At 61.0% G+C, this 56,283-nt stretch carries 54 protein-coding genes (1 of these 54 cut by a window edge); 35 read left to right on the top strand and 19 right to left on the bottom strand.

The window, feature by feature from the left end:
* Window positions 1-248: 248 nt before the first annotated feature.
* The 8 genes from AB3X55_06750 (at window position 249) to aspS (ending at window position 8,995) form a co-directional block, all read left to right on the top strand.
* Window positions 249-1,112 (top strand): AAA family ATPase, encoded by an 864-nt coding sequence (locus AB3X55_06750; GenBank protein MEX0503278.1) that lies wholly within the window; start codon window positions 249-251, stop codon window positions 1,110-1,112.
* On the top strand, window positions 1,109-2,413 hold the full coding sequence (locus tag AB3X55_06745) for a VWA domain-containing protein (protein ID MEX0503277.1): 1,305 nt from the start codon (window positions 1,109-1,111) through the stop codon (window positions 2,411-2,413). The genes AB3X55_06750 and AB3X55_06745 overlap by 4 nt, the downstream gene beginning before the upstream one ends.
* 10 nt (window positions 2,414-2,423) lie before the next feature.
* Entirely contained in the window at window positions 2,424-3,446 is a 1,023-nt protein-coding gene (locus AB3X55_06740; GenBank protein MEX0503276.1) for an XdhC family protein, read from the top strand.
* Window positions 3,443-5,107 carry an NTP transferase domain-containing protein gene (locus tag AB3X55_06735; protein ID MEX0503275.1) on the top strand — a complete coding sequence of 555 codons (1,665 nt, stop codon included), beginning with the start codon at window positions 3,443-3,445 and terminating at the stop codon, window positions 5,105-5,107. Before AB3X55_06740 ends, AB3X55_06735 begins: the two co-directional genes overlap by 4 nt.
* A gap of 140 nt (window positions 5,108-5,247) precedes the next feature.
* On the top strand, window positions 5,248-5,760 hold the full coding sequence (locus AB3X55_06730; protein ID MEX0503274.1) for a peptidase, family C56: 513 nt from the start codon (window positions 5,248-5,250) through the stop codon (window positions 5,758-5,760).
* Window positions 5,761-5,802: 42 nt separating this feature from the next.
* Window positions 5,803-6,030 carry a DUF1289 domain-containing protein gene (locus tag AB3X55_06725; GenBank protein MEX0503273.1) on the top strand — a complete coding sequence of 76 codons (228 nt, stop codon included), beginning with the start codon at window positions 5,803-5,805 and terminating at the stop codon, window positions 6,028-6,030.
* Between the two features lie 29 nt (window positions 6,031-6,059).
* A complete protein-coding gene (gene bmt, locus AB3X55_06720) occupies window positions 6,060-7,085 on the top strand; it encodes a betaine--homocysteine S-methyltransferase (protein MEX0503272.1) in 1,026 nt (341 codons plus the stop codon).
* A gap of 140 nt (window positions 7,086-7,225) precedes the next feature.
* The gene (gene aspS, locus AB3X55_06715; protein MEX0503271.1) at window positions 7,226-8,995 is read left to right on the top strand and encodes an aspartate--tRNA ligase; all 1,770 of its coding nucleotides are present in this window, start codon (window positions 7,226-7,228) and stop codon (window positions 8,993-8,995) included.
* Window positions 8,996-8,999: 4 nt separating this feature from the next.
* On the opposite strand, the gene AB3X55_06710 is transcribed toward aspS, so the two are convergent.
* The gene (locus AB3X55_06710) at window positions 9,000-10,019 is read right to left on the bottom strand and encodes a COX15/CtaA family protein (GenBank protein MEX0503270.1); all 1,020 of its coding nucleotides are present in this window, start codon (window positions 10,017-10,019) and stop codon (window positions 9,000-9,002) included.
* A 24-nt stretch (window positions 10,020-10,043) separates the two neighbouring features.
* Here AB3X55_06710 and AB3X55_06705 point away from each other — a divergent pair, with 24 nt between their 5' ends.
* From AB3X55_06705 to groL, 9 genes are all read left to right on the top strand, one after another.
* Window positions 10,044-10,226 (top strand): hypothetical protein, encoded by a 183-nt coding sequence (locus AB3X55_06705; GenBank protein ID MEX0503269.1) that lies wholly within the window; start codon window positions 10,044-10,046, stop codon window positions 10,224-10,226.
* Window positions 10,227-10,353: 127 nt separating this feature from the next.
* Window positions 10,354-10,731: a 2Fe-2S iron-sulfur cluster-binding protein gene (locus AB3X55_06700; GenBank protein MEX0503268.1), complete on the top strand. Its 378-nt coding sequence runs from the start codon at window positions 10,354-10,356 to the stop codon at window positions 10,729-10,731.
* Window positions 10,728-11,858, top strand: coding sequence for an NAD(P)-dependent oxidoreductase (locus tag AB3X55_06695; GenBank protein MEX0503267.1), 1,131 nt, complete (start codon window positions 10,728-10,730; stop codon window positions 11,856-11,858). Before AB3X55_06700 ends, AB3X55_06695 begins: the two co-directional genes overlap by 4 nt.
* Window positions 11,855-12,187, top strand: coding sequence for a DUF2849 domain-containing protein (locus AB3X55_06690; GenBank protein ID MEX0503266.1), 333 nt, complete (start codon window positions 11,855-11,857; stop codon window positions 12,185-12,187). Before AB3X55_06695 ends, AB3X55_06690 begins: the two co-directional genes overlap by 4 nt.
* The gene (locus AB3X55_06685) at window positions 12,187-13,863 is read left to right on the top strand and encodes a nitrite/sulfite reductase (GenBank protein MEX0503265.1); all 1,677 of its coding nucleotides are present in this window, start codon (window positions 12,187-12,189) and stop codon (window positions 13,861-13,863) included. The genes AB3X55_06690 and AB3X55_06685 overlap by 1 nt, the downstream gene beginning before the upstream one ends.
* A 10-nt stretch (window positions 13,864-13,873) precedes the next feature.
* Window positions 13,874-14,308, top strand: a complete 435-nt coding sequence (locus tag AB3X55_06680; protein MEX0503264.1) for a DUF934 domain-containing protein — start codon at window positions 13,874-13,876, stop codon at window positions 14,306-14,308.
* A gap of 130 nt (window positions 14,309-14,438) precedes the next feature.
* Window positions 14,439-15,473: an NAD(P)/FAD-dependent oxidoreductase gene (locus tag AB3X55_06675; GenBank protein ID MEX0503263.1), complete on the top strand. Its 1,035-nt coding sequence runs from the start codon at window positions 14,439-14,441 to the stop codon at window positions 15,471-15,473.
* 124 nt (window positions 15,474-15,597) lie between these two features.
* A complete protein-coding gene (groES, locus tag AB3X55_06670) occupies window positions 15,598-15,885 on the top strand; it encodes a co-chaperone GroES (GenBank protein MEX0503262.1) in 288 nt (95 codons plus the stop codon).
* Window positions 15,886-15,934: 49 nt separating this feature from the next.
* Entirely contained in the window at window positions 15,935-17,584 is a 1,650-nt protein-coding gene (gene groL, locus AB3X55_06665; GenBank protein ID MEX0503261.1) for a chaperonin GroEL, read from the top strand.
* Between the two features lie 69 nt (window positions 17,585-17,653).
* On the opposite strand, the gene AB3X55_06660 is transcribed toward groL, so the two are convergent.
* Complete coding sequence (locus AB3X55_06660; GenBank protein MEX0503260.1) at window positions 17,654-20,527, bottom strand: ATP-dependent DNA helicase; 2,874 nt, start codon at window positions 20,525-20,527, stop codon at window positions 17,654-17,656.
* A gap of 239 nt (window positions 20,528-20,766) precedes the next feature.
* Between AB3X55_06660 and AB3X55_06655 the strand changes: the two genes are divergently transcribed.
* Both AB3X55_06655 and AB3X55_06650 read left to right on the top strand, forming a co-directional pair.
* Window positions 20,767-22,386: a lysine--tRNA ligase gene (locus tag AB3X55_06655; GenBank protein ID MEX0503259.1), complete on the top strand. Its 1,620-nt coding sequence runs from the start codon at window positions 20,767-20,769 to the stop codon at window positions 22,384-22,386.
* Entirely contained in the window at window positions 22,383-23,483 is a 1,101-nt protein-coding gene (locus tag AB3X55_06650) for a quinone-dependent dihydroorotate dehydrogenase (protein ID MEX0503258.1), read from the top strand. The genes AB3X55_06655 and AB3X55_06650 overlap by 4 nt, the downstream gene beginning before the upstream one ends.
* Here AB3X55_06650 and AB3X55_06645 read toward each other — a convergent pair.
* Complete coding sequence (locus AB3X55_06645) at window positions 23,446-23,874, bottom strand: ribbon-helix-helix domain-containing protein (GenBank protein ID MEX0503257.1); 429 nt, start codon at window positions 23,872-23,874, stop codon at window positions 23,446-23,448. The genes AB3X55_06650 and AB3X55_06645 overlap by 38 nt on opposite strands.
* 312 nt (window positions 23,875-24,186) lie before the next feature.
* Between AB3X55_06645 and rpmB the strand changes: the two genes are divergently transcribed.
* Window positions 24,187-24,474: a 50S ribosomal protein L28 gene (rpmB, locus tag AB3X55_06640; GenBank protein MEX0503256.1), complete on the top strand. Its 288-nt coding sequence runs from the start codon at window positions 24,187-24,189 to the stop codon at window positions 24,472-24,474.
* 76 nt (window positions 24,475-24,550) lie between these two features.
* Here rpmB and cobT read toward each other — a convergent pair whose 3' ends face one another.
* The 3 genes from cobT to AB3X55_06625 form a co-directional block, all read right to left on the bottom strand.
* Window positions 24,551-26,401 carry a cobaltochelatase subunit CobT gene (cobT, locus tag AB3X55_06635; protein MEX0503255.1) on the bottom strand — a complete coding sequence of 617 codons (1,851 nt, stop codon included), beginning with the start codon at window positions 26,399-26,401 and terminating at the stop codon, window positions 24,551-24,553.
* 6 nt (window positions 26,402-26,407) lie between these two features.
* Window positions 26,408-27,397: a cobaltochelatase subunit CobS gene (cobS, locus tag AB3X55_06630; protein MEX0503254.1), complete on the bottom strand. Its 990-nt coding sequence runs from the start codon at window positions 27,395-27,397 to the stop codon at window positions 26,408-26,410.
* Window positions 27,398-27,459: 62 nt separating this feature from the next.
* Entirely contained in the window at window positions 27,460-28,053 is a 594-nt protein-coding gene (locus tag AB3X55_06625) for a DnaJ domain-containing protein (GenBank protein MEX0503253.1), read from the bottom strand.
* 66 nt (window positions 28,054-28,119) lie between these two features.
* Between AB3X55_06625 and AB3X55_06620 the strand changes: the two genes are divergently transcribed.
* A complete protein-coding gene (locus AB3X55_06620) occupies window positions 28,120-28,377 on the top strand; it encodes a BolA family protein (GenBank protein MEX0503252.1) in 258 nt (85 codons plus the stop codon).
* Window positions 28,378-28,421: 44 nt separating this feature from the next.
* Here AB3X55_06620 and AB3X55_06615 read toward each other — a convergent pair whose 3' ends face one another.
* Genes AB3X55_06615 through AB3X55_06600 form a run of 4 tightly spaced genes read right to left on the bottom strand, consistent with a single transcriptional unit; the run spans window position 28,422 to window position 31,946 of the window.
* Window positions 28,422-29,003, bottom strand: a complete 582-nt coding sequence (locus tag AB3X55_06615) for a DUF2889 domain-containing protein (GenBank protein ID MEX0503251.1) — start codon at window positions 29,001-29,003, stop codon at window positions 28,422-28,424.
* Window positions 28,996-30,264 carry an HlyC/CorC family transporter gene (locus tag AB3X55_06610; GenBank protein ID MEX0503250.1) on the bottom strand — a complete coding sequence of 423 codons (1,269 nt, stop codon included), beginning with the start codon at window positions 30,262-30,264 and terminating at the stop codon, window positions 28,996-28,998. The genes AB3X55_06615 and AB3X55_06610 overlap by 8 nt, the downstream gene beginning before the upstream one ends.
* Window positions 30,261-31,373, bottom strand: a complete 1,113-nt coding sequence (aroB, locus tag AB3X55_06605) for a 3-dehydroquinate synthase (GenBank protein ID MEX0503249.1) — start codon at window positions 31,371-31,373, stop codon at window positions 30,261-30,263. The genes AB3X55_06610 and aroB overlap by 4 nt, the downstream gene beginning before the upstream one ends.
* 9 nt (window positions 31,374-31,382) lie before the next feature.
* Window positions 31,383-31,946, bottom strand: coding sequence for a shikimate kinase (locus AB3X55_06600; GenBank protein ID MEX0503248.1), 564 nt, complete (start codon window positions 31,944-31,946; stop codon window positions 31,383-31,385).
* A 259-nt stretch (window positions 31,947-32,205) separates the two neighbouring features.
* Between AB3X55_06600 and AB3X55_06595 the strand changes: the two genes are divergently transcribed.
* The 4 genes from AB3X55_06595 to AB3X55_06580 all read left to right on the top strand — a co-directional run bounded on the left by AB3X55_06595 (window position 32,206) and on the right by AB3X55_06580 (window position 36,492).
* Window positions 32,206-32,343: a hypothetical protein gene (locus tag AB3X55_06595; GenBank protein ID MEX0503247.1), complete on the top strand. Its 138-nt coding sequence runs from the start codon at window positions 32,206-32,208 to the stop codon at window positions 32,341-32,343.
* On the top strand, window positions 32,324-34,540 hold the full coding sequence (locus tag AB3X55_06590; GenBank protein ID MEX0503246.1) for a hypothetical protein: 2,217 nt from the start codon (window positions 32,324-32,326) through the stop codon (window positions 34,538-34,540). Before AB3X55_06595 ends, AB3X55_06590 begins: the two co-directional genes overlap by 20 nt.
* 4 nt (window positions 34,541-34,544) lie before the next feature.
* Window positions 34,545-35,480: a site-specific tyrosine recombinase XerD gene (locus tag AB3X55_06585; protein MEX0503245.1), complete on the top strand. Its 936-nt coding sequence runs from the start codon at window positions 34,545-34,547 to the stop codon at window positions 35,478-35,480.
* Window positions 35,481-35,544: 64 nt separating this feature from the next.
* Window positions 35,545-36,492, top strand: a complete 948-nt coding sequence (locus AB3X55_06580) for an acetyl-CoA carboxylase carboxyltransferase subunit alpha (GenBank protein ID MEX0503244.1) — start codon at window positions 35,545-35,547, stop codon at window positions 36,490-36,492.
* 50 nt (window positions 36,493-36,542) lie between these two features.
* Here AB3X55_06580 and AB3X55_06575 read toward each other — a convergent pair whose 3' ends face one another.
* The 3 genes from AB3X55_06575 to AB3X55_06565 form a co-directional block, all read right to left on the bottom strand.
* Window positions 36,543-37,403 carry a carbon-nitrogen hydrolase family protein gene (locus AB3X55_06575; GenBank protein ID MEX0503243.1) on the bottom strand — a complete coding sequence of 287 codons (861 nt, stop codon included), beginning with the start codon at window positions 37,401-37,403 and terminating at the stop codon, window positions 36,543-36,545.
* Window positions 37,400-37,657 (bottom strand): glutaredoxin 3, encoded by a 258-nt coding sequence (grxC, locus tag AB3X55_06570; protein MEX0503242.1) that lies wholly within the window; start codon window positions 37,655-37,657, stop codon window positions 37,400-37,402. Before grxC ends, AB3X55_06575 begins: the two co-directional genes overlap by 4 nt.
* A gap of 82 nt (window positions 37,658-37,739) precedes the next feature.
* The gene (locus tag AB3X55_06565; GenBank protein MEX0503241.1) at window positions 37,740-38,480 is read right to left on the bottom strand and encodes a double zinc ribbon domain-containing protein; all 741 of its coding nucleotides are present in this window, start codon (window positions 38,478-38,480) and stop codon (window positions 37,740-37,742) included.
* A gap of 116 nt (window positions 38,481-38,596) precedes the next feature.
* On the opposite strand from AB3X55_06565, the gene AB3X55_06560 reads away from it, so the two are divergent.
* A complete protein-coding gene (locus AB3X55_06560) occupies window positions 38,597-39,520 on the top strand; it encodes a methyltransferase domain-containing protein (protein ID MEX0503240.1) in 924 nt (307 codons plus the stop codon).
* A gap of 4 nt (window positions 39,521-39,524) precedes the next feature.
* Here AB3X55_06560 and mutT read toward each other — a convergent pair whose 3' ends face one another.
* The 3 genes from mutT to AB3X55_06545 are packed head-to-tail and all read right to left on the bottom strand — an operon-like array spanning window position 39,525 to window position 42,035.
* On the bottom strand, window positions 39,525-39,947 hold the full coding sequence (mutT, locus tag AB3X55_06555; GenBank protein ID MEX0503239.1) for an 8-oxo-dGTP diphosphatase MutT: 423 nt from the start codon (window positions 39,945-39,947) through the stop codon (window positions 39,525-39,527).
* A gap of 4 nt (window positions 39,948-39,951) precedes the next feature.
* A complete protein-coding gene (gene argJ / locus AB3X55_06550; protein MEX0503238.1) occupies window positions 39,952-41,178 on the bottom strand; it encodes a bifunctional glutamate N-acetyltransferase/amino-acid acetyltransferase ArgJ in 1,227 nt (408 codons plus the stop codon).
* The gene (locus AB3X55_06545; GenBank protein MEX0503237.1) at window positions 41,175-42,035 is read right to left on the bottom strand and encodes a peptidylprolyl isomerase; all 861 of its coding nucleotides are present in this window, start codon (window positions 42,033-42,035) and stop codon (window positions 41,175-41,177) included. Before AB3X55_06545 ends, argJ begins: the two co-directional genes overlap by 4 nt.
* 326 nt (window positions 42,036-42,361) lie before the next feature.
* Between AB3X55_06545 and secA the strand changes: the two genes are divergently transcribed.
* Window positions 42,362-44,962, top strand: coding sequence for a preprotein translocase subunit SecA (gene secA, locus AB3X55_06540; protein ID MEX0503236.1), 2,601 nt, complete (start codon window positions 42,362-42,364; stop codon window positions 44,960-44,962).
* A gap of 23 nt (window positions 44,963-44,985) precedes the next feature.
* On the top strand, window positions 44,986-45,498 hold the full coding sequence (locus tag AB3X55_06535; GenBank protein ID MEX0503235.1) for a DUF1178 family protein: 513 nt from the start codon (window positions 44,986-44,988) through the stop codon (window positions 45,496-45,498).
* A 4-nt stretch (window positions 45,499-45,502) separates the two neighbouring features.
* On the opposite strand, the gene ubiG is transcribed toward AB3X55_06535, so the two are convergent.
* Window positions 45,503-46,237: a bifunctional 2-polyprenyl-6-hydroxyphenol methylase/3-demethylubiquinol 3-O-methyltransferase UbiG gene (ubiG, locus tag AB3X55_06530; protein MEX0503234.1), complete on the bottom strand. Its 735-nt coding sequence runs from the start codon at window positions 46,235-46,237 to the stop codon at window positions 45,503-45,505.
* A 74-nt stretch (window positions 46,238-46,311) separates the two neighbouring features.
* On the opposite strand from ubiG, the gene AB3X55_06525 reads away from it, so the two are divergent.
* The 7 genes from AB3X55_06525 (at window position 46,312) to AB3X55_06495 (ending at window position 54,104) form a co-directional block, all read left to right on the top strand.
* Window positions 46,312-47,535: an aspartate kinase gene (locus tag AB3X55_06525; GenBank protein MEX0503233.1), complete on the top strand. Its 1,224-nt coding sequence runs from the start codon at window positions 46,312-46,314 to the stop codon at window positions 47,533-47,535.
* A 124-nt stretch (window positions 47,536-47,659) separates the two neighbouring features.
* Window positions 47,660-48,895 carry a RodZ domain-containing protein gene (locus tag AB3X55_06520; protein ID MEX0503232.1) on the top strand — a complete coding sequence of 412 codons (1,236 nt, stop codon included), beginning with the start codon at window positions 47,660-47,662 and terminating at the stop codon, window positions 48,893-48,895.
* An 87-nt stretch (window positions 48,896-48,982) separates the two neighbouring features.
* Entirely contained in the window at window positions 48,983-50,098 is a 1,116-nt protein-coding gene (gene ispG, locus AB3X55_06515; protein MEX0503231.1) for a flavodoxin-dependent (E)-4-hydroxy-3-methylbut-2-enyl-diphosphate synthase, read from the top strand.
* Between the two features lie 56 nt (window positions 50,099-50,154).
* Complete coding sequence (hisS, locus tag AB3X55_06510) at window positions 50,155-51,426, top strand: histidine--tRNA ligase (GenBank protein ID MEX0503230.1); 1,272 nt, start codon at window positions 50,155-50,157, stop codon at window positions 51,424-51,426.
* Window positions 51,423-52,514 carry a peptide chain release factor 1 gene (gene prfA / locus AB3X55_06505; protein ID MEX0503229.1) on the top strand — a complete coding sequence of 364 codons (1,092 nt, stop codon included), beginning with the start codon at window positions 51,423-51,425 and terminating at the stop codon, window positions 52,512-52,514. Before hisS ends, prfA begins: the two co-directional genes overlap by 4 nt.
* Window positions 52,511-53,401 carry a peptide chain release factor N(5)-glutamine methyltransferase gene (gene prmC / locus AB3X55_06500; GenBank protein ID MEX0503228.1) on the top strand — a complete coding sequence of 297 codons (891 nt, stop codon included), beginning with the start codon at window positions 52,511-52,513 and terminating at the stop codon, window positions 53,399-53,401. Before prfA ends, prmC begins: the two co-directional genes overlap by 4 nt.
* Before the next feature lie 208 nt (window positions 53,402-53,609).
* On the top strand, window positions 53,610-54,104 hold the full coding sequence (locus tag AB3X55_06495; protein ID MEX0503227.1) for a DUF4167 domain-containing protein: 495 nt from the start codon (window positions 53,610-53,612) through the stop codon (window positions 54,102-54,104).
* Window positions 54,105-54,171: 67 nt separating this feature from the next.
* On the opposite strand, the gene AB3X55_06490 is transcribed toward AB3X55_06495, so the two are convergent.
* Complete coding sequence (locus tag AB3X55_06490) at window positions 54,172-54,924, bottom strand: MOSC domain-containing protein (protein MEX0503226.1); 753 nt, start codon at window positions 54,922-54,924, stop codon at window positions 54,172-54,174.
* A gap of 21 nt (window positions 54,925-54,945) precedes the next feature.
* Window positions 54,946-56,283, bottom strand: partial view of a peptidoglycan DD-metalloendopeptidase family protein gene (locus AB3X55_06485; GenBank protein ID MEX0503225.1) — the 3' portion only. 48 nt of this gene lie beyond the right edge of the window; only the last 1,338 of its 1,386 coding nucleotides appear in the window; its start codon lies beyond the right edge, outside the window; it ends in the stop codon at window positions 54,946-54,948.

Below are 56,283 nucleotides of genomic sequence, written 5' to 3'. Positions count from 1 at the left end.
GATTTGCAGTCTCACCCTTGAATATCGTCCAATCTTGCAGACATCATGTAAACAGTTTTATGTGCACAATGGCGTGTACAGCTGTGGCAAATCGTTTCGCCGCCATACGGTGTCCGGATGTTTATGCGGCGAAAATGGCGCTTGGACCGGCGTTCAGACTGGCGGGCACACGAACCAAAGCCGCACAAGGGGCGCAGCGTAAGGAGGGCCCGATGATCCCGGAAACCGTGGCATCGCTGATCGAGGATATGGCGGCGCGGGACTATATCCTGTCCGAAGGACTTGCGGTGAGCCTGTTCCTCGGCCTTCGCAGGCACCGGCCTCTTTTTCTGGAAGGCGAAGCCGGTGTTGGCAAGACAGAGGTCGCCAAGACCCTGGCGGCGATGCTTGGTCGGCGCCTCATTCGCCTGCAATGTTATGAAGGGCTGGACATCGCCGCCGCCGCCTATGAGTGGAATTATGCGCGCCAGATGATAGAAATCCAGAGCGCTGGCAAGGGCCAGCTGTCGAGCGCCGATCTGTTTACGGCGGACAATCTGATCGAGCGCCCGCTTCTGGAGGCGTTGCGTGAAGATGAAGCCGGGGCACCGGTTCTGCTGATCGACGAGCTGGACCGTGCCGACGAGGCCTTTGAGGCCTACCTCCTGGAAATTCTCTCGGACTGGCAGGTGACGATTCCCGAATTCGGCACCGTAAAGGCCGCGGCTCCACCGATTGTCATCATCACCTCGAACCGGACCCGGGAAATTCACGACGCGCTGAAACGCCGCTGTTTCTATCACTGGGTCGATTATCCCTCGCTACAGGATGAGCTGGCGATTCTGAAACGTCGCGCACCCGAAGCGCCAGCCGATCTCAGCGAACAGGTGGTACGGTTTGTCCACAAGCTTCGGGCCGCGAATCTGTTCAAGGCCCCCGGGGTTGCTGAAACAATCGACTGGGCGCAGGCGCTTGTCGAGCTGGATTGTGTCGCCATTGATCCGGCGCAGGCTGATTCGACGATGGGTGTGCTGTTGAAATACCAGGATGATATCGCGCGGATCACCGGCACCGAGGCGGCGCGTATCCTGACCGAGGTTCAGGCAGAAATGTCAGGATATCGAACCGGATGACCATGCGTGACGCCACCATTCTGGAATTTCCGGCCACGCGGTTGAATCAGCGGTCGAATCCGAAGGCATGGCGAGGCATGAAGCTTGCCGAGAATATAACGCTTTTTGTGCGCACGCTGCGGCGTGCCGGGCTGGATGTCGGGCCGGCGGCGGTGCTGGACTGTGTCGAGTCCTGCCGCCAGATTGACCTTGGCAATCGCGGGGAATTCTATCACACGCTGGCAAGCTGTGTTGTGAAACGGCCGGAAGACAGGTTGCTGTTTGATCAGGCCTTTCACATTTTCTGGCGCAACCCGCGACTGATGGAAAAAATGCGCGATCTTCTGCTACCGACGCTGGCGCGTGAGGGCGAGGCTGAAGAGCCGCCACCGACGTCCCGTCGGGTGGATGAAGCGCTGCGTCCTGATACGCCGTCAGCCGCGCAGGAGATGGAAGAAAATGAACGTGTCGAGATCGACATGTCGATGACCTCCTCGGCGGATGAACATTTCCGCAGCATGGATTTTCAATTGATGTCAGCTGCCGAGATTGCCGAAGCCGAACGGGCCATCGGTGCGATGCGGCTGCCGGTTCCGCATCGTCCCTCGCGCCGCTTTCAGCCGGATGGCAGGCGGGGGCGTCTGTCTTTTCGCCAGACATTGCGCGGCATGGCACGCAAGGGCGGGCTTGCGCTGCCACGTTTCGAAACGCCGCGCCATCGTCCGCGACCCGTTGTTGTGATCTGTGACATTTCCGGCTCGATGGAACGCTATTCCCGGATGTTGCTTCGTTTCACCCACGCGCTGACCCAGCGACGCGGGACGGTTCACAGCTTTCTGTTCGGCACCCGCCTGACAAATATTTCCCGCCAGATGCGCGACCGTGATCCCGATGCGGCGCTTCAGGCTGTCTCCCGTCTTGTCGATGACTGGTCCGGGGGCACCAGGATTTCCAGTGCCATTGCCGACTTCAATCGTGGCTGGTCACGCCGGGTGCTTGGCCAGGGTGCTGTGGTGCTGCTGATCACGGACGGGCTGGATCGTGACGATGACAGCAATCTGGGATTCGAGATGGAAAGGCTGCACAAATCCTCGTCGAGGCTGATCTGGCTGAACCCGCTTTTGCGGTATGAAGGATTCGAGCCGCGTAGCGCCGGCATCCAGCAGATTCTGCCGCATGTTGACGCCTTTGTGCCGATTCATTCACTGTCCTCGATGGCTGATCTTGCCGGGCTGCTTGGGGCCGATCTGCCGGCAAACTGGCAACATCGTGATCTTCATGGGTGGCGTGACAGGCTGCGGGCGGCACAGGCCGGGATATGAGATGGCGGAAATGACCAACCAGAAGGGCGACATGATCACCCCCGGTAACATGATTACCCCCGGAAGCACGACCACCAATGCGGGCCTGTTTCAGATGGCGCATCGCTGGGTCGAGGCCGGCCACGGTGTGGCACTGGCCTTTGTCATGCAGACATGGGGATCGTCGCCGCGCCCTGTCGGCAGCGTGATGGTGGTACGCGATGATATGACAGTCGAAGGTTCCGTGTCGGGGGGGTGTGTCGAAGGCGCGGTGATTGACGCCGCATCCGACTCGCTTTCCACCGGGACCGGCCAACGGCTTGATTTCGGTGTTGCCGATGCCACCGCCTGGGAAGTGGGGTTGTCCTGTGGCGGGCAGATCGCGGTTCTGGTCACGCCGGTATCGGCACAGGGCCTGCCGGCAGATGACCTTGGGACGCTGGTTGATGACATGACGGCCCGCCGGCCCGGCACCGTCAGGTTCGATGCGCGGACCGGCGCGCTGGTGACCGCAACCGGAAGTGATGCCGCGGCGGTGACGGGGCTGTCGGACGACGAGTCATGTTTTACATTTTACCATCAGCCGCCACGGCGCCTGATTGTTGTGGGCGGGGTTCATATCACGCAGTTCCTGGCCCCGATGGCGTGCCAGGCCGGTTATGATGTTGTGGTGATTGATCCACGGGCCGTGTTCAGCACGGAAGACCGGTTTCCGGGAATTACCTGTATGACGGCCTGGCCCGACGAAGTGCTGGACGACATGCGTCCGGATTCGCGGACTGCCGTGGTGACGTTGACCCATGACCCGAAGATCGATGATCCGGGTCTTCATGCGGCACTGGCAAGCGAGGCGTTCTATATCGGGTGCCTTGGATCACGTCGCACCCATGCGGCACGGTGTGAACGGCTTCGCGAGGCCGGCTTTGACGATGGTGACCTGGCGCGAATCAACGGGCCTGTCGGGCTGGATATCGGCGCACGCACGCCGGCCGAGATCGCCGTCTCCATCCTGGCGCAGATGATTGCCGTCGAACGGCAGGGTGAGGCACCATGAAATTCGGTCCTGCGGCCCCGGATGACTGCGACGGTGCCATTCTTGCGCATGCGGTCTATCTTCCCGATGGGCGAATCCGCAAAGGCACCAGACTTGGGGCTGCCGACATTGCGCGCCTTGTCGCGGCTGGCATCGGGTCGGTTACGGTGGCCAGGCTTGAACCTGGAGACATTGACGAGGACAGCGCGGCTGACAGGCTGGCTGCGGCGCTGGCACCGGCCGGGCTGCGGCTGTCGCAGGCGGCGACCGGCCGCGTCAATATCTATGCCGAGGGGCGGGGGCTTGTCAGGTTCGACAGGCGTCTGCTGAAAGATATCAACAGGATTGACGAGGGAATCACGCTGGCCTGTGTGCAGCACAACCAGCTTCTCGAGGATGGCGATATGATCGCCACGCTGAAAATCATTCCCTACAGCCTGCCAGAAGCCACCATCGAAGCGGCCATCGCCATGGCCGGTGGCCTGCCTGTCTTCACATTCAACCCGCTTCGCACACGGCCCTTTGCCCTGATCCAGACAATCGTTGACGGCATCAAGCCGGCACTTTTGTCGGCAACCGAAAAAGTGACAAAGCAGCGGCTTGACCAGCTTGGCTGTTCGCTTGTCGACAGCCGCATCATTGCACATGACACAGCCAGCCTTGCTGCGGCGATTGCCGAGTCACGGCGTCATGGGGCCGAGGCCATGCTGATTTGCGGTGCGTCGGCCATCTGTGACCGCCGCGACGTTGTGCCGATGGCCGTCGAGGTGGCAGGTGGCAAGGTCGACAGGCTGGGTCTGCCTGCCGATCCAGGCAATCTGCTGATGATGGCCAGGCTTGATGGCATACCGGTTATCGGCATGCCGGGTTGTGCCCGCTCACCGCGATTGAATGGCTTTGACTGGGTGCTGCAGCTTGTTCTTGCCGGGATCGAGATTGACGATGACGAGATTGCCGACATGGCCATCGGCGGGTTGCTGATGGAGATTGCCTCGCGCCCACTGCCGCGCAAGATGGTCGAGCGCCGCCGCCCCAGCACTATCGCCATTGGCGGTGTTCTTCTGGCTGCCGGATCGTCCCGGCGGATGGGTGATGTCAACAAGCTGCTGGCGGAGATCGAGGGCGAGCCGCTGGTGCGGCGTGCGGCGCGCGCGATGCTGGATGGTGGCATCATGGATCTGGTCGTGGTCACAGGTCATCAGCATGACGATGTTGTCGCGGCGCTGGACGGGCTTGCTGTAAGCGTGGCGCACAATGCGGACTTTGCCACTGGTCAGGCGGGGTCTGTGGCGACCGGGATCGCGGCCTTGCCAGCTACGGTGTCGGGCGCGCTGATCGCGCTTGGCGACATGCCGTTCATCGCGCCCGAGCTTGTAGCCGAAATGATCCGAGACCATAGCGGTCTTGGTGATCATGAAACCCGTATCTCATTTCCGGTTCATGCGGGCCGCCGCGGCAATCCGGTTCTGTGGGGGTGCGGATTTTTCGATGCGCTTGGCCAGCTTGGCGGCGATATAGGCGGCCGGCAGGTGCTGCGCGAGAACCCGGCCGCTGTCAACAGCATCAGCTGGCATGATGACAGCATTCACCACGATATCGACACGCCGCGCGACCTTGCCGATGCAGGGGCGAACGTGCCGACACAGGCCGGATCGGACAATACGGGCTTGAACCTGCGGTAAAGGGGCTGTATACCGGCGACAAATTTCATCACCGCCTTATGCAGTCACCCGCCTCCGGACATCTACTTCCGAAGTCTGGCGGATGCACTCGCAAGGCCGGTTTGTGAACAACAGACTTTCCCAGAACAGGAGCATGTTAGATGCAGCTTTCCAATTTCACAGGCAAAACCGTCGCCATCATGGTCGCCAGCGGCTTTGACGAGGATACCTTCATCGCCATTCAGCGCGCCATGATGTCCGTCAATGCAAAGCTTCGGGTTATTTCACGCGATGCCGGTTTGACGAATGCCTGGAACGGAAGCGGCTGGGGCATGTCCTATCCGGTTGATTCGACCCTGTCGACCACGCTGGCCATTGATTATGAAGCGTTGATCATTCCGTCGGGCGAACGGCATATCGCCACGCTGATTCCCGAGGCGCACGCCAAGCGTCTTGTCCGCGCCTTTACCCGCGAGAACATGCCGGTATTGATGCTTGATGATGCGGCTTCGCTTCTGGACATTGTCGATATGGCTGTGCCGGCGCGCGATGCCGATACAGGCGTTGGCGTTGATGGCAGGCTGGTTGTTGGCAGCAGCGAGACAATAGATGCCGCGCTTGGCGCCCTGAACAGCGCCATGATGCTGGAAGATGGCGAAAGCGTCGCCGCCTGACAGGCGGATGACGGCTGTGCATGCTGGCAGGGATCAGACAGGATGACCCGTCAGATGGACAACGCAGCCCTTCCCTCGCCATGTATTTCGGTTTGCCAGTTTGATTCGGTTTCGGGTCAGTGTCTTGGGTGTTTTCGTACCGGTGCAGAAATCGCCGCGTGGCGGTCGATGACGCCGGATGCCCAGCGTGACCTTCTTGAATTGCTTCGTGACAGGCGTGCCGCCGCAACCGGCATTGCCAGGCGTTCGACGCGTCGCCGCCGCGGATAGATAATCAGCAGACCGAGAGATTGCTGCCCATGATAACCCTGACCACACTGCTAGCCGAGAGCGGATGGATTCTCGCCGACGGAGCCACTGGCACAAACCTGTTCAACCGGGGTCTGGAGACAGGCTATCCACCCGAACTCTGGAATGTCGAACGTCCGGACGATGTCACGGCACTGCATACCGCCTTCATTGATGCCGGATCGCAGATCGTGCTTACCAATTCATTTGGTGGCACACACCATCGGCTTCGGCTTCACGGGGCGCAGGATCGCGTTGGTGAATTGAACCTCGCGGCGGCACGGCTTGCCAGACAGGCGGCCGATCAGGGGCGGGATCGCCACGGCCATGATGTACTTGTAGCGGGGTCGATGGGTCCGACTGGCGAGCTGTTCGCGCCGATGGGCGCGCTTGACTATGACGATGCCCGCGCCGCTTTTACCGCACAGGCCGAAGCGCTTGCCGAGGGCGGGGCAAATCTTCTCTGGATTGAGACGATGTCGTCGCAGGAAGAGGTGAAGGCCGCCATAGATGCGGCGGCTGCAACCGGGCTTGAGGTGGCTGCCTGCATGACATTCGATACCGCCGCACGGTCGATGATGGGTGTGTCCCCGGTCGATTTCGCGCGTCAGGCGGTCGATTTCGGTGCCAGCTTTGTCGGTGCGAATTGCGGCATTGGACCTGCCGAGCTGCTGCATTCCGTGCGCGAGATGCTGCCGGCTGTTGAGACGCCTGTCATCGCCAAGGGCAATTGCGGCATTCCGGCCTATGTCGATGGCAGCATCCATTATCACGGCACACCGGAACTCATGGCCGATTACGCCTGCTTCGCCCGCGATGCCGGAATTGGCATCATTGGTGGTTGTTGCGGCACCACACCGGATCATGTGGCGGCGATGGCAACAGCGCTTCGCACGACGTCGCCGCGCCCGTTCGACAGTGATGCGGCTCTAGCGGCGCTTGGCAAACCGTGGAAGGACATGCCGGCGGCAGGTGATGCAGGGTCGAATGGTGCTGCCGGGCGGCGCAGCCGGGGCCGCCGCCGCAGCCGCGACTAGCCGTCGCTGATCCGTCATTGGCCCGCTGCGACAAGCATGTTGCGGAAGCCGGGCAATCTTTGCATACTGCGCGCGATTTTCATGGCTGACGGCCAGCATACCGGGTTTCGTCGCTTTCAGTTCCCAGTCGGAGTATCAAGATGCACGCCTATCGCTCACACACATGCGGCGAGCTTGTCGAGGCCAATGTGGGCCAGTCGGTTCGCCTGTCAGGCTGGATCAACCGGAAACGCGATCATGGTCAGCTGGTTTTTGTCGACCTTCGCGATCATTACGGGCTGACACAATGTGTTGTCGATTCCTCGGACCCGTGCTTTGCCGCGGTCGAGGCGACACGGCTTGAATCCGTCGTCACTGTCACCGGCACGGTTCTGAAGCGCAGCGACGAGACGATCAACACATCATTGCCTACCGGGCATGTCGAGGTCCGTATCGAAAGTTTCGAGGTGCAGTCGGCTGCGGACACGCTGCCGCTGCAGGTGAATTCGGATACGGATTCAGGCGAGGAAACAAGGCTTCGCTATCGGTATCTCGACCTGCGCCGGACCAGACCGCATGACAACATCATGCTCCGCGCAAAGATCATCCAGTCGATCCGGGCACGGATGGTGGAACAGGGCTTCACCGAGTTCCAGACGCCGATCCTGACGGCCTCGTCGCCAGAGGGTGCGCGTGACTTTCTGGTGCCGGCACGTCTTCATCCCGGTAAATTCTATGCCTTGCCGCAGGCACCGCAGCAGTTCAAGCAGCTGGTCATGGTGTCCGGGTTCGACCGCTATTTCCAGATCGCGCCCTGTTTCCGCGACGAAGACAGCCGGGCCGACCGTAGCCCCGGTGAATTCTACCAGCTCGACCTCGAGATGAGCTTTGTCGAGCAACAGGACGTCTTCGATGCTGTCGAGCCTGTCATCCGCGGTGTGTTTGAAGAGTTTTCCGACAAGAAGACCGATCAGGAATTCATCCATATTCCGTTTGCCGAGTCGATGCTCAAATATGGCAATGACAAGCCTGACCTGCGGATCCCGATCGAAATCTGTGATGTGACCGACATCTTCCGGGGATCGGGGTTCTCGATATTTGCCAAGGCTGTCGAGGGCGGCAGTGTGGTAAGGGCGGTGCCGGGTCCAAAATGTGGCAGCCGTGCCATCGCCGACCGGATGAACAGCTGGGCACAGTCCGAGGGCGCTCCCGGCATGGGCTATATCATCTATGGTGATGGCGAGGCGCGCGGTCCGGTGGCCAATGCTCTGGGGCCGGAAAAGGCCGAGGAGATCCGTCTCGCCACGGGTGTTGGCGACGGTGACGCGGTGTTCTTTGCCTGTGCCGATGAGGCATCGGCGGCGCAGCTGGCCGGCCGCGCACGGGTGCGGATTGGCGAGGAACAGGGGCTGATTGACGACTCTGTCTTCCGCTTTGCCTGGATCGTCGATTTCCCTATGTATGAGCGTGACGAGACAACCGGCAAGATCGATTTCTCGCACAATCCGTTTTCGATGCCGCAGGGTGGGTTGAAGGCGTTGCAGGAACAGGACCCGCTGACCATCAAGGCGTGGCAGTACGATCTTGTCTGCAATGGGGTCGAGTTGTCATCCGGGGCCATCCGGAACCATCTTCCCGACGTGATGTACAAGGCATTCGAAATCGCCGGCTATGATTCACAGGTTGTGGATGACAAATTCCCGGCGATGATCAACGCGTTTCGCTTTGGCGCCCCGCCGCATGGTGGCATCGCGCCGGGAATCGACCGGATTGTGATGTTGATTGCCGATGAGCCGAATATCCGCGAGGTCATTCTGTTCCCGATGAATGGCAAGGCCGAAGACCTGATGATGGCAGCGCCGTCATCAGTCGAGGACAGCGCGCTTGCCGAGCTTCACATCCGCCGGGCACCGGTGCCAAAGAAAAGCTGATCGTTCAGCGCGCCATCCGGTGTGCTGTCCACACAACACTGCCAAGAAGCAACACCGCGCCGGTCTGATGCATCGCGCCAAGTGATACCGGCACACCGTGCAGAAGCACGGCAATGCCAAGCACGAACTGACAACTTACCAGCGCCAGCGCCAGTGTGGCAGGTCCCCGGCTTGCCGCCTGTCGGCGGGCCTTGATGGCAAGCGTGATCACTGCCAGCACGGCAAGAAGTGCAATCCAGCGATGATGGAACTGTGCCGAGGCAGGATTCTCAAAAGGATCAAGAAAGCCCCTCTCTCCATATTCCACCGGCACCAGCCCGTTACCCATCAACGGATAGTGATTATACAGAAGGCCGGCATCCATGCCGGCAACAAGCGCGCCGGCAAAGATTGTCAGCGCAATGATCAGCAAGGTGCCGGCGGCATGCCCGACTGGCAGGCCCGCCCGCCCATAGCGAATGTCAAAAGCGGTCCAAAGCAGCAAGGCGAAAATCACCAGCGCCATGCCGAGATGCACGGCAAGCCGGTATTGCGACACGGTGGCGTCTGCCGTCAGGCCGGACTTGACCATCCACCAGCCGATCACTCCCTGAGCGCCGCCAAGTAGCATCAGCAGAAACAGCCGCCCGCCAAGCCCGGCCGGCACCCGGCCACGAACGATCAGCCAGATAAAGGGAACAACAAAAACGATGCCAAGCAAGCGGCCCCACAGACGGTGCAGATATTCCCAGAAAAAAATCATCTTGAAGCCGGCAAGGTCCATCCCGTAATTGAATTCGCTATATTCCGGTGAATTCACATAAAGCTGGTAGACACGGTCCCATTCGGCGGCGGTCAGGGGCGGCAGGGCTCCCATCAACGGACGCCATTCGACCATTGACAGCCCGCTGCCGGTCAGGCGGGTGACGCCGCCAATCAGCACCATGATGCCGACAAGCCCGGCCATGATGACCAGCCACCAGAAGGCAAAATCATCTGTTCGCGCCTTGAGGGGCGCGCGGTTGGCAACTTCGGTTGCGGACATGTAAGACGGCATTGCTGGCCCCGAATGATGGTCGCTGTCACAGCGGTTCTGATGGTGCGTGAGCGATATAACAATTTCGATACCGGGCTGCAAACCTTCACAATTGCCGCATCACCGGCTGGTCGGGCATCAGGGTCTCACCGCATCGCCGAAGACAGAAAAAAATTCGGAAAAACCCTGATTTCAGGAAAAAAATTAAATTTCTGACCATGTTTTCATTCTGAATTCAGAAATTCATTCCACACTGTCCCTCTTTATCAGATGCCGCGACGAAACCGCCCCGGCAAAACCAACCTGGCAAAACCAACCTGGCAACAGGATCGGAGACAGAGCCATGCCAACATCAATGACTGCATGTCTGGATTGTGAGAATGACACGGTCTTCACGACGCTTGCCCATTTGCCGAACGGGGACCAATACAGCCTCGAGGCACCTGCCGGCTGGCGTCTGATGGAGGTGCTGCGGGATTACGGTCTTCCCATCAAGGCGGAATGCGGTGGTGCCTGTGCATGCGCAACCTGCCATATTCATATTGCGGGGGCTGGCCGGGCACCGCTTCATGCGCCGAGCGATGATGAACTGGACCGGCTTGCCGAAATTTTCGATGCCGATGACAGCTCGCGTCTGGCCTGCCAGATCCTGACCGGACCCCAGACCGATGGGCTGGCCGTGAGGCTGGCATCCGATTCGCTGCGGGACTGCCCGTCATGACAGCGCCCTCAACGGAACGCCGGCTTTTCCCCTGTTTCATCGCCGTTGACGATGTGCCACCGCTGGTCATCGGCAATGCCGGGTTGCTGGAGGCGAAAATCAGGCTGTTGTTGAAATTTGCCCCGGCTGTCGATCTCGTCACCGACCTGCGGCCAGCCGCGCGCCTGAGCAGCGACCGACGCGTGCGCGCTGTTACAGGGGTATCATGTCAGATGGCGCATGATCTGATCGCGGGGCGTCCGCTGGTCATTCTTGATACGCTTGATCCGGTGCTGAATGTCGCGCTGGCGGCCACGGCGCGGGACGCGGGCGTGCCGGTCAATGTGCCCGACAATCCGGCGCTGTGCAGTGCCTATCTTGGCGCGATTGTCGATCGCTCGCCGGTGCTGGTCGCCATTTCCACCGCCGGCGTGGCACCGGTCCTTGGCCAGCGGATACGGGCGCGGATCGAAACCATGCTGCCGGCGGGCTTTGGCAGGCTGGCCACCTATCTTGACCGGCACCGCGCCAGTCTGCGTGCATTGTCGCCGGCGCGTCAGCGCGCCATCCAGCATCACCTTGTTGATGGCCGGGCTGCCGATCATATCATCGCCGGTGATGACACCGCTGCCGATCGGCTGCTTGCCAGGCTGGTGACAACAGCTGACGAGAACAGCGCCGCGCCGGTGAAGATCGTCGATATTGGCGGGGGTGATCCCGGATTGCTCAGCCTGCATGGTGTCGAGACGATCCGCAATGCCGATATCATTGTCCATCAGGCCGACGTGGCACCGGCCATAACCGACCTGACACGGCGCGAAGCCGGCTTTGTCACCGTGCCGCCGGGTCTCGGCGGCGCGCAGGTGCGATCATTCGTTGACGACCTGTGCATGGGTCCGGACGGGGAACGCATCGTTCTGCTGCTGCCGACAGGGCCAACGCCGGCCATGACGGCGGTCGTCAGACACCTTTTGGACAGCGGTCATTGCGATGCTGTCATTCCCGCCGCCAGACCGGCCCCGGTAGTGGCGCGCGACCTTCCCCATGGCCCGGCAACCGACGCCATTGACGATACAGGGCCCGGACCTGGGCTTGGCATGTCGCTGCTGCGGCATCGGCAAGGCCAGCCGGCAGGGCGCGCGCGATGACCGGTGTGATGTTTACCGCCAACAGGCTGGATGACGGGGTCGTGATATGGCTGACAGGCTCGCTCTGCTGGAGCGAGACAGCATCCGGTGCCGCCGTCTTTTCGGATGCCGACATCGATCTGGCCCGCAGGCAGGTGGCGGCCGCCAGTGATCGCAATGAAATCGTTGCCGCCTATGAAGTGGCGGTTGACGGGCGCACCGACAGATCGATGCGCGAGCGTATTCGCGCGGCAGGTGGCCCAACCATCATCCCACCGCAGGATCGTGCGGTGCCATTGCCCCAAACCTCGACCCGATCCTCGACCCGACTTTCAAAAGGAGATGGATGATGTATCGCTATGACGAATTTGACAGGACGTTTGTTGAAACCCGGGCTGCGCAATTCCGGGACCAGGTCAGGCGCCGGCTTGATGGCGCGCTGAGCGAGGACGAGTTCAAACCACTGCGCCTGCAGAATGGCCTGTATCTTCAGCTTCATGCCTACATGCTTCGCATCGCCATTCCCTATGGCGTGCTGTCAAGCGATCAGCTTCGCGGACTTGCCGGCATCGCCCGTGATTTCGATCGCGGGTTTGGCCATTTCACCACCCGGCAGAATATCCAGTTCAACTGGATCAAGCTTGTCGACGCGCCCGACATACTGGACAGGCTGGCGACATTCGGTATGCATGCCATCCAGACATCGGGCAATTGTATCCGCAATGTCACCTGCGACCCGCTTGCCGGTGCGGCGCATGATGAAATCGAGGACCCGCGTGTCTGGGCAGAAATAATCCGCCAATGGTCGACCCTGCATCCCGAATTTGCCTTCCTTCCACGCAAATTCAAGATTGCCGTTTCAGCCGGGGCCGAGGATCGCGCCGCGACCGGATTTCATGATATCGGACTGCGGCTTGTCACAGGCGATGACGGCGAAGTCGGTTTTCGCATTCTTGTCGGTGGTGGTCAGGGACGCACGCCACGGGTGGCCCGCACGCTGGCGACCTTCATCCCAAAACGGCACATCCTGTCCTATCTCGAGGCGGTGATGCGGGCCTATAACGCGGCGGGCCGCCGCGACAACATCTACAAGGCCAGGATCAAGATCCTCGTCGACGACATGGGGATCGAGGCGTTTGCTGATGCGGTCAATGCCGAATGGAACCATGTCAGGGATACCGCCACCGATCTGCCACAGGCTGAATATAACCGGATTGCCGCCTATTTCGCGCCGCCGCATCTTGAAGACGCGCCTTCGGTGCCGTTTGCGCTTGCGACCGCGCAGCGGCATGATGCCCGCTTTGCCAGATGGATGCGGCAGAACGGCCTGCCGCATTATCATCCGGGCTATGCCAATGCAGTGGTGTCACTGAAATCTGCCGGTCGGCCCCCGGGTGACGCCTCGGCCACGGAGATGGAAGCCATCGCGGCGCTGGCCGACGAGCATGGCAGAGGCGAGATCAGGGTGACCTATCAGCAGAACATCATTATTCCGCATATAAGGCGTGACGCGCTGCCCGCATTCCACCGTGCCGCCAGCGCGGCCGGCCTTGGCGGCGGTGAACACGGGCTTGTCGGTGACATGATCGCCTGTCCCGGGCTTGACTACTGCAATCTTGCCAACGCCCGTTCGCTGCCACTTGCCGACCGGATTTTCCGCCGCTTCGGCGATCCTGAACGCCGTGCCGCCATTGGCAGGCTGCAGCTGAATATCTCCGGCTGCATCAATGCCTGCGGGCACCATCATGCCGCCGATATCGGCATTCTTGGTGTCGACAAGAAGGGGGTGGAACATTACCAGATTACCGTTGGCGGTCGTGCCGGCGAAGCGGCGGCGATTGGCCGGATCATCGGCGCTTCCTTTGCCGAGGATGAGGTACCGGCTGTCATAGAGACCATCATCGACACCTATCTTGCCAGCCGTGACCGGGACGAAACCTTTGCCGCCTATATCGCGCGAACCGGCCCCGATGCGGTGAAGGAAGCTGTCTATGGCGACGGGTCACCGGGGTCAACGGCGCGGTGAGGCGGGTGGCATGACATGGCTTGAGCTTGCCACCGGCAATCTGGTTCGTCGCGGCGTGGTCGGGCATGTCGTATCCGGTGCCGACCTGCAATCGGCTCTTGGCGGGGATGATTTTACGGATCCCGCCGGGGCCGCGCTGGCGATCCGGTTCGAAAAATTTTCCGACGGCCGCGGCTTTACCCTTGCCAGACATGCGCGCGAGGCGCTGGGGTTTGCCGGCCATCTTGTGGCGCAGGGGCATGTCATCCCGGATCAGGCTGATTATCTGCGACGCTGCGGCTTTACCCATGTCGAAATCGACCGTCAGGCGGCGCGGCAATGGCGGCGCTCGCTGGCGCTGGCGCCCCCTGCCATGCAGCGGATTCTAGGATCACAGCGCAGTCGCGCGACCGACCCCGACCGGTCTGCCGCACCGCCCGAACGCCCTGACCGGGATACAGACTGATGACAAACAGACTATCCTGTTATCCGTTTCATCATCGGTCTGTTTCGCGGCTTGCTATGACGCCGAATCCCCCCTATGTATTCGGCTGACAACGCCACGTTTCAAGTCTTTTGCCTGACGAGCTGCTGTGATGACCGATCCGCAAAAAACCGACATTATCATCATCGGTGCTGGCCCCTGTGGCCTGTTCGCCGTGTTTGAACTTGGTCTGCTCGACCTGCGCTGTCATCTTGTCGACATTCTGGACAAGCCTGGCGGGCAGTGTGCCGAGCTCTATCCGGAAAAGCCGATCTATGACATCCCGGCACTGCCTGTCTGCACCGGTCAGGAATTGACCGACCGGCTGCTGGAACAGATCGCGCCATTTGACCCGGTCTTCCATTATGGCCAGATGGCCGAGGCGCTGGAAAAGCTTGATGACGGAACCTGGCTGCTGACGACCAGCGACGGGGTGAAGTTGAACGCGCTGGTTGTGGTGATCGCCGCCGGTGGCGGATCCTTTGTGCCAAAGCGCCCCCCGCTTGCCGACCTTGACGCGTTTGAGGCACATGGCGGCGTGCAGTATGCGGTTCGCAAACGCGACACACTTGCTGGCAAGAAACTTGTCATCGCTGGTGGCGGTGATTCGGCGCTCGACTGGACGGTGAACCTTGTCGACATTGCCGAATCGGTGACCCTTGTCCACCGCCGTGATGATTTTCGCGCCGCGCCGGACACGGTGGCAAAGATGCGGGCGCTTGTCGATGAGGGCCGGGTGACATTGCAGATTGGCCAGCTGAAGGGGCTTGAAGGTGACAATGGCATCCTGAACAAGGTGCTGGTACAGGCGGCTGACGCCGATGAACCGATCGGGCTTGACGCGGATGTTCTGCTGCCATTCTACGGCCTGACCATGAAGCTTGGTCCGATTGCCGATTTCGGCCTGAATCTCGAGGAAAATCTGATCCCGGTCGATACCGAGCGATTTGAAACGTCGGAGCCGTCGATCTTTGCCATTGGTGATATCAACCATTATCCAGGCAAGCTGAAACTGATCCTTTCCGGCTTCCATGAGGCGGCCCTGATGGCGCATGCGGCGCATGGGATTGTGCATCCTGAAAAGAAAATCAGGTTCCAATACACCACCTCGTCATCGTCACTTCAGCAGAAGCTTGGTGTATCCTAATTTTTTTCGCTGGAATTTCTTGACAATACCCGGCAATGCGCCCATCTCCTCCGGGTGCTAGCTGGCACTCCACACCGATGAGTGCCAGAGTTTAATTGCAAATCCAACTGGAGGAGAGAGAGGCATGAAGTTCAGGCCCCTTCACGACCGTGTGGTTGTTCAGCGGACAGAGTCCGAGGAAAAGACCGCAGGTGGCATTATTATCCCAGACACCGCCAAGGAAAAGCCGATGGAAGGCAAGGTCATTGCCGTCGGTGGTGGCGCGCGCGACGAGCAGGGCAAGGTACAGCCGCTGGATGTCAAGGCAGGCGACTCGGTTCTGTTCGGCAAATGGTCCGGAACGGAAGTCAAGATCGACGGTCAGGATTACCTGATCATGAAGGAATCCGACATCATGGGAATTATCGAGTAATTCCCCCGAACACCGTCTGACCACATACAAGATAGAAGGATGAAGAGAAATGGCTGCTAAGGAAGTCAAATTCGGCTCTGACGCCAGGACACGGATGCTCGAGGGCGTCGATATTCTGGCCAACGCCGTGAAAGTCACGCTTGGCCCGAAAGGCCGCAATGTCGTGCTGGAAAAGTCGTTCGGTGCCCCGCGCATCACCAAGGACGGCGTAACCGTTGCCAAGGACATCGAGCTGAAGGACAAGTTTCAGAACATGGGCGCGCAGATGGTGCGCGAGGTTGCCTCAAAGGCCAATGATGTGGCTGGTGACGGCACCACGACAGCAACTGTGCTGGCCCAGTCGATTGCCCAGGAAGGCGCACGCGCTGTTGCCGCCGGCATGAACCCGATGGATCTGAAGCGCGGCATCGACATGGCTGTTGAAGCTGTTGTTGCCGAGCTTGAGAAGAAGTCGAAGAAGATCTCCACCTCTGACGAGGTTGCGCAGGTCGGCACCATCTCGGCGAATGGCGAGGAAGAAATCGGCAAGATGATTGCCGAGGCTATGGAGCGCGTCGGCAATGAAGGCGTGATCACGGTTGAAGAGGCCAAGAGCCTGGATACAGAGCTTGACGTTGTCGAGGGCATGCAGTTCGACCGTGGCTATCTGTCACCCTACTTCGTGACCGATGCTGAAAAGATGCGCGCCACACTCGAGGATCCGTACATTCTTCTCCATGAAAAGAAGCTGTCCAATCTTCAGGACATGCTGCCGATTCTGGAAAAGGTCGTACAGTCCGGCCGTCCGCTGCTGATCATCGCCGAGGATATCGAGGGCGAGGCGCTTGCCACGCTCGTCGTGAACCGCCTGCGTGGTGGTCTCAAGGTTGCCGCCGTCAAGGCACCTGGCTTTGGCGACCGCCGCAAGGCGATGCTCGAGGACATCGCGATCCTGACAAAGGGTACCGTTGTGTCCGAGGAAGTCGGCATTTCGCTGGACGCCGTGACACTCGACATGCTTGGTTCGGCCAAGCGCGTCGAAATCACCAAGGACGAGACCACCATTGTCGACGGCATTGGTGAGAAGGCCGAAATTGAGGCTCGCTGCTCGCAGATCCGCGCCCAGTCCGAGGAAACCACCTCCGACTATGACCGCGAGAAGCTGCAGGAGCGTCTTGCCAAGCTGGCCGGCGGCGTTGCCGTCATCCGCGTTGGCGGCGCCACCGAGGTTGAGGTGAAGGAACGCAAGGACCGTGTCGATGATGCGATGCATGCCACCCGCGCTGCCGTTGAAGAAGGCATCGTGCCTGGCGGCGGTGTTGCGCTGGTCAAGTCGATTTCCGTTCTGGAAAAGCTGAAGCCCGCCAACCGCGACCAGGAAGTCGGCGTCGAGATCGTTCGTCGCGCCCTGCAGGCCCCGGCCCGCAACATTGCTGAGAACGCCGGTGCCGAAGGTTCCGTCATCGTCGGCAAGCTTCTTGAGAGCAAGGATGCCAACGAAGGCTATGATGCCACGTCCGGCACTTTCACCGACATGGTAAAGGCCGGCGTCATCGACCCGACCAAGGTTGTGCGCTCGTCGCTGCAGAACGCGGCTTCTGTCGCCTCGCTGCTGATCACCACCGAAGCCATGGTGGCCGACCAGCCGGAGCCAAAGGACGCAGCGCCTGCCGCACCTGACATGGGTGGTATGGGCGGCATGGGTGGCATGGGCTTCTAAGCCTGCGTCAACCACGCACCGAAATCAGACCGGAGGGGGTTACCCCCTCCGGTTTTTTTTATCCGGAATTCATTGGTCCTGTAGAAAATCACCAGTGATCCGGATGGCGTCGGCCAGACCGACCCGTTCCACCGTTGTGCCGGCCGGAAATGCGCTTGTCAGGCGCGTGGGCAGACGACTGTCGAGCATCACGAACACGCCGCGGTCGCTGCCGCGCCGGATCAACCGTCCAAAGGCCTGACGAAGCTTCAGGCGGGTCACCCTGTCGACCCAGGCATCGCGCCCCTGCCAGTCGGCCCGTGCCTTGAACAGGATATCGGCCCGCGGCCAGGGCATGCGGTCAAAGATGATCAGCCGCAGCGCCTCGCCAGGCACATCGATCCCGTCACGGACAGCATCGGTGCCGAGAAGACAGGAATGCGGTTCCTCGCGGAAGATCTGCAGCAGCGTCTGCAGATTCATCCTGTCGACATGCTGGGCATAGAGCGGCAGCCCCTCGGCCTCGAGGCGGCGCGTCAGTTCCGGATGCACGGCGCGAAGCCGGCGAATGGCGGTGAACAGCCCCAGCCCGCCGCCACCTGCCGCTATCATCAGCGCCGCCATGGCCGCGGCAATCGCGGCCGGTCGTTCGCGTTCCAGATCATTGACCACCAGAATCCGGGTCTGTGCGGCATAGTCGAAGGGTGATTCGAACGCCGCGCGCATCGACGGATGCTCAAGATGCAGCGCGCCGGTCAGCGCCAATGCTGAATCCCAGGGGGCCGAATCCCGGGGGGGCGAATCCCGGGTGGCTGAATCAGCAGGCGAGGCCTGGCCGGAGTCCGGCTGTGTGCCCGTCATGCCCTTGACCGCCGGCAGGGGGTCGCGGAGCGTTGCCGAGGTGACAGCCACACCATGTGCCGGTTGCAGTACCATGCTGGCAAAGGGAATGGTCGGATCAAGCCAGTGCCGCGCCACCCCGACATCACGATCACTGCCGTCGATGCGGTCGATCTGCATCCAGTCGACAAACCCGTCCGAAGGCCCCGACAGCGCGCTGTCGAGAAGTGCCTGCCAGCCGGAAACAGGTCCGGCCGCCCGCAATTCCAGCCCGCGTATGGCACCTTCAAGCCGTGCCCGCTCGGCACTTTCCAGCTCGTCGGCACGGTTATCAAGGATGGCGCGCAGGCGCGCTGCCAGTTTGTGAAGCGGTGTTGCCAGCCCGGCCAGGGCGGCAGCCAGCGGCGCGATGGTCTCCAGCAACGGTGCCGGGGCCGGATGGAAATGCGCCTGCAGGTCATAGGGACTTTCGACATCCTCGACCCGGCCATAGAGGGTCTGGCGAAGCACCATGAAGAATTGTTCTGCCGGGCCGACGGGCGCCGCGTTGCTGATCCGTTTCTGCCATCCCTGACCGGGAAGCGCCCGGGCCGCTTCAAGCGCGCTGTCGAGATCGGCAAGCGCCTCCGGATCATCGGCGACAAGCTCGTCAAGCCGGCGCTTCAGCCCACGGGCCCGGCCCCGCCGTCCATCCTCGGCACCGCGAATCCAGTTTCGAAGTTCCGCCGCCTCCTGCGCGCTGAGATACAGTGAAAAGGCGCTGTCGGCAGCGTCGAACAGGTGGTGCCCCTCGTCAAAGACATAGCGCAGTGGCCGGCGGCGATCACCGCTGCGCTCGTCATTCGGGTCGGGTGGCGGCGCATAGGCGGCGTTGATCATCACCAGCGCGTGGTTGCTGATGACGATATCGGCGCGGCGCGAGCGACGGACCGATTTCTCGACAAAGCAGCGGTTGTAATGGCTGCAGGCGCTGTGGATACATTCGCCGCGCCGGTCGGCAAGCCCGATTGTCTGGGCGCGCCCGGCTAGGTCGGTCAGCCAGGCCGGAAAGGTCGCGCCTGTCAGGTCACCGTCATTTGTCGCCCCCGCCCAACGCGCCATCAGCCCCAGCGCGGTGCCGCGCCGGGGGGCGCCGGCAAGCTGGCCAAGCGCCTCTTCCAGATTGAGAATGCACAGGTAATTTTCCCGCCCTTTTCGGATCACCACCTTGCGTGCCCAGTCTTCGGGATCGGGATAGAGCCTTGTCAGTTCCGAGGCAATCTGATGCTGCAGCGTACGGGTATAGGTCGAAATCCAGACTGGGGCGGCGTTGGCTTCGGCCCACAGCGTCGCTGGTGCCAGATAGCCAAGGGTCTTGCCAGTGCCGGTGCCCGCCTCGGCAAGGACCATCGTTGGCGTCGGGCCGGCATCCGGTGTATCGAAACCTGCTGCCAGCGCGGCGGCATAATCCGATTGTGACTGCCGTGGCTCGGCCCCCGTTCCCAGCATGCTGGCAAGCCGGTTGCGTGCCGCATCGGCAATCACGGGCGCGGTTCCCGGCGGAGGATTGGCGGTAAAGTCGGTATATTCGGCAAGCCGGTGCCAGATCGCTGCCTGGCGGCCGTCTGGCGGTGCCGCCGGTGGCATGGACAGGCCAAGATGGGCCAGAATGATCGGTCCCCACGGCCAGCCTGAGGCCGCCATCATCGTGGCGATTGCACCGGCTTCGCGGCGCTGTGCGTCCGGGGCTGCGGCCATCTCGTCGAGAAGCGCGTAGGCGGCGCGTGGCAGCAGCGCCGCCATGTCCTCGGCCTTGTTTGGCCGGGGCAGTGCCAGTTGCGTTGCCAGACCGCGCGGTGTCGGCAGACAGAATCTGGCAGGCCGAACAAAGGCATAAAGCTCCATCACATCGAGACAGGTTTCGATCTCGTATGCGGCTCGTGCCTCGCTCCAGCGGCGATGGCACACAATCGGCACCTGACGTGCCAGCCGTGCCGCCGCCGTCTGCCTGTCGATGGTCGTGATCTCGCCAGCTTCCGAAATCCAGATCAGCCTGGTGCCGGCCGGATAGAAGACCGGCGCCGCATGAAGCTCGGGAATGGTGACCGTGGTCAATCCCAGCCCGTCTGAGAAGGGAGAATTCATGTCTCTGATATAGCGGTAAACACGATAGGCGACCAGCCGGCAAATCACCCCATGTCCGGTGCATGTCATCGATTATCGGCAGCGCGCAGACAGGGGTGTCGCCTGGGCCGCGCACCCTGTCTGCCGCGCATTCATACATGGCAAGCAGACTTGCCTGTCGGGGGGATTTGCGGCATAGATGGCGCCACTCGCCGGTGGTGTCCCGCCGTGTGAAACGACTGGAACGCAGGATAAATGACATGACCGACATCGCCGCCGAACTGAAGGCCGTCGCCAGCGACGCGAAAGCCTGGCCCTTTGCCGAGGCGCGCGAGCTGGTCAAACGGCTCGATGGCATGAACCATGATGGTGAGGTGCTGTTTGAAACCGGCTATGGTCCGTCCGGTCTGCCGCATATCGGCACCTTTGGCGAAGTTGTGCGCACCAGCATGGTGCGGCATGCCTTCGAGGTGCTGACCGGTGCGACAACGCGGCTTGTCTGTTTTTCCGATGATATGGACGGGCTTCGCAAGGTGCCCGACAATGTGCCGAATGGCGAACTTCTGAAACAGGATCTCGGGCTGCCCCTGACGTCGGTTCGCGACCCGTTTGGCACCCACCCGTCCTTTGGCGCGCACAACAATGCCCGCCTTCAGGCCTTTCTTGATTCCTTTGGCTTTGACTATGAATTCGTCAGCTCGACGGACTGCTACCGGTCCGGCCGGTTTGACGGCGGGTTGCGCGCGGTGCTGGCGAATTACGACGCCATCATGGACATCATGCTGCCGACCCTCGGCGAGGAGCGCCGCGCCACCTACAGCCCGTTCTTTCCCGTCTGCCCGGATCACGGCCACGTCCTGCAGGCCAAGGTTACAGCGACGCATCCCGATCGTGACGCCATCACCTATCTCCACCCTGAAACAGGTGCCGAGATCGAGACGGTGATCACCGGCGGCGCGTGCAAGCTGCAATGGAAGGCCGACTGGGCGATGCGCTGGTTCGTGCTTGGTGTCGATTACGAAATGGCTGGCAAGGATCTGATTGATTCGGTTCGCCAGTCGTCGCGGATCACCCGCGCGGTCGGGGGTACGCCGCCATGCGGGCTCTCCTACGAGCTGTTTCTTGATGCTGCCGGCGAGAAAATTTCAAAATCCAAGGGAAATGGTCTCAGCATCGAAGAGTGGCTCAGCTATGGCAGTCCGGAATCGCTGGCACTTTTCATGTATGCCCAGCCACGACGTGCCAAGCGGATGCATTTCGATGTCATCCCCAAGACCGTCGATGAATATTACCAGCATCGTGGCAAGGCTGCATCGCAGACAGCTGCCGAATTGCTGGAAAATCCGGCCTGGCATATTCATGTCGGCACACCGCCTTCGGACAGCCTGCCGGTCAGCTATACATTGTTGCTGAACCTGGCATCGGTCTGCCTTGCCGAAACGCCTGATGTGGTCTGGAACTATGTCAGCGACTACGCGCCGGGTGTCAGTCCCGAAACCCATCCCGAACTGGACCGGATGATTGGCTATGCCGTCACCTATTATCAGGACCGGGTGCGCCCGCATAAGACCTATCGGCTGCCAAGTGACGACGAGGCCGTGCATATTTCGGCGCTTGTCGAAGCGCTGTCGGCGATGGCTGATGATGCGGATGCCGAAACCATCCAGTCCGCTGTCTATGCCACCGGCAAGGCGGCCGGCTATGAAAATCTGCGCGCCTGGTTCCAATGTCTCTATGAGGTGCTTCTCGGCCAGTCCGAAGGACCGCGGATGGGATCCTTCTTTGCCCTCTATGGCCGTGAGCAGTCGATAGAGCTGATGAAGAATGCCCTTGCCGGGGATCTGGCAAAGTCACAGCCAGCCGCCGGAGATGCGGCTTGATCTGGCAATTTGCCGCCGGCATGGCGCGGCTGCTGCCGCCTGAGGCGGCGCACCGGGCCGCCGTGGCGACATTGCGCCGCCGCATTGGCCCAACCCCCGAGCTGCCATCGCTTCCGGTCACTGTTGCCGGCCTTGATTTTGCCAATCCGCTGGGACTTGCCGCCGGGTTCGACAAGGATGCGTCCTGTCCGGACGGGGCGCTGCAGCTTGGTTTCAGCCATGTCGAGCTTGGCACCATCACGCCGCGACCCCAGCCAGGCAATCCCCGGCCACGGGTCTTCAGGCTTGCCGCTGATCGTGCTGTCATCAATCGCTACGGCTTCAACAGCCGCGGTATGGAGGCGGCGGCGGCACAGCTGGCGGCCCGGCAGGCCGGCGGGTCCCGGCAGGCCGGTGTGATCGGGATCAATGTCGGGGCCAACAAGACAAGCACCACACCAACCGAGGATTACCGCATCGCCGTGGCGCGGCTTGCCAGCTATGCCGACTACATAACGCTGAATATATCCTCGCCGAACACGCCGGGGCTTCGCGACCTGCAGACAGCTGAAAATCTGCGCCTGTTGATTTCTGCCGGCCGCGCCGGGCTGGCCGATGCCGGGTGCCAGAGGCCGCTGTTTATCAAGCTGGCACCCGATCTGTCACCTGCCGATATAGAGGCGATCGTGGCGGTGGCGGTCGCGGAAAATGTGGCCGGTCTGATCGCCACCAACACCACCATCGCCAGGCCGGATGATCTGCGCTCTGCGCATGCTGCTGAAACAGGCGGCCTGTCGGGGGCGCCACTATTCGCGATGGCAACGCATGTGCTTGGTGAAATGGCAGGCCAACTGCCGGCAGACGGACCTGTCCTGATCGGGGCAGGCGGCGTTGCCAGCGGTTGGCAGGCCTATGCCAAGATTCTGGTCGGGGCCAGCCTTGTGCAGCTCTATACCGCGCTGGCGCTTGAAGGTCCGGATCTTCCGGCACGGGTGGTTCGCCAGCTGGCGGCGCTGATGTCCGCAGACGGGGTCTCAGACCTTGCGGCGGCGCGGGGCCAGATCAGGGATGCGGACAAGGCTATGCAACATGCGCTTCGTCTTGCGCAAAGCGTCTGAGCGCCAGCGGCAGTAGCGGCACCGGCGGGTCATTCAGCGCCGGTGCCCGAAGCAGACCTTCCGTCCGTAGCCGGTTCAGATCGGAATCGACGAAAGGCGGGCTGTTGATCTGACCGAGAAGCCGGAAATAGATCAGCACCACAAGCCGCGCGGATGATGCCATGCTTGACCGTTGCCGCGTTGCCTCGACACGGTTGCAGAATTCATCGAGAGACACCGCTTCACGGCGCAGCATGCTGTCAATGCTGTCCCATACATAGGCTTCCAGGACAATCGTCGTGCGGCGATTGCCGATGCGGACATTCCGCTTCAGACGGCGCCCGGTAGATGCCGGGTTTGGTTGCGGTACACGCCGCTTCGCGCTCGAGACAATTTCGGAGTCATGCATCATCAGCATCCATGTTCAGCTGTTGTCATTCCGGGGCGTCACGTCCGCCAGCGTTCCGGCAAGCAGGTTGCGGCGTGGCGGTCATGACCCTTTCGGCTCATTCACTATAATCCTAAAGGTTTAATATTCCGCTAAGGCTGGATGGATTTTCCCCGCCGCCGTCGATGGGCTGAATCACCGCCCCGATATGAGGGCGATTCGGCCTTGACCTGATCCGGGTCGTGGCCTATACCCACGCATCGTATTTCATGGCTGGCCTGTGGGCCGGCCCGCCGCGCCCGGCGCGGCATATTGTCGAAAGATGGGAGCCGAAAAATGGCCAAGCGCTGTCAGATCACAGGCAAGACCGTGATGTCGGGTAATAATGTCAGCCACGCAAACAACAGGACGCGTCGGCGTTTCCTTCCCAACCTTCAGCATGCCACGATGCAGAGCGAGGCACTGGGTCGCCGCGTCAGCCTGCGTCTGTCGACAAGTGCCATGCGCACCATCGAAAAGCATGGTGGACTTGACGCCTTCCTGCTGCAGGCCCGCAATGCCGAGCTTGCCGACGAAGCCCGCCAGCTGAAGCGCGAGATCATGGCTGCCCAGGCTGCCAGCTGACCCGTGCATACACAGTGATAAACAGCCCCGTCTTTCGGCGGGGCTTTTTTCATGCCTGAAATGATGAATGGGAAGGTCAGGCGACGCGGCGGTGGCGTCTGTTGGCGTCCTCGTCGAACAGATCCGTCAGCTGGCCGACAACGGCCCCGCCAAGCTGGTCAACATCGGTGATGGTCACGGCGCGGCGGTAATAGCGGGTGACATCGTGGCCGATGCCGATGGCCAGAAGTTCAACCGGTGACCGTGTCTCGATATGGCCGATGACCTCACGGAGATGCTTTTCGAGATAGCTGCCACTGTTTACCGACAGGGTGGAATCATCGACCGGTGCCCCGTCGGAAATGACCAGCATGATCCGCCGGTCCTCGGTACGCGCCAACAGGCGGTCATGTGCCCAAAGCAACGCTTCGCCGTCGATATTTTCCTTCAGGATGCCCTCGCGGAGCATCAGGCCAAGCGACTTGCGGGCACGCCGCCACGGGGCATCCGCACCCTTGTAGATGATATGCCGCAGATCATTCAGCCGCCCGGGCGCCGATGGTTTGCCGGCCTGCTGCCAGACCTCGCGAGACTGACCGCCCTTCCAGGCGCGCGTGGTAAAGCCGAGAATCTCGACCTTGACGCCGCAGCGTTCAAGCGTCCGTGCCAGGATATCGGCTGTCACGGCGGCAATGGTGATTGGCCGACCACGCATTGATCCCGAATTGTCGAGAAGCAGCGTCACCACCGTATCGCGGAACTTTGTATCCTGTTCCATCTTGTAGGACAGGGGGCTGAGCGGCTGGGTCACGACACGGTGAAGCTTGCCTGCATCAAGAATACCTTCTTCAAGATCAAAGTCCCAGGATCGGTTCTGATGCGCCATCAGCTTGCGCTGCAGCCTGTTGGCAAGCTTGCCGACAACCGAGGCGACATTTTCCATATGCCGGTCGAGCATCATGCGAAGCCGCTCAAGCTCCTCCGGCTCACACAGATCGGCGGCGGCAACAATCTCGTCAAAGCGGGTGTCGAAGATGCGGTAGGCATCCTGGCTCGGGCCACGGTCCTGATTCTGTCCATGCATGTCCGAATGGGGTGAATCACCATCCGACATACCGTCTTCGGCTCCATCAGCATCGACCATGTCGCCATCTTCGCTGGCGCCGCCGTCACCGGCATCCTCCATGCTCTGGCCGTCTTCACCGTCGGACTGGTCCTCGCCTACCGACGACTGTTCGCCGCCATCCTCATTCTGCTGGTCGCCACTATCCTCGGACTCATCGCCATCATCCTCGGAGTTATCCTGATCCGAAGCCGAATCACCCAGATCGGTTTCAAGCGCCCCGATCAGACGCCGCGACACTTCGGCGAACCGGGCCTGATCCTCGAGCGAATCATCCAGCTCCGAGAACAGATCGCCGGCCCGGCTCTCCACCCAAGGCCGCCACAGATCCATCACCATCGACAGATTCTGCGGTGGCGGTGCCCCGGTCAGTTTTTCCCGAAGCATCAGGCGCACGACTTCGGCGATGCCGGCCTCGTCAGCCTGCCCCGGCGCCTCGATCTGGCGGCCCTCATAACGCTGGTTCAGTGCCGCTTCGAGATTGTCACCAACCCCTTTCAGATCGCGCGCACCGATCGCCTCGACACGGGCCCGTTCGGCGGATTCGAAAATGGCCCGCGCCCCGTCAAGGCTAGGACACAGCTTGCGATGTGTGGTGTCGTCATGATGGGCAAGCCACAGCGCCGCACCATCGGCAGCGCCGCGAAGGCTGGCGCGTTGCTGGGCTGTGGCACGCGGTGGCAGCGCCGGAAGGCGTACCTCTGCCTTGCCGACATGCGTATCGGTGCCGGCATAGCTGACCTGATGGTCGACACCGCCGGCCACCGCGCGCATCGCGGCGGCGGTTGATTTCAGGAACTGCTGATTTGCGTCATCATGCGCCATGAGGCGTTAGCCGGCGGCGGCCTGACGGACCGGCGCCTCTGGCAGGTCAATGCCAAAACAGCGCTGGTAGTATTCGGCCACGGTCGGGCGTTCCACCTCGTCACACTTGTTCAGGAAGCTCATCCGGAAGGCCAGTGTCATATCGTTGAAGATCAGGGTGTTTTCGGCCCAGGTGATGACTGTCCGGGGCGACATCACCGTCGACAAATCGCCAGACATGAATCCGCTCCGGGTCAGGTCGGCCATGCGCACCATCTTGGCAAGCGTCTCGCGACCTTCGGTATTGTCATAGGCTGTCAGCTTCGCGGCGACGATACCCACCTCGTCCTCATGTGGCAGATAGTTCAGCGTCGTGACAATCGACCAGCGGTCCATCTGGCCCTGGTTGATCTGCTGCGTGCCATGATACAGGCCGGTGGTATCGCCAAGACCAACCGTGTTTGCCGTGGCAAACAGGCGGAAGCTCGGGTTGGGATGGATCACCCGATTGGTGTCGAGCAGCGTCAGTTTGCCGTCAACCTCCAGAACACGCTGGATCACGAACATCACATCGGCACGGCCGGCATCATATTCATCAAAGACGATCGCCACCGGATTCTGCAGCGCCCACGGCAGAATGCCCTCGCGGAATTCTGTAACCTGCTTGCCATCACGAAGCACGATTGCATCCTTGCCAATCAGGTCGATCCGGCTGATATGGCTGTCCAGATTGACCCGAATGCAGGGCCAGTTCAGCCGCGCCGCGACCTGTTCGATATGCGTCGATTTGCCGGTGCCGTGATATCCCTGGATCATCACCCGCCGGTTGTGTGCAAAGCCGGCAAGGATGGCCAGTGTCGTATCATGGTCGAACTGGTATGCCTCGTCGCGTGTCGGCACATATTCCGAACCTTCGGAAAAGGCGGGCACCTTCATGTCGACATCCAGCCCGAACACGCTGCGAACATCGATTTCGGTGTCCGGCGCAGCAAGTGGATGGGCGGTCATCTTGGTCATGGTCTGGTCATTGGGCATAACAGTGTGGTCTCCGAAAACACGTCGCCAGCGTGGCGTCTAGGTCAGGAAATGGTTTGTGTGGCGGCGCTTTGCAATGATTTGCGGATCAAATCATAGGCCAGGTTGATCTCTTTTAGACGTTCCTCGGCCCCGGCGTCACCCCCATTAATGTCGGGATGATGTTCTTTTGCCAGCTGCTTGTATTGCGATTTGACCTGACTCAGATCGTTGACAGGTTCCATTTTCAGCGTTTTCCACGCGCGCCGCTCTTCCGGGCTGAGATGCCGTCCACCGGGTGCCGCGCCGCTGCGGTTTTCAAAATCAAACAATCCCATCGGATCATCGAACATCTCTTCGGCGGGTTTGCCGGTGGCGAATTTCCAGCTTGGCCGCTCCCATGTGGTGGCGCGCCGGATCTCGGCTTCGAGCGCTGCCCCCTGCAGCCCTTCATAGTAATTCCATGACTTGTTGTAGGCACGGATATGTTCCAGGCAGAACCAGATATAGTCGCGCAACGCATCGCGTGACTTTGGCGCTGGATAATGCGCCTCGGCCTTGCATCCCTCAGCCGCACAGAGCCGGGTCGAGCCGGTGGTCTGCGGGTCTGTCTCGGCATTGCCGGGGATCTTGACCTCTGGTCTGGAGGGGCGTCTCATAACCTGTTCCATCATAACGCCATGCCGCTGGCTGGCAACCTCAACCCCCGCAGCAGGAGATAGCACATGACCATGGCGGACACCATAGCTGGCAAGCTCAAACAGGCACTTTCGCCGCGTGAGATCGAGGTTCTTGATGTCAGCCATAAACATGCCGGCCATGCGGGCTGGCGCGACGGCGGCGAAACACATTTTGAGGTCAGGGTCCGCGCCGATATATTTGCCGGCAAGACCCGTGTTGAATGCCATCGGATGGTGAATGCCGTTCTGGCCGATGAACTGGCCAGCAGCGTGCATGCGCTTCAGCTCGATCTGTCTGCCTGAAGCGGATCAATCAGGCGGGGATTGCGTGCGGTTATGCGCGGATTTCAATCCTCGACAGCATAGGCAACACAGCTGTTTGCCAGCGCGCTGTCGCGCTTGTCACCACGGGCCCGCGCCGTTTCCAGACCACTGCTGCCAACCGGTACGCGCGCCTTGCGGGCATCTTCTCCATAGCGGGTCTGATAGGCGATGGTCCCGACGGTTCCCATCAATTCACTGATATGGGTGCAGCCATGTCTGCCACCAATGGCCGCGGTGACGCGACGACGCCACCCCGGCCCGATGGTCAGCCCGACCAGATTCTGGAACACGTCATTTGCCGTTGGACAGATTTCATAGGGGCCGGAAATGGTAATCGCCTCGGCGGCGGTCACCGTCATCGACATGTCGACTGTCACCCGTACCTTCATGTGATGCACGAACTGGTCCGGAGTGACTTCGCCGCGGAAATCCGAAGGGAAACTGTAGGTCTTGTTGTCGGTGATCTCGGCCTCGATGTCATATTGCCCGTCCTCGCGAACAAAGCCGTTGCATCTGATATTACGGTTATGCACCTCCTCGCGCGGGGCGGGCGGGCTGAGGGTGACCGTGTGGTCGTCGCCATAGGGTGTGGCGGGTCTATCCATGTCCGGTACTCCAGAGTCGCAGGCTTGTGAGCTGGTTGCCGTCGCGTTTCAGGATCCTGAAACGAATGTTGTGGAAGCGGAATTCCTGACCTGGCCTCGGAATTGTCCGGCTTTCATAAAGCACCAGACCGGCTATCGTCGAGGCATCCTCGTCCGGAAGCTGCCAGGCAAGCGCCCTGTTCAGGTCACGGATGGTGACCGCGCCATCGACAATCCACGACCCGTCAGGCTGGGCTGTCAGGCCGGCCAGATCGATATCATGCTCGTCATCAATGTCACCGACGATCTCCTCGAGAATGTCCTCGAGCGTCACGATTCCCTGTAAATCGCCATATTCGTCGACAACAACGGCAAAATGTTCACGCCGGGTACGGAACGCCTGCAACTGGTCGAACAGCAGCGTCGTTTCAGGCACGAAATAGGGTTCGCTGACAATATTCTGAAGAAGACCAAGCCCATCGCCCTGCGGCGCGCCTTCACCATGACGCCCAACGGCGCGCAGCAGATCCTTGACGTGAAGCACGCCGATGATGTTGTCCGGATTGCCAGAATATACCGGATGCCGGGTGTGCGGGGATGCCAGAACCTCGCTAAGCAGCGAATCAAGGTCGCTGTCGGCATCAATCATCTTCACCCCGGCCCGGTGGGTCATGATCTGCTCGACGCTGATTTCGTTTAGGTCGAGAACCGATGACAGCATGGCCTGTGTCTCGCGGCTGTCGCCATCACCCTCGGCGCCATGAAGTTCGATCATGCCGCGAAGCTCTTCCTCGCGGTCGGATTCGTCGGCCTGACGCTTTCTGATCAATCTGTTGGCAAGGATGCCGAGCGCGATCGAAAGTGGGCTGAGAATGACAACGACAAGCCGCACCGCCGGTGCGATCAGCAGGGCGTATTTGTCTGAATTGTTCAGCGCGTATGTCTTTGGCATGACTTCGGCAAACACCACCAGCACCACGGTCATGGTGATTGTGGCCCAGACCACACCGGCATCATCAAGTATCGAGATGAAAACAGATGTTGCCAGTGCCGAAGCGATGACATTCACCGCATTGTTGCCGATCAGGATCGAGCCGATGAGCCCTTCGCGGTCATCGCGCAGCTTTTCGACAAGCATGGCGCGGCGGTTGCCCTTTCCGGAAAGCTGGCGCATGCGGGCATCCGATGCGGCGGTCAGCGCCGTTTCGGCGCTCGAGAAAAAGGCCGAGGCAAGGATCAGCAGCAAAATGATGGCGATCAGTCCCAGAAGGTCACCCGTCATCGGCTTGCATCCAGTACGCGTATAAGCATGTCTTCCGGAACCTCATCACAGACAAAGCTGTCGCCGATGGCGCGTGGCAGCACGAACCGCATACGGCCATTCCGCACCTTCTTGTCACGTCGCATGATATCGATCAGGGACGGCGTTGTCGCGGTGCAGGCCGCAATGTCACCAAGCCTGACCGACAGGCCGCTGGCGGCGATATGGGCGGCGGCACGGCCACCATCCTGACCGTTGCACAGCCCCATTTCCCCGGCCAGCCGATAGGCCAGCACCATCCCGACAGCGACCGCCTCGCCATGAAGAAGTCGTCCGTCATAGCCGCACACCGACTCAAAGGCATGGGCGAATGTATGGCCCAGATTCAACAGCGCCCGACGCCCGGATTCACGTTCGTCGGCCTCGACAATGCGCGCCTTTGCCGTACAGGAGGTGATGATGGCATGGCGCAGCGCCGCCTCGTCCCGGCGCAGAACATCATGGCCGTGCGTCTCCAGCCATTCAAAGAATGCGGCGTCGCCCAAAAGCCCGTATTTGATCACTTCGGCATAGCCGGCGCGCAACTCGCGCTCCGGCAGTGTCTCCAGTGTCGTGATGTCGATGATCACGGCGCGGGGTTGGTGGAAGGCACCGATCAAATTCTTGCCGGCGGCGGCGTTGACCCCGGTCTTGCCGCCAACCGAACTGTCCACCTGTGCCAGCAAGGTTGTCGGCACCTGAATGAAATCAACCCCACGAAGAAGACTTGCCGCGGCAAAACCGACCAGATCGCCGATGACCCCGCCACCAAGCGCGATAAGAACCACGTCGCGATCCACACCAAGCGCCAGAATATCCTCCAGAAGACCGCCCAGAACCGGCATGCTCTTGCTTGCCTCGCCCGAGGCGACCGTCAGACTGTCGATACGGCGGCAGATCGTGCCGCACGCCGCCTCGAGTGGTGCCAGATGATGCGGTGCCACAGCGGCGTCGGCGATGATCACGACATGACGATCCGCGAGCTGCGCGCTGGCAATCTCATGCAGTTTCGCAATCAGGTCGCGGCCAACAGTGATGTCATAGGCGCGGTTGTCGAGTCCGACAGTCAGGGTGGATATGTCTGTTACCATGACAACGACCTATTTAACCGAAAGATGGCTGTCAAGGGCGCGCAGCACCGCTGTTACGGCTGCCGCTGCCGACAACTGGTCGGTGGTGACAGTTATATGCGCCTTTCCATAGTCGGCTTCGCGTTCTGCGGCCAGATCGCGCAGCGTCGCCAGAGGGTCTTGCGTATGCAGCAATGGCCGACTGCTGAATGATCCGATTCTGGAAAAGAGTGTTTCGGGCTGGGCCTGCAGCCAGACGACGATCGTTCTTTCGCACAGCAATTCTGCTGTTTCAGCTGTGCAGATCGACCCGCCACCTGTTGACAGAACCACCGGCCCGATATCCGCAGCGGCGCTGATGGCCTCGCGCTCCAGGCTGCGAAACTTGTCCTCGCCGGCCAGTTCGAAGATTTCCGCGATGGTGATGCCGGCATTTGCTTCGATGTCGCTGTCGCTGTCAATGAACGGAAGGTCAAGCCGCTGCGCCAGGCGTCGCCCGACAAGCGACTTGCCGCTGCCCATCATGCCAACAAGCGCGATAGGCCTGTCGATGGCCTTGGCAACAGCTTTGGTTAGGGTGGTGATATCTGACATTGTGGACCGTGTGGTTGGCATGGCGGGGTGCATTGTGCCTGACATGGTGTGTGCCCGCAATTCTGCAAGAGCGGCACATCTGCCAGAACCGCAAATATGCTGGCGTCATCCGGCTGCCCACCACCGGGCCGGGCCACAATGCCGTATTGCAGACATATTCTTGCCATACACACCCATTTACCTGACCATATGACCGAATTGTCGGTCTGAAGATGTATCGTCCTCATGCAGATCATGTGGGCGCGATAGCGGAGCGGACATGAATCGTATTGGTATAGTGTTGATTATTATTGCCGGATTTGCCGGTGCTGGACTTTTTGCGTTGTCAGCGTGGGAAATCCCGGCCCCGACAGTTGCGGTGAACAAGGTCGTTCCGAATGAAACGCTTGCTAACTGAGACGCCGGTCATGGCGCGTGCCATCCTGGCCGGCTTTACATTGGCCGGTTTCACATTGACCGCAGCCACATTGATCGGTGGGGTGTTTGTCAGCAGCGATGCCATCGCGCAACAGGCTGCGACCACCCAGATGCCGAATCAGGAAACGGGCCAGATCGATTTGTTGGCCACGGTGCAGGACAATAGCACCGACCAGAGCGCACCCACCATTTCGTCCATCGATGAAGCGGTGAAGGCCATTTCGGGTGAAGCTGGAAATGGTAACGCAACCGGGGCTGATGCCGGTACCGGCGTGGTTGACAGCGCGACGCCTGTGATAATGACTGTATCTCCATCTGCCGACACCGATACGGCCACTGAATCAGCCACGCCGTCTGCGACATCAACGCCGCCAGCCCTGTCCTTGTCGCCATCTGCCAGTCTCCAGCGGGCTGACGCGCCAAAATTCGGCGTCACCGATATCGGGGTCGATCCGGCGTCCGGCGAGGCTGAAAGCCTGACCGCGACAATCTGGCGGGGCACGTCGGTTGAGCGCGCCGTCATGCTGCTTGATACCGGTATTGTGACGGGATCGTCACCAACCCTGTCGTCGCTTGCCGGCGATGTGGTGGCCCGCCGCGCGGTGCGCCCGGATGGGGCAAGTGAGGCTGACCAGACATTGATGTCGAGACGACTTGACTGGCTTGCCGCTGCCGGCCGGTCGGACGATCTGGCGGTGATGGTCGACCAGCTTCCCAATGAGGCCCCCTGGCTTGAATGGAAGCAGTGGCTTGTCGAAACACAACTGATGTCCCGCCGCGATGATGATGCCTGCCGCAATGTCATGTATCAGGTTGGCCGCACATTCGAGCCGTTCTGGCACAAGGCAAAGGTCATCTGTACAGCGGTCCATAAGGGCGATATCGCCGGCGCACAGTTCGCTGCTGATATCCTGCTTGCGATGGGGGTGGACGACCCCGTGTTCACCGGTCTTGTCGGCAAGCTGCTGAACGGCACCGATCCCGGTCCCATCGACCCGGCATTGATTGACCAGCTTCACATCGTGCTGATGGAGGCGGCGCATCATGATATCGATGTCGCCGGCCTTGAAATGCTTCCCGACAGTTCGATCCAGACGGCGGTCGGGCTTCGCTATCTGGGTCCGGACGCACGTCTCGTGGCCACCTGGCGGGCACTTCGCTATGGGTTCATAGATCATGGCCGCGCCGCCAAGCTGTGGCGCAGTGTTGCCATTGAGACGGATTCGCCCCAGCTGGCGCTGGCCCGTCACCAGAGTCAGCCATCGGCCCTGACCCGGGCGCTTGTCTGGCGTGCGCTTGATGCCGAAAAATCAGCCAACCGCCTTCCCGTCATCGCGGCGGCGTTTGATGCCGATATTGCGGCCGGCGCCGGCTGGATGATGGCCCCGCTCTATGCCGAGCTTGGCCGCGAAGCACTGGCATTCGACGGTGCCGAGGCTGTGCTTGAGGGTGATGGCGCGCTTCGAACCAAGCTTTCGATGCTGATTGGCGTAGGCGATACCGCTGAAATGCCGACCATGCTTGCCGGTGGCGAGGCCCGTGCGGCGCGCGACCTGCTGAACATGCCGCAGACAGGTCTGGCTGACATGCCGGCGCTGGCAAAGCTTGGCAAGTTCAGCCTGTTGCCGCTTGCGATGTCCGGACAGGAGCTGGCAACCGGTGGTTCCGGCGAGGCAATGTCCTGGCTTGTTGCGGCATCTCCCGACGTGATCAGGACCGAGACGTTCCTGTCGGTATCGCCAGTCATTCTGCGGGCACTTGATCAGGCGGCGGCTGCCGGCCGGGTGGCGGAAACCATTCTGCTGGCACATCGTGCCGTTGGCGACAACGGCCTTGCGGCGATGAATCCCGCGGATGTGGCAAGGATCGCCGCCGCATTGACCACAGTTGGTCAGGCCGGCCCGGCACGTCAGTTTCAGCGTGAGGTGGTGGCGGCGCATCTGCTGGCTTCCGCCCATGCACAGGTGATGAACTCCCTGCCTGTCGCTGCGGTGACGGTGTCGCAACAGGCACCCGCCGGAATGGCAGCCGCTGATATGACGACCGGGTCGATGCCGGGGTCTGTCACTGCAACTTCAGGGACGGTTGAGGCGCAGAACATCACCACCGACAGCAGCAACGCTCAGGAAGGGGTGCTGGCACCGGCATCAACCACCGCCACCACCTCCACACAATAGGCCGATGGTGAAGACTGCCGCCAATCCCGCCAAGACTGATCGCCTCGTCACCGAATTCCTGCAGGCGATGGCTGCCGATCGCGGTCTGGCCAGAAACAGCCTTGATGCCTATCGGCGCGACCTTGCCGCAAGTCATGATCTTCTTGCCAGACGCGGCAGGCGCTTCGAGACCTGTTCGGCTGATGACCTGCGTGATCTTCTGGGGCAATGGCATGCGACCGGACTGGCGGCGCGATCGGTGGCGCGGCGGCTCAGCGCAATGCGTCAACTGATGGGATGGCTGGTGGAAGAAGGAATGCGCACGGATAATCCCTGCCGCTGGATCGATAGCCCGAAACAGCCGTCGTCTCTGCCAAAAAGCCTGTCGGAAGCTGAAATGGCGACGCTGATCCTTGCCGCGCGCGAGGTGCCGAATCAGCTCCAGGCACGGCGCATGACGGCTATGCTTGAACTTCTCTACGCCACCGGTCTGCGGGTGTCGGAACTGGTGTCGCTGCCGGTTGATCAATTCCGGCGCGATCTTGCAACCATTGTCGTCACCGGCAAGGGTGGACGTGAACGGCTGGTGGCTCTCGGTGCGCCGGCGCGCGCCGCGGTGGCATCCTGGCTTGAGGCGCGGGACGCCATGGCGGCCCATGTTACCTCATCCTATCTGTTTCCCGATGGCGACACGCATATGTCGCGCCAGCATTTCGCGGCATCCCTGAAAGAGCTTGCGGTTTCGGCCGGGCTTGATCCGCGCCGGGTCAGCCCGCATGTCGTGCGGCACAGCTTTGCCACACATATGCTGAACCGCGGCGCTGATCTTCGCGGTCTGCAAACGCTTCTCGGCCATGCCGATATTTCGACAACGCAGATCTATACCGCAACACGTCCGGAACGGCTTGCCGGACTGGTTGCCGCGGCGCACCCGCTTGCGAACACGAATCAACAGGATTAAACTGCCAAGCCTTTAACCGGCTCCGCGAATTCGGGGTCACTGCAACCATATGCGACAGGACGTCATGCGCCATTTTCTGGATTTCGAAAAGCCGATAGCCGCCCTTGAAGGCAAGGTCGAGGAACTCCGCCATATGAGTTCGGACGGCAGCATCAACATCGCCGATGAGATCGGCAAGCTGCAGACCCGTATCGAGCGCGAACTGAAACAGACCTATGAGAAGCTTGATCCCTGGGAAAAGGTACAGGTGGCGCGACATCCGGACCGGCCGCGCGTCAGTGCCATTATCAACCAGCTTTGCGAAGATTTCACGCCGCTTGCCGGCGATCGCAACTATGCCGAGGATTATGCCGTTATCGGTGGTATGGCGCGGTTCCGGGGTCAGGCTGTGATGGTCATGGGAACTGAAAAGGGAAGCAGCACCGAAGAGCGGATCAAGCGCAATTTCGGCATGGCGCGGCCCGAAGGCTATCGCAAGGCGACGCGTCTGATGGAACTTGCCGGGCGATTTGGGCTGCCGGTGCTGAGCTTTGTCGATACGGCGGGGGCCTATCCGGGGCGCGGTGCCGAGGAACGCGGCCAGGCCGAAGCCATCGCCACTGCCATCCGGTCCTGTTTGCGGCTGCCGACCCCGATGGTGGCTAGCATCATCGGCGAAGGCGGGTCCGGCGGTGCCATCGCGCTGGCAACCGGCAACCGCGTCGTCATGTTCGAACATGCCATCTATTCGGTGATTTCGCCGGAAGGATGTGCATCGATCCTGTGGCGGAGCGGCGATCACGCCAAGGAGGCTGCCGAGGCGTTGCGGATCACCTCTGCGCATATGAAGGAACTCGGCGTCGTTGATGCCATAGTTCCGGAACCCCTTGGTGGTGCGCATCGCGATCAGACAGCGGCGATTGCCAGCCTTGGCGATGCCTGTTTTGCCCAGCTGCGCGACCTTCAGCAGATGGATCGTGAGGCATTGATCGCTGACCGGGCAGCCAAATATCTGGCCATGGGCGACAGCTGACCTGTCGCGCCGCAACGGGCGTCATCCACCAGCCTGGAACATCACCGGTCTCAGGTGAAGTCAGAATCCGTATGCAATGACGGTATGGCGCGGCGTGCGCGGTCTACGGCACCGATATCAAGATCGGCATGGATGATGGCGTCATTGCCGTCAGCAGCGGCATTTTCATCATCGCTCGCGGCTTCGGCAAGGATCTCGCCCCAAGGCGAGATGATCAGCGCATGGCCATAGGTGCGCCGTCCATCGGCATGGGTGCCGCATTGCGCCGGCGCGATGATAAAGCTTCCCGTTTCAATGGCGCGGGACCGCAACAGCACATGCCAATGTGCCTTGCCGCTCGGAAAGGTGAAGGCGGCCGGGACCGTGATCACGCTGGCACCAGCCCTGGCAAGGGCGCGATAGAGATGCGGAAAACGGACGTCATAGCAGATCGTCAGACCAAGCCCGACACCGCCGCTTTCGCTCAGTTTCATTCTGTCACCAGCGGCGAAATGGTCCGATTCGCGATAGCGCCTGCCGTCTCCGACATCGGCATCAAACATGTGGATTTTGTCATAGGTGGCGCGGATTGTGCCGTCGCCGCCGATCAGGACCGACCTGTTCACGATCCGCGAATCCTGACGGCGACGGACGAAAACAGATCCGACAAGAAGATCGACCGCATGCCTACCGGCGGCGTCCGCCAGCTTTGCCAGCGACGGGCTGTTATCCTCCCATTCGGCCTCGGTCTGCAGCGCCTCGCGCGAGGCGGCAAGAAAGGTGGCGGCCTCGGGAAGGCAGATCAGACCGGCCCCGGCCCTGGCCGCCCTGTCGATCATCGGGACCAGTCGGGCCAGCGTTTCATCTGCTGTACCGGCAGCGCAATATTGCAGCGCCGCAACACGAAGCTGATCGACCGCGGTGCCGGTCATGTCGCCAGCAGATTGTCGAGCTTGCCAGCCTGTTCGAGTTCATACAACTCCTGACATCCTCCGACATGCGTGTCATCGATGAAAATCTGCGGTACCGACGTGCGGCCGCCGGCGCGCTCGCGCATTTCGGCGCGCAGCTTTGAATTTATCGAGACGTCAATCTGCCTGTAGACGACTTCCTTGCTGTCCAGCAGCCGAAGCGCCCGCGCGCAGTAGCCACACATCATCCCGGTATAGATCTCGACTCTCGGCATTTCGGTATCCGTCACGATCGTTGAACTGGTCATGGCATTGCTATCCATGATGAGGTGAATATCTGTTCACCCGCCGGGAAAATCAAGCGCCGGACAGCCCCGTCACACGGGCCAGCACAAGCGCCGATACAGGTCCGCTGCCGGCGTTGGTCAGGCGACGGGCGGCCTCGTTCAGTGTGGCGCCTGTTGTCATCACATCGTCAACCAACATGACCGGTCTGCCGCGCAGGCGTGAAACCAAATCCGGCGGTACGGCAAAAGCGCCGGCAATATTGCGCTGTCTCTGGTTCCGGCTGAGTCCGCCCTGGGTTCGTGTTGCCCGCTGCCGGACCAGTATGTCGGGGGCAAAATGACCGGTGCCGGTATGACGGCACAGACAGCGCGCCCATTCTGCGGCCTGATTGTATCGGCGCCGGAAATAGCGCCGCCGGTGCAGCGGCACTGGAATGATCAGGCTGGTATCGGTGGCAAGTTCCATGAACAGCCGTGCGCCAAGCCGTGCCAGAAGGGGGGTCAGCTGCAATCTGTCACCATGCTTGTAATGAAGTATCAGGTCGCGGGCGCTGTCGGCATAATGGAAACAGGCCCGGATGGCGGCCAGGGGTGGCGGGTCGGTCCAGCAGCCGGCGCAGAAAGGGTCGGCAAGGGTATGTCCAAGCGGCAATCCGCAGCGTGCGCATATCGGTGCGGAAATCGGGGTCAGCCCGTCCCAGCAGGATGCGCACAAACCGGTCGTGTCGGCAAACTGTCGACACAGCACGCATTGATGCGGCAGCAGCAATGTTGCCAGCTGCCTTGTGGCGGCGGTCAATGCCGCTGGCATATCTGTGGGCCTGCCCATGATCCGCGCAGCCTAGTCGGGGTCTGGTAAAGATATCCTTAAGAAGGGTTCATTTTCACTTGCCCTGCAGGGCCGCCATCGGTGATTGTGCGCGCATCATGAATGAGGCACCGACCATCCCGCGCTTGTTTGACAGCGCCGCCCAGCGCCGGAACCGCAGTCGCGCCGCGCCACATTTTGCCGATTTTGATTTTCTCAAACGCGAGGCGGCGCTCAGGATGGCCGACCGGCTGGCGCTGATGCGGCGTGACTTCCCGCTTTGTCTCGATTTCGGCTGTCATGATGGAATGCTGACCCGCACCTTTGCGCAGACCGGCAAGGTTGGCCGGGTGGTTCAGGCGGACCCGTCCCCTGTCTTTGCCGGCAGGGCTGCGGATGTCGGCCCACCGGTGGCTGTCGAATATGACAGCCTGCCATTCGCCGCCGGCAGTTTCGATGCCGTCTTTTCCTGTCTGCTCTTGCATTGGATCGATGATCTGCCGGGCGTCATGGCGCAGATCCGGCGGCTGTTGAAACCGGATGGACTGTGTCTTGTCAGCCTTCTTGGCGGCACGACATTGACCGAATTGCGGGGCGTGCTTCTGGAAGCCGAGCAGGAACTTGCCGGCGGTGCCAACCCGCGGACAGCGCCGATGGCCGACATTCGTGATGTTGGCGGTCTGCTTGGCCGTGCCGGGCTGGCGTTGCCGGTTGCCGATTCTGACAGGCTGACCATCACCTATCCGGATATGTTCAGATTGATGGCCGATCTGCGGGGCATGGGTGAACAGAACGCGCTTCTCGCCCGCAGCCGTACACCCGACAGGCGGCGGCTGTTTATGCGGGCGGCGGAAATCTATCATGACCGGTTTGCCACGCCGGACGGTCGCATATCTGCCAGTTTCGAGATCATCACCCTGACAGGATGGGCACCGCATGAAAGCCAGCAGACGCCGCTTCGCCCCGGCAGCGCGGCGCACCGGCTTGCCGATACGCTTGGCGCGTCCGAACAGGATCCCGAGGAACAGGACCCCGAAGCCTGACAATCTACATCAACAGGTCCTGAAGCACCGGGATCAGCGGCAGGTCGGCAGGCGGCATGTCATAATCGCGAAGACGTGCCGGCCTGACCCAGGCCAACTCGTTGCCTTCAAGCTGGCGCGGCGTCCCCTTCCATTTGCGGCAGACATAGACCAGCATCAGCAGGTGGAAATCCTCATAGGCATGGCTGGCAAAGCTGAGCGGTGCCAGGCAGGATTCAGCGGTGTCGATGCCAAGCTCCTCGCCAAGTTCGCGGATCAGCGCGGCCTCGGGGGTCTCGCCGGGCTCGATCTTGCCGCCGGGAAACTCCCACAGCCCCGCCATTGATTTACCGGCAGGCCGGCGTGCCAGCAGAACCCGTCCGTCGGCATCGATCAACGCCACGGCGCTGACCAGAACGACAGGATGCGCGCTTCCGGCGCCCTGCATTGTCTCAACTGCGGTAGTCGGCATTGATCGCGATATAGCCATGGGTGAGATCGCAGGTCCAGATCCGTGCCGCGCCTGTACCCTGTCCAACAGACACATCGATATCGATCATGTCGCCTTTCATATGCGCGGCGACAGGTGTCTCGTCATAATCCTCGACCCTGGCTCCGTCAGCGGCAATCTGGATGCCGCCAATCGCCACGCCAATGCGTGACTGGTCCAGTCCCGCACCGACCTTGCCGACTGCCATGACAATCCGCCCCCAATTGGCATCCTCGCCGGCAATCGCGGTTTTCACCAGCGGCGAGTTGGCGATGCTCATGCCTATCTGATGCGCCATCTGGTTGTCGGTCGCGCCGGTAATGGTGACGGTGATGAATTTCGTTGCGCCTTCGCCGTCACGGACGATCTGCTGTGCCAGATCCTGCATCACCGTATCGAGTGCGCGGCGAAACTCGTCAAGACGCGGATCATCAGCGGCGCCAACAGGCTGGTTGGCGGCGTCGCCGGTGGCAATCAGGATAACAGTGTCATTGGTCGATGTGTCGCTGTCGACCGTGATGGCATTGAAGCTTTTCCGGGTGGCGCTGGTCAGAAGGTCTGACAGCACCTCTTGCGGCAGGGTTGCGTCGGTGGCGACAAAGCCAAGCATCGTTGCCATGTTCGGGGCAATCATGCCGGATCCCTTGGCAATGCCGGCGATGGTGACGGGCACCCCGTCTATTGTGGCGCTGGCGCAGGCCCCCTTGGCAAACGTGTCTGTCGTCATGATGGCGTGTGCTGCGCCCTGCCAGTCTGCAGTGCCGCTGCACAGCGTTGTGAATTGCGCTGCCAGCACCGCCACATCAAGCGGTTCGCCAATGACCCCTGTTGACGCCATCAGGACCTGCCGCGCATCGCAGCCAAGCTGTGCTGCCAGACCGCGACAGCTGTCCTCGACAGCTGTCATGCCCGCCGATCCGGTAAAGGCGTTGGCGTTGCCGGCATTGACCAGGACGGCACGCAGACTGCCGGCCTGTGTGGCCAGAATTTTGCGGCTCCAGATCACCGGTGCCGCTGCGGCGTCCGATCGGGTAAAGACGCCGGCCATTGTCGCGCCGTCGCCAACCTGCATCAGCAGCATGTCATCGCGACCGGTATATTTCAGTCCCGATGCGGCGGTTGCCAGCGTCAGTCCGGCGACCGCCGGGATGTCCGGAAAGCTGGCCGGGGCAAGTGGTGAAACGGTCATTGCTGGGAAGGGGCCGCCGATTGCGCCTCGGCCAGCACATCGTCATAGGGGCGTACCTCGACGGTGGCGCTGGCACGAAGCGTTTCAACAACCCGCGCAAAACTCTGCCGCGACAGGTTGGAGGTGATCTGTTCACGCATCTGGTCGAGTGTCGGGGCCGGCGCGATGCTCTTGTCGCTGACCTGAATGACATGCCAGCCAAACTGTGTCTGTACGGGGGCGGCGGAATAGCTGCCGACCGGCATTCCGAAGGCGGCGTTTTCAAAGGCCGGGACCATTTGCCCCCGTCCAAAACTGCCAAGCTCACCCCCGTTCGGGCCACTTGGGCCGGTGGATTTCTCGCGCGCCAGCGTGGCAAAATCGGCACCGTCATTCAGCTGGGTGATGATATCCTTGGCCTGATCCTCGGTTTCGACAAGGATATGGGCCGCCTTGACCGTTTCGCGCGACGCGGTGTCTGCAACAAAAATGTCATAGGCATTCTGGATCGTATCCTCGGTGATCAGCGCCGACACCTGCTCGGTGAAATAGGCTTCTGCCAGAACCCGATTGGCGGCAAGCGCCATCGCGTTGGCCACAACATCCTGCTGGTCAAGGCCGCTGTCGCGGCCTGCCGCCGCGGCAAGCCGTGCGTTCGCGACCTCGTCGACAAGCTGGGAATACAGGTTGGCAAGACCGCCCTCGCGATATTCCGGCGGCAGCGTCTGGGCGACGGCCATGATCTCGTCAAGCCAGATCGTCTCGCCATTGAGTGTGCCAACGGCGATGCGGTCCGGGGTCTGCGCCATGACCGGCGCACATAACAAGCTGGCCGATACAAGGCTGGTGGCCGCAAGGGTGGTGAGGAATTTCATCATCTGTCCTTTCGGATGAACGGAATATGGTCCGGGCGGGTCGCGACGCGGCCCCGGCTGCCGGTGGCTTCTGATTGCTGCGCGATTGTTGCTGAAGCGCGGGCTGAATTCAAGCCTCGCGATGCGCGGCAAAAGGCCTGTGGCATAGGGATTTCCGAAGCATTCGAATCTGTCCATACAGGGCGGGGTTTGATTGACAATGGCAAGTGGTCGCACTATGTCCAAACTAGCTGGAAATGCCTGTTGACCCGCAATATTGCAGGGGCGCTGTCGGTCCGGCCTGCGTCGGGTGCGCCGCGCCTGACAGTCGATGTGATTCGGGGAAACATATGTTTGGGTCTTTGGCGAAAAATCTCTTCGGGTCGGGCAGTGATCGCACGACCAAGAAATTCTCCTCACAGGTGGCGGCAATCAATGCCCTCGAGGAGGAGATTGCCACGCTGAGCGATGACGACCTTGCCGCATCCGTGACCATCCTGCGAGGCCGGCTTGAGGCTGGCAGCAGCCTGGACGATCTTCTGCCTGAGGCATTCGCCCGGGTCCGCGAGGCTGCAAAACGTGCCCTTGGGCAACGCCATTACGATGTCCAGCTGATGGGGGGCATTGCGCTTCACAATGGCCAGATCTCGGAAATGAAAACCGGCGAGGGCAAGACCCTTGTCGCAACATTGGCGGTGTTCCTGAACGCGCTTCCCGACAAGGGTGTGCATGTGGTGACGGTGAACGACTATCTGGCGTCGCGCGATGCGGCCTGGATGGGGCGTGTTTACCAGCGTCTCGGGATGACGGTTGGCTGCATTACCGGCAACATGCAGGATGATGATCGCCGGGCTGCCTATCGCTGTGACGTTACCTATGGCACCAACAATGAATTCGGCTTCGATTATCTTCGCGACAATCTGAAGTTCCGAATCGAGGATATGGTGCAGCGTGACCACCATTTCGCCATCGTCGACGAGGTTGACTCGATCCTGATCGACGAGGCCCGCACCCCGCTGATTATCTCTGGCCCTGCCGAGATCACGTCGGAACATTATGGCGTTGCCGACAAAATCATCCCGCATCTGGTCCCCGATGATTACGACCTCGACGAGAAGGGGCGCACGGTTTCGCTGACTGAGACCGGCATTGAACATGCCGAAGACCTGCTGCGAAGCGCCGATGCGATGGGAGACGGCACGTTGTACGACATCGAGAATGTCGGGCTGCTGCATCATGTGAACCAGGCGCTGAAGGCGCACAAACTGTTTCAGCGCGACACCCATTACATGATCAAGAACGGCCAGATCGTGATCATCGACGAATTCACCGGTCGTGCGATGGAAGGCCGCCGGTTCTCCGAAGGGCTGCATCAGGCCATTGAAGCGCGCGAGGGCGTGGAAATTCAGGCCGAGAACCAGACAGTCGCCTCTGTCACCTTCCAGAATTATTTCCGGCTCTATGAAAAGCTGTCCGGCATGACCGGCACGGCGATGACAGAAGCTGGCGAATTTTCGGAAATCTATCGGCTCGAGGTCACCAGCATTCCGACCAATGTCGAGGTGCAGCGGATTGATCATGATGACGAGGTCTACCGGACCAGCCAGGAGCGTGACAATGCTGTCATCGACCTGATCGCCGATTGCCGCGAACGTGGCCAGCCGGTGCTTGTTGGCACGGTCAGCATCGACAAGTCCGAGGCGCTTTCAGAGGTTCTGAAAGGCCGCAAGATCGAGCATCAGGTGCTGAATGCACGCTTCCATGCCGAAGAGGCGAAAATCATCGCCGAGGCTGGCGTGCCCGGCGCCGTGACCATCGCCACCAATATGGCTGGACGCGGCACCGACATCCAGCTTGGTGGCAATCTCGACATGCGCCTCGAGGCAGAGGCCGATGGCGGCGAATTGCCTGCGTCCAGGCATGACGCCATTGTCGCCGAAGTCACGGCGCTAAAGGAGCAGGCTCTTGCCGCCGGTGGGCTGTATGTGGTCGGTACCGAACGTCATGAATCGCGCCGGATCGACAATCAGCTTCGGGGCCGGACCGGTCGTCAGGGTGACCCCGGCGCGTCGAAATTCTTCCTGTCGTTGCAGGATGATCTGATGCGGATCTTCGGGTCTGAAAAGCTTGACGGCATGTTGCAGAAGCTTGGCCTTGAGGAAGGTGAAGCCATTGTCCATCCATGGATCAACAAGGCCGTTGAAAAAGCCCAGTCAAAGGTCGAGGCGCGCAATTTCGAAATTCGCAAGCAGTTGCTGAAATTCGATGATGTGATGAATGACCAGCGCACGGTCATCTTTGAACAGCGCAAGGAAATCATGCGCGCGAGCGAGGTTCAGGAGACAGTTGCCGAAATGCGCCACGAGGCGGTGGCCCAAATCGTTGAAAAGGCGGTTCCGGCAGGAACCTTCAGCGACCAGTGGAATGCCGAGCAGTTGCGCGCCGACGCCACCAGGGTTCTGGCGCTTGACGTGCCGGCCGAGGAATGGTTTGCCGAAGATGGTGTCGCCGAGACCGAGATTGAGGAACGGCTGAGCGCCATGTCGGACCGCTATATGGCCGAAAAGGCGGTGCGGATCGGGTCTGAGACCATGCGGATGGCCGAGAAATCGCTGTTGCTTCAGGTCCTCGACCAGCAATGGAAGGAACATCTGCTTGGTCTTGACCAGCTTCGTCAGGGCATTTCGCTTCGCGCCTATGGGCAAAAGGATCCGCTGAATGAATATAAGCGCGAAGCCTTCACCATGTTTGAAGCGCTTCTGGCCGGTCTGCGCGAGACGGTCACGATGGTTCTCAGTCATGTGGAAATCCGGCAGCCCGAACCACAGGCCGAAGCGGCAGCGGACACGCCGGCACCGCGTGCCATGCCACAGCGCAAGGTGTCGCGTAACGAGCCCTGTCCCTGTGGGTCCGGCAAAAAATACAAACATTGTCATGGCCGGCTCAGCTGACCCGGGGGCGTGATAGCGGTGCTATGATCAAATATCAGTTGATATGCGAGGATGACCATCAGTTCGAGGGCTGGTTCGGTGACTCGGCCGCCTTTGAATCCCAGCAGGAATCCGGCCTTTTGACCTGTCCGGCCTGTGGATCGGGTGCGGTGCGGCGGGCGTTGATGGCACCCAACCTCGCCAGTCCGAAAACCCGCAAATCGCCAGCGCCTGACCGGATCGCCGACGGACGGTCCGAACAGATGGCGGATGGCGCTGCTGGACATGGTCCGGTTGGGCCCGGCGCGGCAGCGATCCCCCAAGAGGCGGCCCGGCGTCTCCACGCCATGATGACCGAAATGCGGTCATTGCAGAAGAAGATCAAGGACGAGTGCCGCGATGTCGGCGACCAGTTCGCCGAAGAAGCGCGCAAGATCCATTACGGCGAGGTTGAGCCGGAAGGAATCTATGGTCACGCCACGGCTGAAGAACGTGAGGCCCTCGACCAGGAGGGGATAGACGTTTTGGATATGCCCTGGCTTCCGAAAGACAACTGACCGTTCAGGCGTGCGTGCCGCTGGCTGCGTAATTTACAGCCAGATTGCCAATCCGTATGAAACCGTTGCCGCCGACCCGGCGCGCCGGCAATGGCGCAAAGCCGGTCATGTCATCAAGCTGGATTCCGGCAGCGGCGAATTCGGCGCGAAGTTCGGCTGGTCGCACGAAACGCGACGGGTCATGCGTTCCCGCCGGCACTGTCCGCAACACATATTCTAGCGCCACCTTGGCCAGCGCGAACGAGGCCAGCGTCCGGTTGATGGTGGTGATCACAACCGTGCCGCCGGGGGCCAGCATTGCGGCAATCGAGGCGGCGAACAGATGCCTGTCGGTGACATGCTCGATGACTTCGGAGGCATAGATAAGATCAAAGGTGGGGCCACTTTCGGCAAGCGCCTCGGCCGTGGTGCAGCGGTAATCGATTGCAAGACCCGCTGTCATGGCATGTGCCTTTGCCGCCTCGATGGCTTCGGGGGTGGCATCGATGCCTGTCACCTGCCCGCCAAGCCGCGCCATCGGCTCGGCCAGAATGCCACCACCACAGCCAATATCAAGGATCCGCACCCCGTCGAGACGGCCATCAGCTGTTGTGCCGATGCGCCTCGCACTGTCCAGAATATAGTCGATTCGCACTGGCGCGAAGGCGTGTAGCGGGGCCATTGGCCCCCGCTCGTCCCACCAATGTGCGGACATGGCCGCAAAATTGTCGATTTCTTTTTGGTCCGCTGTTGTGTTCACGGGCTTGCCCCATCCGGCGGTAATCGCTATGAAAGCTGCGGTTTTTAACAGGTTGTGGCAACCATAAGACAAAAATGGCTCTGATTGTTCAAAAATTTGGCGGCACTTCGGTTGGCGATCTCGACCGGATCCGGAATGTTGCGTCGCGCGTCAAGGCTGAGGTTGAGTCAGGGCATCAGGTCGCTGTTGTTGTCTCGGCCATGGCCGGTACAACAAACCAGCTTGTATCCTGGGCGCGAGATATCGGCCCGATGCATGATGCCCGTGAATATGACACCATCGTCGCGACAGGCGAGCAGGTGACGGTCGGGCTGCTGGCCATCGCCCTGCAGAATCTTGGTATCGACGCGCGCTCATGGCTTGGCTGGCAGATGCCCGTCCATACCGACGAGGTGCATGGCGCCGCGCGGATCCAGAGCATTGACACGACGGTGATGCGAGAACGGCTTGCCGCCGGGCAGGTCGCCGTTGTTGCCGGGTTTCAGGGGTTGGCCCCGGATGGCCGGATCTCGACGCTTGGTCGTGGCGGGTCCGACACCTCGGCGGTGGCGCTGGCGGCAGCGCTGAATGCCGACCGCTGCGACATCTACACCGATGTCGACGGCGTCTATACGACCGACCCCCGAATTGCGCCGCGGGCGCAGAAGCTGGACCAGATCACCTTTGAAGAGATGCTGGAAATGGCATCGCTCGGCGCAAAGGTGCTTCAGACACGGTCCGTCGCCATGGCCATGCGCCATAATGTCAATCTGCAGGTGCGTTCAAGCTTTTCAGACGCACCGGGTACGCTCGTCGTCAATGAGGATGCAATCGTGGAACAGGAAAAAATCAGCGGCATCGCCTACAGTCCGGACGAAGCCAAGGTCACCATTCAGGGGCTTCCCGACCAGCCGGGTGTTGCGGCGGCGATCTTCGGCACGCTGGCGGACAGCCATATCAATGTCGACATGATCGTGCAGACAGCCGCAAGCGAGGGACAGAAGACCGATATCACCTTTTCGCTTGGCCGCGCCGATCTTGGCAAGGCTCTAGAGATTATCGAGGCAAGCCGCAAGGATCTGGGCTTTGACGGCATCGATGCGCAGGATGATGTTACCAAGATTTCGGTTGTCGGGATGGCGATGCGTTCGCAACCCGGCGTTGCACGCACAATGTTCGAGACCCTTGCCGAGCGTGGTATCAATATCGAGGTCATTTCCACGTCGGAAATCAAGATTTCGGTGCTGATCAGTGCCGAATATACAGAGTTGGCGGTGCGAAGCCTTCACACCGCTTTCGGGCTGGATGCCGAGGATTGACCGACCGGGAAGACCCGCCGGTTTGACCTGTCGGTACAATCTGTTGATATTGTCGAGACGGTTGCATTTCTGGTGATTTGGGATATCGTTGTAGACAACTGGAAGAGACACCGCGTGAGCTATTATGAATTATGAGGCGCGCGATGACGGCGTAACCGAAGACAGCTTCGATAGGATCGGAGCTGATCTTAATGCTGCGCGCCTGTCCAGAAATATTCAGATCAGTGATCTCTCGCAGCATCTGCGGATATCCAAGCAGCAGCTGAAATCAATCGAGGCTGGCGAGTTCGACGCGCTTCCCGGATCGACCTATGCGGCCGGATATCTGCGCAGCTTCGCGCAGGAAGTGGGGCTTGACCCGGTGGCCCTGACGCAACGCTACCGCGCCCTGCTTGCCGATGACAATAAAAGCCAGACCTACAGTTTTCCTATCGATACCCAGCGCCCGCAGCGTTCCGGCGCGATGCTGGCCTCGATCGTCGTTATTTTTGCGGTGGCGGGATATGGTGCCTGGTATGCGATTGGCAAGCCTGATGTGCTGACCGCCCTGACAGGCGCGCCGCAGCCCGAAATGGCCGCGCGACCAGCGATTGAATCGACGGCAACCGAACCCGATGATCTGGCCAATCGCGACGTCGAACCAACCAACCTTGCCGAATCCACCGCACCGTCACCGCAGGATGCCCGGATGCCGGCCGGGCCTGTGGATGAAGTGGCGTCACCGGCTGCAGTGGTGTCGTCCGAACAAATGGCCTCCACTGTCGCATCCCCCGACACCGAATTGGCGGCGGTCACTGACCCTGCGAAGATACCGGCGTCGGAAACCGAACTTGCCCTGGCGCCAGCCGCCGAGACCGACAGCGTGATGACGGTTGCGACCAGCACAGGCGAAGAGACAGGTGCGGCCAATACACGGCCCGCCATTGCCGCTACCCAGATTGCGGCAGAGGGCACCGCCGGGCGCGACACTGCTGACGATGCCATGACAACCACGCTGGCCACCGGGATGACAGATGACCGCCTTGCAACCAGTACGGTGGACAGCGCAGGTTCCAGCCAGATAGGCACCGGTGTGGCCTTCGCCCGCCAGCGTGTGCCGGACATGGAAATTACGCTCCGGGCCACCGGCACCAGCTGGGTCGAGATCATCCGCAACAATGGTGAGGAAGTGATGGCCAAGCTGATGCGGAATGGCGAGACCTACATGATCGACAGCCGTGACCGGCTTTATCTCAGCACCGGCAATGCGGGTGGGCTGGAGATCGTATTCAGTGACGGCACGGCACGGTCGATTGGCGAGTCGGGTGAAATCCTGCGCGACCTGCTTCTTGACGTCGACAAGCTTCGCAACCAATTCTAGCGGAATGTAGCGCAGACAGCCCGGTGTTGCCGCCGGGTGGATTCGTGCAACATTCCGTTCAGCCAGACCCAGAGGAGTGCGCCGGACGTGGCCAACGCCTACCGAGCCTACAGAACCATTGAACGTCGTCCCTGCCGCCAGATCATGGTCGGCACAGTGCCTGTTGGCGGCGATGCTCCGATCTCGGTGCAGACGATGACCAACACACCGACAACGGATGTTGCCGGCACATTGGCCCAGATCAACGCCGCCGCCGAGGCGGGTGCCGATATTGTCCGGGTATCCTGTCCTGACCAGGACAGCACCGCCGCATTGCGCGAGATCTGCGCGGCAAGCCCGGTGCCGATTGTCGCCGACATTCATTTTCACTATCGCCGGGCCATCGAGGCCGCCGCCGCCGGTGCCGCCTGTCTGCGGATCAATCCCGGCAATATCGGTCGGGCCGATCGTGTCCGCGAGGTGATCAGCGCGGCGCGTGACCACGGATGTTCAATGCGGATCGGTGTCAATGCCGGGTCGCTGGAAAAGCACCTTCTGGAAAAATACGCTGAACCCTGTCCCGAGGCGCTTGTTGAATCGGCGCTCGAGCATGCGCGCATTCTTCAGGACAACGACTTTCATGAATTCAAGATTTCGGTGAAGGCATCCGATGTCTTTCTTGCTGTCGCCGCCTATCAACAGCTTGCGGACGTGATCGATTGCCCACTTCATATAGGCATCACCGAGGCTGGTGGTCTGCGGTCCGGCACGGTCAAGTCGGCGATCGGACTTGGCGGGCTTCTATGGGCCGGCATCGGCGACACGGTCAGGGTGTCGCTGTCGGCGGACCCCGCCGAAGAGGTGCGGGTTGCCTATGAGATGCTGAAATCGCTGGGGTTGCGCCGCCGCGGGGTGACGGTCATTTCATGCCCCTCATGCGCGCGCCAGCAATTTGACGTGATCAGCACTGTGCAGACGATCGAGGAACGGCTGGAACATATCGACATCCCGATGACGGTGTCGATCATCGGATGTGTCGTGAATGGCCCGGGCGAGGCGCGTGAGACCGATATCGGTCTGACCGGTGGCGGACGCGGCACGCATCAGATCTATGTGTCGGGCATGGCCGATCACAGGTTGACGAATGGGGATATCGTCGAGCATGTTGTCGGGCTTGTCGAGGCGCGCGCCGCCGCCATCAGATCCGGCGAAATAGACGCCTAGCCTTTTCGCAGGCACCCTTCATTCCGTTGCATGATCATGCCAAGGACACGCTGAAAATGTCTCGTTTGCAACCAGCCAGAGGCACCTCGGACCTGCTTCCAGATGCGATGGCAGCACACCGCCGGGTGATCGACACCGCCCGTGACGCATCGGCATTGTATGGCTTTCAGGAAATGGCCACACCGATCTTTGAATTTGCCGAGGTGTTTTCGCGCCCGCTTGGTGACAGCAGTGACGTCGTTACCAAGGAAACCTACAATTTCACCGACCGTGGTGGCGAAACGCTGACCCTGCGCCCGGAAAACACTGCCGGTGTGGTGCGGGCGATGATCTCGAACGGCCTGACACAGAGCCTGCCACTGAAATTCTTCTATGCTGGTCCGATGTTTCGGTATGAACGGCCGCAGAAGGGGCGGATGCGGCAGTTTCACCAGATAGGGATAGAATATCTGGGCCCGCGCGACGGGCTTGCCGATGCGGAGATCATCGGCTGTGGGGCACGGGTTCTGGACAGCCTCGGTGTGCTTGACCGGTGCATATTGCATCTCAATTCACTTGGCGACACCGAAAGCCGGCAGGCCTATCGTACTGCGCTTCTCGGTTTTCTCGATTCGCATGCCGGTGATCTGTCCGAAGACAGTCAGACCCGCCTGAAAACAAACCCGCTTCGGATTCTTGATTCCAAGGACAAGGGGGATCGCGCCATTCTGGCCGACGCGCCGCGTCTCGATGAATTTCTGAATGATCTGTCAAAGTCGCATTTTGCAACGGTGACGGCGTCTCTGGACAAGGCCGGTATCGCCTGGCGGTTTGATCCCCTGCTTGTCCGCGGGCTTGATTATTACTGCCATACGGCCTTTGAATTCATTACCGACGATCTTGGCGCGCAGGGAACGGTCCTTGGCGGCGGCCGCTATGATGGGTTGTCGGAAATGCTTGGCGGTCCACCTGTTGCCGGTGTTGGATGGGCAGCCGGGGTTGAACGTCTTGCGATGCTGGCCGGTGCAGACGCGCCGCGCGTGCCGGCTGTGGCAGTGATGCCGATGGATGATGATGCCGGGGTGGCGGCCTATGCCGTTGCCGAATTGCTGCGCAATGCCGGCATTGCGGTCGACGTGCCGACAGGCGGCGCCATTGGCAAGCGGCTGAAAAAGGCTGATCGGGCAGGCGTCAGAATGGCGGTGATTCTTGGCAGTGACGAAGTTGCGGGCGGAACCTCGCAGCTTCGCGATCTGGTGGCTGGAACCCAGGCCGAGATCGCACAGCAGGATTTGCCGCACCATATTGCCGGCATGCTGGCAACATTGGTGGATGGGGACAGCGCATGAGCCTGGACAAGAGCATGGACCGGGTGATGGAGCGCCGGACCGAGGTCGAGGCAAGGCTTTCGGAATCGGCTGGCCTGTCACCTGATGAACTTGCCAGCCTGTCCCGCGAACTGTCTGAACTGCGTCCGGTCTGCGCGCAGATTGAACTTGTCCGCCAGCTTGAATCCGACCATGCCACGGCAACCCAGATGATCGATGAAGCCGATGGCGACGCCGAGATCATGGAAATGGCGCGGGCCGAAATCACCGAGGTCGAATCCCGTCTACCCGACGAGATGAAGGCGCTTCAGCTTTTGCTGCTGCCGCGTGACCGGGATGATTCGCGCAACGCCATTCTTGAGGTGCGCGCCGGCACCGGCGGTGACGAGGCGGCGCTGTTTGCTGCCGACCTGTTCGGCATGTATCAGCGGTTTGCGGCGCGGCATGGCTGGCGGTTCGAGGTGATGGAAGTGTCCGAGACAGGCATTGGCGGCTACAAGGAAGCCACTGCCAACATCGCCGGAAGCGACGTCTTTGCGCGGTTGAAATTTGAATCCGGCGTGCATCGGGTACAGCGTGTCCCGGAAACCGAGGCGGGGGGGCGTATCCATACCTCGGCAGCCACGGTTGCCGTGCTTCCCGAAGCCGAAGATGTCGATATCGACGTTCAGGAAAGCGACCTGCGGATTGATGTGTTTCGGGCTTCCGGCCCTGGCGGGCAGTCGGTCAACACCACTGACTCGGCGGTGCGGATCACCCACATCCCAACTGGGATCGTCGTCAGCCAGCAGGATGAAAAATCGCAGCACAAGAACCGTGCCAAGGCGATGAAGATCCTGCGCGCCAGACTGTATGATGCCGAACGGGCGCGGTTGCAGGCCGAACGGGCCGCGTCACGCAAGGGGCAGGTGGGCTCCGGTGACAGATCGGAACGTATCCGGACCTATAATTTCCCGCAGGGGCGCGTGACCGATCACCGGATCAACCTGACGCTTTACAAGCTGGACAAGGTGATTGCCGGCGAGGCGCTTGACGAAGTGGTTGACGCGCTTGTCGCCGAGGACCAGGCACAGCGTCTTGCCGAGGGTGGTGCCGAGGGTGGTGAATGAATCTGCCGCCGGCAGACTCCCATGCGCCAGAGGCGCGCGCAATCCTGATGCCGGCACAAGCCCGACTGCGGGAGGCTGGCATTGACAGCCCTGCACTCGATGCACGGCTCATTCTCGGCATCGTCCTTGGCCGTGATGACGCGGTATTGCCACATGAAACCCTGATCGACTGGACGGCCGGGAAACGCCTCAGGTTTGATGCCCTGATCGCACGTCGTATGGCTGGCGAGCCGGTCAGCAGGATCCGGGGGTGGCGGGAATTCTGGTCGCTTAGATTCGACCTGTCACCGGACACACTGGACCCGCGACCGGATTCCGAAACCATCGTCGCGGCGGCACTTGCCTGGGTGGGGGACCGCCGGAACGAAAAATTCCGAATTCTTGATCTTGGCAGTGGGTCGGGCGCGCTGCTTCTGGCCTGCCTGTCGGAACTGCCGCAGGCGCACGGCGTCGGCATCGACATCAGCGCCGGTGCCGTCAGCGTGGCTTCTGCCAATGCTGATCGGCTCGGCCTCGGTGATCGGGCCAGCTTTGTCGAGGGTGATTTCGCCAGTTCGGATGCCGGTGGGGACGGGTTTGATCTGATTCTGTGCAACCCGCCCTATATTCCGCTGGCGGACATTGGCGGTCTGGCCAGCGAGGTGGTGGATTTTGACCCGCACCGGGCGCTGGATGGGGGTGATGACGGGCTGCATAGCTGGCGACGGCTGATGCCGCGCATGGCACGGGGGCTGGCAGCGGGAGGACAGGCATTCGTCGAAATTGGTGCCGGCCAGCAACAGCAGGTTACCGCGCTGGCCTGTGCCGCCGGATTGCGGCCTGCAGGCGACGCTGCCGACATCGCCGGTATTGTCAGATGTCTTGCTTTTGGCGCGCCCGGCCATTGACAGACCGCCAGCGGTTATTTTGCGATAGCGCATATTTTAGCTTGATATGGCGGCGTTCTGGTGGCTATTGTGCCTTCGTTGATGGCGGCGCCGGGTGCGCCGCGAACGAACCTCCGAATATGGCGGTGACGTCTGGTAAGCCGGTCAGGACCTCAGCTGGGGTGTAAGCCGCTTGCCGCAACAGTTGCAATAACCGGTATATAGGTCGATGAGACAACCTCAGAATGCAAAGCGCGGTCGCGGACGTGGCCGCCGGGGCAACGGCAGCGCCCAACCACATGTGCCGAACAGAAACACCTCATATGAATCCAACGGTCCGGATGTAAAGCTTCGGGGCAATGCCCAGCAGCTGAACGAGAAATATCTGGCGCTGGCGCATGACGCCGCCGCCGCCGGTGAACGGATCACAGCCGAGGCCTACACACAGTTTGCGGATCATTACTATCGCCTGCATCAGGCGGCGGTAGATGCTGCCGAGGAACGCAAGGTTCAGCATGCTGAACGCCAGTCGCGTTCCGGCGGCCCACAACCGGTGATCGACGAACAGCCATCAGACGAGGCATCGCTGGAGGATGAGGCGGTCGATACTGATGAGGTCAAGACCAATGGCGATGCCAAGACCAGTGCCGCCGAGGTGGTTGATCTGACGCCGGCACAGGTTGCCGAGAAGGTTCAGGAAGATCAGGATTCGGCATCTGCGTAAAGGTGCCCGAACGCCCCGTAAGGAGCTGGAACGCCCTCAGCCCAATCCGCCCTCAGCCCAATCCGAGTTAATCCAGACGTTGCAGCCTGTCACCCGGTTTGACGGTGCCGCCCTTGATGACTTCGCCAAGAATGCCAAGATCGGTATGTCCGAAGGCCTGTTTCATCTTCGGCACCAGCTGTGGTCCGCGGATGCCGTTATCAGGGTCGACATCGATGGCGGCGCATCGGCCAACCGGCCCGTCAACCCGCACGACAGCCTCGCCAAGCGCGATCCTGTGGCCGATCAGACCGGCTTCTTCGAACGGTGTATCTGTTTTCAGCATGATGTTCAGTCGATAGCGCCGTGCGTCGGCTCGATGTCCCAGCGTGCTGGCGACATGAAAGACCGAGGCAGTGCCGCCAAGGCTGATCCACGGTGCCTGCCTGTCAACATAGGCGCCGTCCCCGATCTGCATGAGCCGCGGTGTTCCGGCAAGGCCATCACCCATGAAATCGGCAAAGAAGCTGTTCATGGCGTCAGCGCCCTCGGCGCTGTCCAGATCAGCCACGAGGCGCTCATGGCCGTTATGGGATAATGTCAGCACCGTGCCGGCAAACTGGCAATCAAGCTCCGCCAGCTGTTCATGGGACATCAATTGCAGAAAGGCGGCTTTCTTCTGCCAGGTTCCGTCCGGCATGTCGGCCAGACGCGGGTGACCTGTGGTGATGGCGAATCTGCGGTCGCCCGGGAAATGCTTCCCGGCTGCAAGTTCGGCGCTGTCAAGGCGTACCCCGCCAAGCCCCTTCACCGGATATTGCCAGAGCGCGTCAATGATCATGATGGCCAGGGTCCTATCTGGTCAGGGCGCCAGCCGTGATTCGGTCTCGGATGGCAGCAATTCCATCGCCGCAAAGCGCATATTGCCCGTTGCCATCACCTCTGCCTCGACAAGCTCCACCTTGGCGTAGAAATTATCCAGAAGCTCCGGCGGAATCCGTTCACCGGTCGGCAGGCTGACGGTCAGCGGGTTGACCTTCCGGTTGTTGACCAGAATTTCATAATGCAGATGGGGCCCGGTCGACCGTCCGGTTGATCCGACATAGCCGATCACCTGCCCCTGTTCGACCCGTGCGCCGGGTCTGATGCCGCGGGCGATCCGTGACATATGGGCATAGGCGGTGTCATAGGTGCTGTTGTGGCGAATCCGGATATAGCGGCCATAGGAGCTGTACCAGCCGGCCTCGGAAATGACGCCGGAACCGGCAGCGATGATGGGCGTGCCGCGCGGGGCTGCAAAATCAACCCCCCGATGCATGGAGTTATAGCCGCTGACGGGGTGTCGTCGCATGCCAAAGGAGGATGACAGTCTGCCGCCGGAGATCGGTGTGCGAATCAGCGTCCGCGCCGCCGAGTTGCCCTTGCGGTCATACCAGCCAACACGGGATCCGTCGTGATCATAGCGATAGAAGCCAAGCTGTTTGCCTGACAACATCAGCCCGGCGTAATGCAGTTCGGTGCCGACGACCTCGCCGGTGATCTGGTCAATCTGCCGTTCATACAGAAGCTCGAACGCATCACCGCTGCGAATCTCGCGCTGGAAGTCGACCGAGAATCCCATCACCCGGATATATTCGGCCAATGCCGGGTCGGGAATGTCCACATCGCTTGCCGCACGGTAGATCGAATCATCAATAATCCCCTGCGCAAAGGCAAGGTAGCGTTCGACAGGCCGAATCGCGGTGAAAGCCAGCCAGCCTTCCTCCGGGTCGCGGATGGCAAAGACATCGCGTCCGTTCCGCGCCGTGAAGGCGAACCCATCCTTCGCGGCGCGAACTTCGAGCCCGACCGGCAGCGATCGCAGGCTGGCCCGCCCGATTACGGCATCAATCGCGGCTGCCGCGGTGGCGCGGTCATAGCCGGCACGTTGCAGCAATGTCGCCAGCCCCTCGCCGGATTTCAGCCGATAGGTTTTTTCACCAGCGGTCAATTTGCCCGTCTGTTGCAGATACATCTCGGTAACGGTGCGGGTGGCACGGGGCAGAATCGTTTCCAGATCCGGTCGCGGGGTGGGTATCGCGATATCAACAGGCTCGGCTGGATATAATAGTGCGGGGTCGGGCTTCGGCATTGGCAGTGGCATGCCGTCACTGTGCAACGGCTCCATAGCCGCACCAGCAGCGCTGCCCGCGCTCACCGA

This window comes from Alphaproteobacteria bacterium LSUCC0719 (genome assembly GCA_040839025.1).
In the GTDB taxonomy this organism is placed as follows: Bacteria; Pseudomonadota; Alphaproteobacteria; order Puniceispirillales; family Puniceispirillaceae; genus UBA8309.
The sequence above is the reverse complement of the archived record's forward strand: the minus strand, read 5'-3'. Positions and strand labels throughout refer to the sequence as shown.

What these genes read in the sequence shown, in the direction of transcription:
- groES (MEX0503262.1), top strand. Translation starts at nt 15,598, where the DNA reads ATGAAGTTCAGGCCCCTTCACGACCGTGTGGTTGTTCAGCGGACAGAG.
- AB3X55_06595 (MEX0503247.1), top strand. Translation starts at nt 32,206, where the DNA reads ATGAATCGTATTGGTATAGTGTTGATTATTATTGCCGGATTTGCCGGT.
- AB3X55_06610 (MEX0503250.1), bottom strand. Translation starts at nt 30,264, where the DNA reads ATGACGGGTGACCTTCTGGGACTGATCGCCATCATTTTGCTGCTGATC.
- AB3X55_06660 (MEX0503260.1), bottom strand. Translation starts at nt 20,527, where the DNA reads ATGAATTCTCCCTTCTCAGACGGGCTGGGATTGACCACGGTCACCATT.
- mutT (MEX0503239.1), bottom strand. Translation starts at nt 39,947, where the DNA reads ATGCAGGGCGCCGGAAGCGCGCATCCTGTCGTTCTGGTCAGCGCCGTG.
- rpmB (MEX0503256.1), top strand. Translation starts at nt 24,187, where the DNA reads ATGGCCAAGCGCTGTCAGATCACAGGCAAGACCGTGATGTCGGGTAAT.
- AB3X55_06490 (MEX0503226.1), bottom strand. Translation starts at nt 54,924, where the DNA reads ATGATCATTGACGCGCTCTGGCAATATCCGGTGAAGGGGCTTGGCGGG.
- AB3X55_06685 (MEX0503265.1), top strand. Translation starts at nt 12,187, where the DNA reads ATGTATCGCTATGACGAATTTGACAGGACGTTTGTTGAAACCCGGGCT.
- AB3X55_06545 (MEX0503237.1), bottom strand. Translation starts at nt 42,035, where the DNA reads ATGATGAAATTCCTCACCACCCTTGCGGCCACCAGCCTTGTATCGGCC.
- AB3X55_06625 (MEX0503253.1), bottom strand. Translation starts at nt 28,053, where the DNA reads ATGAGACGCCCCTCCAGACCAGAGGTCAAGATCCCCGGCAATGCCGAG.
- argJ (MEX0503238.1), bottom strand. Translation starts at nt 41,178, where the DNA reads ATGACCGTTTCACCACTTGCCCCGGCCAGCTTTCCGGACATCCCGGCG.
- AB3X55_06620 (MEX0503252.1), top strand. Translation starts at nt 28,120, where the DNA reads ATGACCATGGCGGACACCATAGCTGGCAAGCTCAAACAGGCACTTTCG.
- AB3X55_06745 (MEX0503277.1), top strand. Translation starts at nt 1,109, where the DNA reads ATGACCATGCGTGACGCCACCATTCTGGAATTTCCGGCCACGCGGTTG.
- hisS (MEX0503230.1), top strand. Translation starts at nt 50,155, where the DNA reads ATGTCTCGTTTGCAACCAGCCAGAGGCACCTCGGACCTGCTTCCAGAT.
- AB3X55_06585 (MEX0503245.1), top strand. Translation starts at nt 34,545, where the DNA reads ATGGTGAAGACTGCCGCCAATCCCGCCAAGACTGATCGCCTCGTCACC.
- AB3X55_06690 (MEX0503266.1), top strand. Translation starts at nt 11,855, where the DNA reads ATGACCGGTGTGATGTTTACCGCCAACAGGCTGGATGACGGGGTCGTG.
- AB3X55_06580 (MEX0503244.1), top strand. Translation starts at nt 35,545, where the DNA reads ATGCGCCATTTTCTGGATTTCGAAAAGCCGATAGCCGCCCTTGAAGGC.
- AB3X55_06645 (MEX0503257.1), bottom strand. Translation starts at nt 23,874, where the DNA reads ATGATGCATGACTCCGAAATTGTCTCGAGCGCGAAGCGGCGTGTACCG.
- AB3X55_06740 (MEX0503276.1), top strand. Translation starts at nt 2,424, where the DNA reads ATGACCAACCAGAAGGGCGACATGATCACCCCCGGTAACATGATTACC.
- cobT (MEX0503255.1), bottom strand. Translation starts at nt 26,401, where the DNA reads ATGGCGCATGATGACGCAAATCAGCAGTTCCTGAAATCAACCGCCGCC.
- AB3X55_06725 (MEX0503273.1), top strand. Translation starts at nt 5,803, where the DNA reads ATGACCCGTCAGATGGACAACGCAGCCCTTCCCTCGCCATGTATTTCG.
- AB3X55_06705 (MEX0503269.1), top strand. Translation starts at nt 10,044, where the DNA reads ATGATGGTCGCTGTCACAGCGGTTCTGATGGTGCGTGAGCGATATAAC.
- AB3X55_06600 (MEX0503248.1), bottom strand. Translation starts at nt 31,946, where the DNA reads ATGTCAGATATCACCACCCTAACCAAAGCTGTTGCCAAGGCCATCGAC.
- grxC (MEX0503242.1), bottom strand. Translation starts at nt 37,657, where the DNA reads ATGCCGAGAGTCGAGATCTATACCGGGATGATGTGTGGCTACTGCGCG.
- AB3X55_06730 (MEX0503274.1), top strand. Translation starts at nt 5,248, where the DNA reads ATGCAGCTTTCCAATTTCACAGGCAAAACCGTCGCCATCATGGTCGCC.
- AB3X55_06565 (MEX0503241.1), bottom strand. Translation starts at nt 38,480, where the DNA reads ATGCCAGCGGCATTGACCGCCGCCACAAGGCAGCTGGCAACATTGCTG.
- AB3X55_06695 (MEX0503267.1), top strand. Translation starts at nt 10,728, where the DNA reads ATGACAGCGCCCTCAACGGAACGCCGGCTTTTCCCCTGTTTCATCGCC.
- AB3X55_06590 (MEX0503246.1), top strand. Translation starts at nt 32,324, where the DNA reads ATGAAACGCTTGCTAACTGAGACGCCGGTCATGGCGCGTGCCATCCTG.
- AB3X55_06675 (MEX0503263.1), top strand. Translation starts at nt 14,439, where the DNA reads ATGACCGATCCGCAAAAAACCGACATTATCATCATCGGTGCTGGCCCC.
- prmC (MEX0503228.1), top strand. Translation starts at nt 52,511, where the DNA reads ATGAATCTGCCGCCGGCAGACTCCCATGCGCCAGAGGCGCGCGCAATC.
- aspS (MEX0503271.1), top strand. Translation starts at nt 7,226, where the DNA reads ATGCACGCCTATCGCTCACACACATGCGGCGAGCTTGTCGAGGCCAAT.
- AB3X55_06680 (MEX0503264.1), top strand. Translation starts at nt 13,874, where the DNA reads ATGACATGGCTTGAGCTTGCCACCGGCAATCTGGTTCGTCGCGGCGTG.
- AB3X55_06520 (MEX0503232.1), top strand. Translation starts at nt 47,660, where the DNA reads ATGAATTATGAGGCGCGCGATGACGGCGTAACCGAAGACAGCTTCGAT.
- AB3X55_06735 (MEX0503275.1), top strand. Translation starts at nt 3,443, where the DNA reads ATGAAATTCGGTCCTGCGGCCCCGGATGACTGCGACGGTGCCATTCTT.
- AB3X55_06615 (MEX0503251.1), bottom strand. Translation starts at nt 29,003, where the DNA reads ATGGATAGACCCGCCACACCCTATGGCGACGACCACACGGTCACCCTC.
- groL (MEX0503261.1), top strand. Translation starts at nt 15,935, where the DNA reads ATGGCTGCTAAGGAAGTCAAATTCGGCTCTGACGCCAGGACACGGATG.
- AB3X55_06535 (MEX0503235.1), top strand. Translation starts at nt 44,986, where the DNA reads ATGATCAAATATCAGTTGATATGCGAGGATGACCATCAGTTCGAGGGC.
- AB3X55_06495 (MEX0503227.1), top strand. Translation starts at nt 53,610, where the DNA reads ATGAGACAACCTCAGAATGCAAAGCGCGGTCGCGGACGTGGCCGCCGG.
- AB3X55_06575 (MEX0503243.1), bottom strand. Translation starts at nt 37,403, where the DNA reads ATGACCGGCACCGCGGTCGATCAGCTTCGTGTTGCGGCGCTGCAATAT.
- AB3X55_06700 (MEX0503268.1), top strand. Translation starts at nt 10,354, where the DNA reads ATGCCAACATCAATGACTGCATGTCTGGATTGTGAGAATGACACGGTC.
- bmt (MEX0503272.1), top strand. Translation starts at nt 6,060, where the DNA reads ATGATAACCCTGACCACACTGCTAGCCGAGAGCGGATGGATTCTCGCC.
- prfA (MEX0503229.1), top strand. Translation starts at nt 51,423, where the DNA reads ATGAGCCTGGACAAGAGCATGGACCGGGTGATGGAGCGCCGGACCGAG.
- AB3X55_06655 (MEX0503259.1), top strand. Translation starts at nt 20,767, where the DNA reads ATGACCGACATCGCCGCCGAACTGAAGGCCGTCGCCAGCGACGCGAAA.
- AB3X55_06525 (MEX0503233.1), top strand. Translation starts at nt 46,312, where the DNA reads ATGGCTCTGATTGTTCAAAAATTTGGCGGCACTTCGGTTGGCGATCTC.
- aroB (MEX0503249.1), bottom strand. Translation starts at nt 31,373, where the DNA reads ATGGTAACAGACATATCCACCCTGACTGTCGGACTCGACAACCGCGCC.
- cobS (MEX0503254.1), bottom strand. Translation starts at nt 27,397, where the DNA reads ATGACCAAGATGACCGCCCATCCACTTGCTGCGCCGGACACCGAAATC.
- secA (MEX0503236.1), top strand. Translation starts at nt 42,362, where the DNA reads ATGTTTGGGTCTTTGGCGAAAAATCTCTTCGGGTCGGGCAGTGATCGC.
- AB3X55_06560 (MEX0503240.1), top strand. Translation starts at nt 38,597, where the DNA reads ATGAATGAGGCACCGACCATCCCGCGCTTGTTTGACAGCGCCGCCCAG.
- AB3X55_06710 (MEX0503270.1), bottom strand. Translation starts at nt 10,019, where the DNA reads ATGTCCGCAACCGAAGTTGCCAACCGCGCGCCCCTCAAGGCGCGAACA.
- AB3X55_06750 (MEX0503278.1), top strand. Translation starts at nt 249, where the DNA reads ATGGCGGCGCGGGACTATATCCTGTCCGAAGGACTTGCGGTGAGCCTG.